Origin of the sequence: Azohydromonas australica DSM 1124, from assembly GCF_000430725.1 — a bacterium.
GTDB lineage: Bacteria > Pseudomonadota > Gammaproteobacteria > Burkholderiales > Burkholderiaceae_C > Azohydromonas > Azohydromonas australica.
In genome coordinates, this window is the sequence record NZ_KE387214.1 from 1 (window position 1) to 55496 (window position 55496).

A 55496-nucleotide genomic window follows, 5' to 3' on the forward strand; every position below is an offset into this window, starting at 1 on the left:
CGGCGCGCCGCGGTTGGCGCGGCAACGTCGGTAGGCTTCAGTCAGGACGTCTTCGCGGCACACCTTGTCCCACAAGCTGTAGAACCGGTAGGCTGCTTCGCTCTTGGCTTTCGCCCGTAACGCACTCCGTAGGATCCGAACCGAATCGAGCGGGGTTCCTAGGCTCAAGCCAATCCCCAGGCTCTTCCCACTTTGAGCGTTCGCATCGGAACAGAGGGCCTTCGCTCCACCAGCGTTACCCGGCTTCATCACTACTACGCCCCCATCCGCCATCCGCAGCGGCCGACTCCACCCCTCACGAGGTCGTCGTTGATCAACTGCCGGTCGATCACCACCACGGACTTCCCTTGTTGCACGGTCGATCTGTACCCATGCGTGCTGCCACCACTACCCCGGTGGACGCGGCGCCTGCTCTTCACGCTCACTTCGGCGCCGCCAACGGCCTTCCCCGTTGTTATGGCGGGTCGGCATCCACGACGACTTTTCGAGGCCTGCTCAGTGTTCACTCACGTTGCGGCCCGCATGGCCTGCTGGCCTCCTACGAGGCCTTTTCAAGCAGTGCTTCAGCCCATTCGTTACCTCCTGGACCGCTCCTTGTGCTTCCGGCCGGAGCGCGAGTTGGCCGGGTCGGACTTTCACCGACGGATCAACCGTGCCTTGACAAGGCACACACAACAACCACCTGGAGCAGCAGATCAAGCCCTGGAAGCTGGGTGCGAAGAACTGGCTGTTTGTCGGCAGCGAGCTTGCCGGCCAGCGCGCGGCCGTGGTCATGAGCCTGGTGCAGTCGGCAAAACTCTCCGGGATCGATCCCTGGGCCTACCTGCGCGACGTGCTGGCACGCATCCACAGCCATCCGGCCAGCCGCATCGACGAGCTGCTGCCGCATCGCTGGCGCCCGTCCTGACCGGCCCCATTGGCCGGCATCACTACTGCCTGCCACACACGGGGCTGGCATCGTTGCGGACTTCCCTGAACAGATCAACGTGGTGTCGCCGGACGCTCACGGCCAACCAGCCCAAGCTGCATGAGGCCATGCGTGAGCAAGCGCGGTCTCGCCCGGCCGCCGACTTCGCCTATGAGTGCGATACCGGGCAGCGCAACCGCATCGAGCAACGTGAGGTGCGGGTGTGGGCTTTGCCGCCCAGCAGCGGCACCGAACCTTGGCACGACCACTTCCACAGCCTCGTCGAGGTGCGTCGCTCCACCGAGGTGTTCGACCCGTCCAAGCGCGGCTTCGTCGCCCGCGCGCAGGCCCCGGCGTACTACCTGAGCACCCTCAGCAGCGAAGTCCCGGCCGCGGAGTTTGCCTGTCTCGTGCGTCAGCACTGGAGCATCGAGAACGGCCTGCATCACGTGCTCGACGCCACCATGGCCGAGGACGCCAGCCGCATCCGCCGCAACCCCGGCGTCTTCGCCTGTCTACGCCAGTTCGCCCTGAATCTGCTGCGCGCCAACGGCGAACACAACATCTCCCAAGGGCTGTGGCGCAACGCGCTCTCGCTCGAAAGAGTACTCAACTACACCGGGGTGCGAGAGCAGTGAACGGCCCTGGACGGCGCGGCCAGAGCGTTGACAGTATCCAGGCAGCGGCATGCTCATCGAGCAAGCGGCGCTGGGATCCATGTCAAGTACGACCGCGACAGCGATTCGTGATTGGAGTTGTGTCCAACTGCGCGGCGACGTCGTGATAGAGCAGAACCACCGAGATTGGGATTCAATCCTGCAACTTGGCTTCGTCGATACCGCTGCGAAAATCGGCGAATGTCTGATCCACATGACCGGCCTTTTGTATACCTGCTGATTTCCGGTGCAATCGTTTTGATCGTGGCCATGGTTTACGGCGCCTACCTGCAAGTCCGCGACCGCAGGCTCAAACGCGAGCGTCGCGAGCAGCGACGCGCCCAGAAGAAGAAAGGCAGGCGTCCTTTGCGGTGATGACGGAGGTCGTTATCGGAGTCGGTACCAGGCGGAACTGCAGTCGTTGATGTTGACCTGATACACAGCACCCATGTCAACGGCCAAGCCTGGCGGCACGAGCGCGACGTAGCGATTGACGAATTGGTGTCCCCCATCGCTGTACGAGACCACTGCAAAGCGCCTTTGCGTGTCAGCGGCGAACTCGGTACGACAGTCCTTGACGATGTGCGGGATCGGCTCCGCACCGACTTTGGCCTGTACCACCCGCGTATGGCGCCATCCCCGGTCAAAGGCGTCCTTCATGGCGGGCGGGTCCGTGCAGCCATGCAGCAGTGCCAATGCCATGCACGCTCGAAGCATGGCAAGCCAGCGCGATGAGCGCGAATTGGCGGACGTATTCATGTAGTTCGAGGCTCCGCACAAGATCACGCAATACATCCCAGGCGGCCGGATCCGGGCGACCAGGCGCAGGACATTTTCGCCTGTCTGGTGCTCTCTGAAGCCCAATGCCTCTGATCTGCACCAGGCCACGGGTCCACTGGAGTCTGCGCGTGCGCGCTATCGGACCCGGTACCACCTGGAACTGCAGTCCTTCACGTTGACTTGGTAGATGCGTTCGACCTTGACCGCCTGATCTTGCGGCACGGCAGCGACATAGCGGGCAAAACCTTGGGTGCCATCCCGATACGACAACAGCGCAAATCTTCTCGACTCGGTCACGGAGGCCTGCGTACGGCAGTCGTTCGCGAGGCTCCGAATGGCTTCGTCGCCGATGCTTGCATCCACGACACGGGCCTCGCGCCAGCCCTGTTCATAGGCGTCCTTCGCTGCAGGAATGGCCGAGCAGCCTTGAAGCAGCGCAGCGGCGAGCGCCGCAAGCACTGCTGTAGGTTGACGCGAAGCGCCGAATATGGTCATGGACATGGTCTTTTCCTTCTTTGGGAGAGCTGTGCAATCAACCACTCGTTGGACGTACAAAGGCTTGCGACACCGTTGTTTCGGAATTGGTTGCCGGCTGCTTGAAGCCCAGCAGGCGCAGCGCGTTAATCACGACCACGAGCGTCGATCCCTCGTGGAACAGCACCGCCGTGCCGATGTTGAGGCCCAGGATCGTCAACGGGATCAACACCGCCACCACGCCCAGGCTCAGCCACAGGTTCTGCCGGATGATCCGGCTGGTCTGGCGCGACAGCCCGACGGCAAAGGGCAGCTGGGACAGGTCGTCCGCCATCAGCGCAACGTCAGCGGTTTCCAGCGCCACGTCCGAGCCGGCTGCGCCCATCGCGATGCCGACGGTCGCGTTGGCCATGGCGGGCGCGTCGTTCACGCCGTCGCCCACCATCGCCACCTTCCCGGCGTTGGCGCGCAGCGCCTGGATGGCTTGGACCTTGTCCTCGGGCATCAAGTCCCCATGCGCCTCGGTGAGTCCAACCTCCCGTGCCACGGCCTCGGCAACGCGCTGGTTGTCTCCCGAGATCATGATGAGCCGGTTGATGCCCAGCCGCTGCAGCGCGGCCGTGACCTCACGCGCCGCCGGGCGCGGTGTGTCCATGACACCCAGCACCCCGAGATACCGGTCGCCATGGCGCACCAGCATGGTGGTGCGTCCCTGAGCCATCAGCCGCTCGTTGTGCTCGCGCAGCTCGGCGGGCACGACCGTGCCACCGATGTCCTCGAACAGCGCGGCCTTGCCGATGTGAACTTGGCGCCCATCGACAATGCCGGTGACGCCGCGGCCGGTGATGCTTTGCAGTCCCTGCACGGCAGGCACTGCATGCCCGGCACCCAGTGTCTTGCGCGCGCCAACGACCACCGCGGCCGCCAGCGGATGGTCGCTGTGCTCCTCAATGGCCAGGGCCACAGCCAGCAGTTCCTTCGCCGGCACGCCTTCGGCCGGAACCGCGTCGGTCAGGCGCGGCTTGCCTTCGGTGAGCGTCCCGGTCTTGTCGAAGGCCATAGCGGTCAGCGTGCCCAGGTTCTCCAGCGGTCCGCCGCCCTTGATCAGCACGCCACCGCGCCCGGCGCGCGCCACACCGCTGAGCACCGCGCTGGGCACCGAGATGGCCAACGCGCAAGGGCTGGCCGCTACCAGCACTGCCATCGCACGGTAGAAGCTGGCGGAAAAAGGCTCGTCCACCACCACCCAGGCGAACAGCAGCACCGCAACCGTGGCCAGCACCACCGGCACGAAGATCCGCTCGAAGCGCTCGGTGAAGTTTTGCGTCGGCGAGCGCTGGGATTCGGCTTCCGTCACGAGCCGGACCACGCGGGCCATGGTGGACTCGCTGGCCTTCCTGGCCACCACCACCTCGATAGCACCGGCGCCGTTGATTGTGCCGGCGAACACACGGTGCTGCGCGGGCAGTTTGTCGAAGGCGCTCAGCGCCGCCTGCGCATCCGGCACCGCTCGCTTGTCAACGGGCATGCTCTCGCCTGTGACGGGTGCTTGGTCCACGCTGGTCTGACCCGCCACCACAAAGCCGTCTGCTGGCAGCCGCTCATTGGGCCGCACGACGACCACGTCGCCCACCTTGAGGTCCGCGACATCGACTTCCACGGTGGCGCCATCGCGCTTGACCAGCGCCCGCTCGGGTGCGAGCTTGGCCAGGGCCTCGATGGCGCGGCGTGCCCGGCCCATGGCGTAGTGTTCGAGCGAGTGCCCCAGGCTGAAGAGGAACAGCAGCAGTGCGCCTTCAGCCCACTTGCCCAGCGCCGCGGCGCCGGCCGCGGCCACCAGCATCAGCGTGTCGATTTCGAAGCGCCTGGCCCGGATGTTCTCGATGGCCTCGCGCGACGTGAACCAACCGCCCAGGACATAGCCCACGACGTAGCAGGCAGTGCTGGTGGCGGTGCCAGCCAGTTGCCAATGCTCGACGACCCACCCGGCGAACACCGCCACACCGGCGAACAGGGCGAAGATCAACTCGGACTTTTCACCCAGAGGTCCACCATGCGCGTGCCCCGCATGCCCATGCGCCTTGTCCTCGTGCTCATGCGTGTGCCCGGCGTGTTGTCCGGCGCCATGGCTGGCATGGCCATGCCCGTGCCCGTGCCCGTGCCCGTGCCCGTGCCCGTGGCCGTGTCCGTGTCCGTGTCCGTGGCCGTGGTCGTAGTCCTCACGGTGAGCATGAGGTTTCCCAGGAGCGTGAGGCGTTTCAGCCTCGATGCCCAGTGCCTGGAGCCGCTGCCGCAACGCCGGTTCCTCCAAACGCTGTCTGTAGAACTCCACACGCACCGCGCCGGTAGGCGTCACCTCGGCTTCCAGCACCCCTTCCAGCGCCTGCACCCTGGCAGCGAGGGTGCGGGCCGCGCGCGCATGCATCGAGCTCGTTTGCAACACGAGATGCCCGATGCGGTCGGTCAATTGCGCGCCCGTGGCCCGCGCCAGCTCGCGCACGCGCGGCAATGCGATGACCTTCGGGTCGTAGTGGATGCACAGCTGCGGCGTGTTGTCCGCTTCGGTGATGTGCGCTTCGCTGATGCCGTCCTTGCCCTTGAGCGTGTCAACCAGTTGTGTCACACAGCGATCTCTCACCTGCGGCACCTCGGGCAGCAGCAATGGCAGGTCCAGCTTGAGCTTGAGCGTTTCAGACATCCTGATTTCCTGACTTCATGACGACTGCACGGGTGTGACGACGCGCACCGCGCCGCGGCGCGGTGCGGCCGTTGAATTGCGTGGGCACTGGCTCATCTATGCCTCCACCGCCATCTCGATGACGAGAAACAGCAAGAACCCGACGAAGAAGGCGCTGGTCGACCACGGTGTCTCGGCCACCTCGTGGGCTTCAACCAGCAGTTCTTCCGTCACCAGGTACAGCAGCGCGACGATGCCGATGCCCAGCAACACGGCAAACGCAAACGGCGGCAAGGCACCGAAGAAGAGGCGTCCCAGCATTGCGGCGAGGCACAGGATCAGCGCCAGTCCCGGCGCCGCGGCCAGCGCAGCCGCGCGGCCCGCGCCCGAGCGGGACATCGCCGCGCTGACCGACAGCGCCAGGAACAGCACCTCCAGGGTGAGCGCAATGGCGAGCAGGACACCGGCTTTCTCACCTGCTGCGAACGCCATGCCGAGCACCAGCCCGTCGATGAGCAGGTCCAGCGCCGTGATGGCCAGCATCCCTGCTGGGAAACGGCGCGCCTGCTCGCGCTTCTCGATCGCGCCGGCCAGCCGGCGCACCAGCAGCATCAGCGCGATGCCCAGCGTGAAGCCGATCACGACCGGCAGCGCCGCCTCGGTCCGTTCCTTGGGCAGCAGCTCCAGCGCCGTGGCCGCGAAGACGATGCCTGCGGCAAAGTGCTGGATGACGGCCGTGAGCGCTTCGGAAGGTGGCCGCCAAGCGGCCCACGCGCCGCCCGCCGTGGCCACCGCCAGCGCCGGTAGGGTGTAGAGCAGGACAAGCAACGCGGGATGCATGGCTCACCCGATGGGCAGGGCCTGCTGCACGTCCGTCACGTACACCCAGCCCGCGCGCGGCTGCCCGGTGCGGCCGACCTGCCGGATGATGGCCACCAGCTCATCGACGTGGGGCTCTTCGCACAGCAACTCCAGCTTGTACTCGTTGACCACCTCGTCGCCGATCTCGATCGAGTAGTGCTTCTCCCGTTCGTCGATCGGCACCAGCGAGCCCTTGACGACGTAGACCGTGAGGTTGTGCTGCCCGCCGTCGGCCGCGCCCCAGGCCGCCGAGGCCTTGAGCGCGGCGATGACCTCGCCGATGCGGTGTGCGTGCACATAGGCCTTGATTTCCTTCATTTGGTCTCTCCTTGCGCCGTGGTCGCAGCGCCGGCACGCCGCTCGGCGCGACCTTCGGCCCATTCGTACATCAGGGGCAGCAGCAACAAGGTCAGGGCCGTCGAGGTGAAGAGCCCGCCCACCACCACGGTTGCCAGCGGCCGCTGCGTCTCGGCCCCGACGCCGGTGGACAGCAGCATCGGTACCAGGCCCAGGATGGCGACGGAAGCCGTCATCAGAACGGGCCGCAGCCGCAGCGCCGCCCCTTGCCGCACCGCGTCGCGCAGCGCCAGGCCCTGCTGCCGCAAGCCGTTGAGGAACGACACCAGCACGATGCCGTTGAGCATGGCCACGCCGAACACCGCGATGAAGCCGATGGCCGAGGGCACCGACAGGTACTGCCCGGAGACGAACAGGCCGACGACGCCGCCGATGACGGCAAAGGGCACGTTGGCGATGATCAGCGTGGCATGCCGCACCGAGTTGAAGGCGGTGTAGAGCAGGATGAAGATCAGCCCGATGGTCAGCGGCACAATCAGCGCCAGGCGGGCCATGGCGCGCTGCTGGTTCTCGAACGCGCCGCCCCATTCGATCCAGTAGCCCGCAGGCAGCTTCACCACCTGCTTGAGCTTGGCGTCCGCTTCCTTGACGAAGCTGTCCACGTCACGGCCCTGCACGTCCATCTGCAGCACCGCGTAGCGCTGCAGCGCCTCGCGGCGCACGAAAGAGTAGCCTTCGTCAAGCTCGATGGTGGCGACCTGCGAGAACGGCACCAGGGCGCCGCTGCTGGTGCGGATGGGAATCGCGGCAATGGCCGAAGGCGATGAGCGGTACTCATCGGCCAGGCGCACCGCGATGTCGAAGCGGCGCGTGCCTTCGATCAGCGTCGAGACGGTGCTGCCGCCAATGCCCGACTGCACGACCTCCAGGATGTCGTCGGCATTGAGCCCCAGGCGTGCCGCCGCGGGGCGATCCACCTTGACCACGAGCTGCGGCTTGCCCTTGTTGGCCTCGGCCGAGAGGTCGGCCACGCCCGGCACGGTCTTGAGCGCGGACTGGATCTGGCTGGTGAGCCGGTCCAGCGTCCCCAGGTCCTCGCCGTAGAGCTTGAGGGCCAGCGTCGCGCGCACGCCGGAGATCAGCTCCTCCACGCGCATCTGGATCGGCTGTGTCGCGCCGAACACCGCCGTGGGCACGGTCTCCTCCAGCGACTCCTGCATCTGGCGCCCGAGCCCCGTGTAGGAAAGCTTCTCCGGCCACTCGCTCTGCGGCTTGAGCTCCAGCAGCACCTCCATGTAGTTGACGTCGGCGGTTTCGCCTTTTTCGGCGCGGCCGATGGTCGCCAGCACGGTCTTGACCTGCGGAAACTGCCGGCGCAGCTCCGCATCCACCGCCTTCGACACCCGGATCGACTCCTCCAGCGAGGTGGAGGGGATGCCGGTGATGCGGAACATGATCGAGCCCTCCTGCAGCTGCGGCATGAACTCCTTGCCCAGAAACGGGAACAGGGCGAGCGAGGCCAGCAGCAGCACGACGGCTGCGCCCACCACCAGGCGCTTGCGCTCCAGGGCCCAATCCAGCAGCGGCAGGTACAGCCGCTTGGCCCGGGCCACCAGGAAGGTGTCACGCTCCTGCTTGGGCTTGAGGATCAGCGCCGCGAGCACCGGCACGAGCGTGAGCGACAGCAGCAGCGAGCCGGCCATGGCGAAGGTGATGGTCAGCGCCATGGGCTTGAACAGCTTGCCCTCCAGGCCGCTGAGCGAGAACAGCGGCAGGAACACGACGATGATGATCAGGATGGCGAACGCGATGGGGTTCACCACCTCGCGCGCGGCCTGCAGGATCAGCTGCGTCTTGTGCACCGGCCGGCCCGACTCGCGCGTGTGCGCCAGCAGCCGGAAGGCGTTCTCCACCATCACCACGGCGCCGTCGACCATCATCCCGGTGCCGATCGCCAGGCCCGCCAGCGACATCAGGTTGGCCGACAGGCCGAACTGCTGCATCAGTACGAAGGCGATGAGCATGGCCAGCGGCAGCGTGACGATCACGACCACCGCTGAGCGGATCTCGCCCAGGAACAGAAACAGGATCACGGCCACCAGCAACGAGCCCTCGACCAGCGAGCTCTCGGCGGTCTTGAGCGCCTTTTCCACCAGCTCCGTGCGGTCGTAGACGGGGTTCAGGGTCACGCCCTTGGGCAGCGCGGCCTGCGCGGTGGCGAGCTTGGCCTTGACCGCGTCCACCACGTTCTTGGCGTTCTCGTTGACCCGCGCCAGCGCCATGCCCAGCACGCTTTCCTCGCCGTTGCGCGTGACGGCGCCAAAGCGCATGGCCGGCGCCTCCTTGACCTGCGCCACGTCGCGCACGTGGATCGGTGCACCGTTGCGCTCGGCCACGATGACGGACTCGATGTCGGCCACGCTGGCGACCAGACCCAGGCCTCGCACCAGGTACTGCTCGGCGCCGACGTTGAGGTACTGGCCGCCAACCTGGCGGTTGTTGGCCGCCAGCCGCTCCATCACCTCCTTGAACGACAGCCCGTACTTGATGAGGCTTCGCGGGTCGATCTGCACCTGGAACTGCTTTTCCTGGCCGCCCCAGGAGATGACGTCATCGACGCCGGGCGCGGTGCGCACGATCAGCCGCACCGTCCAGTCGTGCAGCGTGCGCAGGTCCATCGCCGAGAGCTTCTTGTCGGCCGAATCGATCGTGTACCAGAACACCTGGCCCAGGCCCGAGCTGTTGGGGCCCAACACCGGCTCGCCATAGCCCTGGGGCAGCCGTTCCTTGGCCTCCTGCAGCTTCTCGCCCACCAGGCGCCGGGCAAAGTAGATGTCCACGTCGTCCTTGAAGTAGACGCCGACGTAGGACAGGCCGAACAGCGAGACGGAGCGCACTTCCTCGACGCCGGGCAGGCCGGCCATCGCGCCCTCGATGGGCGCGGTGAGCAGCTTCTCGACGTCCTCGGCCGCCAGGCCCGGTGACTCGGTGTAGACGTTGACCTGGATCGGCGTGACGTCCGGGAAGGCGTCCACCGGCACTTGCTGGAAGGCCCGCACGCCCAGGCCCACGATCACCGCAAAGGCGACCAGCACCAGGACCTTGTAGCGCAGCGAGGCATCGACAATCGCATTGAGCATGGTCTGACGCCTTCCTCAATGCTCGTCGCTGATCTGCGACTTCAGCAGCCGGGCCTTGAGCGCGTAGGCGCCGGCCGTGACGACCTCGTCGCCGGGCTGCACGCCGGACTTGAGCACCGTGCGGCCGCCGAGCTTGTCGCCGGGCTCCACCGGCCGCGGCTCGTAGCCGTCCTTCTCGCGCACGAACACCGTCGGCTGCCCCTGCAGCAGCAGCACAGCGGCGTCGGGGACGCTGAGCACGTCTTGCCTGGTCTGTCCGGTCTGGATGCTGGCCGTGGCGAACATCTCGGGCTTGAGCCGCCCATCCTGGTTGTCCACCTCGATGCGCGCGCCCACGGTGCGCGTGTCCTTGTCGAGCGCGCCGGCGATGAAGCTCACCTTGCCGGGAAAGCGCACGCCCGGATAAGCCGTGACGGTGACGCTGGCCGGCGCGCCCACGCGCACCCTGGCCAGCAGGTCTTCCGAGAGGTTGGCCTCGATCCACACGCGCGAGAGGTCCGCCACGGTGAACAGCGCATCGCCGGGCCCGGCGAGCTCGCCGATGGTCGCCTTCTTCTCGATGACGGTGCCGGCCAGCGGCGAGCGCAGCTCGAAGCTGGCGCTGGCCCGGCCGGCGCCTTGTGGCGACGCGCCGAGCAGCCGCAGCTTGTCCTCGGCCGCACGCAACTCGGCGCGGGACTTCTCCAGCTCGGCTTGCGCGCGCAGGTAGTCCTTCTGCGGAATGATCTCCTCGGCCACGAGCTTGCTGGCGCGGTCGAAGTCACTCTGTGCCACGCGGTGCGAAGCCTGGGCCTGCTGGTAGGCGGACTGCGCTTCGCCCAGGGCCACGCTGTCGAGCACGGCCAGAGTCTGCGCGGCGCGCACCTGGTCACCGAGCTTGGCCACGATCTGCGTGAGGCGGCCTTCCACGCGGGGCGCGACGTGGGCGAAGTGGTCTTGGTTGGCGCGGATGGTGGCGGTGACGGTGACGACGTCGGCCTGGGCCTGGGGCTGCAGCGCCTGGACCTGCAGCCCGGCGCGCTGCGCCTCCTCGGCCGACAGCTTGATCAAGGAGCTTTCTTCGGCCTGCGCCTGCGCCTTCTCGTCCTTCACGACAGGCTGCTCGTTCTTGGGGCCGCCACAGGCGGACAGCAGGGCAGCCGCGGCCAGCGCAACGAGCGCTCGGCGACCACCGGGTTGCATCAGGTTCTTCATGGTCTTCTTTCTCAAGGCTGGCTCGTCCAGCCGGCGGTGGCTTCCAGCTCGGCCCGGGTGGCGTGGTAGTCCAGCAATGCGTCGATCAGGTCGCGGCGAGCGTCCAGGGATTGCCGGGACGTGACCAGCAGCTCCAGCAGCCCGATCTGGCCTACCTCGCGCGAGCGCAGCGCCAGGCGCTCGTTGTCGGCCAGCGTGGGCAGCACCAGGCGCTGCAGCCGCTCCACGCGGAGTTGCAGGCTCTGCAGCCGAGACCACAGCGCCTGGACCTGGGCGGGAGCGTCACGCTCGGCGGCGCGGCGTTCCACCTGCGCCTGAGCGAGCTCGGTGCTGGCCTGGCCGATGCCCGCGGCGTTGTGCTTGAACAGGGGCAAGGGCACGGACAACGTGACGGTGGTCAACCGCTCGCGCGCATCCAGCGGCCCTTCGCGGCCGACGTTGACTCCGACGGTGACGTCCGGATAGCGCGCGGCACGTTCGAGCCGCAGCCTCGCCTGGGCGCTTTGCTCACGGGCCTGGAGCGCCTGCAGCCGCGGCTGCGACAGCGCGGCCTGCAGCAGCTCGTCGCGCGTGTACGCCAGGGGCGTGAGCTGCAGCTCTCCGGCAGCCTGCGGCAGCTCGGCCGCATCGAGCTGCAGTCCGGCGGCCAGATCGGCGCGCGCCTGCAGCAGCTGTTCCTGGATGCCGCCCAGCGAGTTGCGCGCACGCTCGGCCTCGACCACGGCCACATTGGCATCGAGCCGCGTGTCCTCGCCTGAGGCACGCCGACGCTCGATGGCGCGGGCCGTGTCCTCGAACAGCCGCAACGCCTGGGCTTCCACCTCGACGCGGCGCTGCAGTGCCAGCACGCGGTAGAAGCGTTGCGACACCTCGGCGCGCAGCTGACGCGACGCATCGTCGATTTCCAGCCGCACCGCCGCGAGCGCTTCCTGCGTGGCCTCGCGCCGGTGGCGTCGCTGCCCTGCAATCTCCAGCGACTGCTCGATGCCGGCAGTCCATTCTTTTTGCCGCGGCGCGCCGGGTGGCGCGCTCACGCGGCGGCGCGTGCGCTCGGTCCAGACCTGGGGATTGCTTGCCAGCAACGCCGCAGCGTCGCTGGCCTGGCCTTCAGCCGCCGCGAGCTGCGCCTGTCTCGCCCTGAGCACAGGGTTGCCGGCCTGGGCCAGCGCGAGAGCTTCCTGCAGCGTCAGGCTTCGCCCGGCCGCAGCTGTCGTGGGCATGGCTTCTTGCGCCAGGGTCCAGCCAGGTGCTAGGCACAACGCGGCGGCCAGCGCCAGCGTCTTGTATCGCATCGAATCCTCCAGTCAGGGATGAACCAGGAACAGGACGGATCCGGCGAGCGAGTGCCTAGGGCAAGAGGCCTTGTGCCTTGGACAAGGAAAAAACGCAGCTGCTCGCCGGATCAGGCGGCGAGCAGCCAGTTGGGGCGTTCGGGTGTTCCGGGCGGAGCCGATGAGTAAGGCACGCCGGCAGCGGGATGCTGGGGCGGCGCTGCATGCGCGCAGACGAAGACGGCCACGTCAGGCGGCAGCGACGGGCCACCCAGGTGGCAGACCGGGCAGTCGTTGTCGGCGATGCCCGAATCGGCCTGGGACTTTGCGCCGTCATCGGCCTGGGCCGACTTGTGCACGTGCACGTGGTGGCCGAAATGCTGGGCCGTTGGCGCCGTCTCGTGGCTGCAGTAGGCCGCGGCCGCGCTCCAGACGAACTGGAGCGGCAGCAGCATCAACAGCATGATGACAAGGCGGCGGCGCATGAAATTGATTATAGAGACTACAGGGTTGACGCGGGCATGCGGCGTGCCCGCGCTACCGTGCCACCCTTGATAGCAGCACCCGCGGAATGAGCCTGGATTGTCCGCACGTCTTCTGGCGGCATTGTCATTAAAAAGCTTGTAGCAAGTGTAGAGTCAATGAGCATTTGGAATGCCTGTAATGGTCAGACATGAAGATCGGTGAACTGGCCCAAGCCACCGGCACGCAGGAGGGGACGATCCGCTACTACGAGCGTGAAGGCCTGCTGCCGCAGCCTGCGCGCACGTCCAGCAACTACCGCGTTTACGGTCCCGAGCACGTCGAGCGGCTGGAGTTCATCCGGCAGTGCCGCAACCTCGACATGGCCCTGAACGAGATACAGGTGTTGTTGCGCTCCAAGGATGCGCCGCAGGACGATTGCAGCGCTGTGAATGCCTTGCTGGAGGCGCACATCGGCCATGTCGACCAGCGCATCCGCGAGCTGCGCGTGCTGCAAAAGCGCCTGAGAGAGTTGCGCCAACGCTGCAACCGGGCTCAGCCTGCAGGCGACTGCGGGATTCTCAACAGCCTTGCCCAGGCCAACAGTCCTGCACCCAAGCCGCGGCCACGGCCGCACAGCGCCTTGGCTGACGTTCACAAGCGAGCGCGCGAATGACTTGCCTGCTGTGCGCTGCGTCGGACCGTGCCGTACCCACGTGATTCGCGTTGATCGATGCTGGCTCCATACGGCGACCCAGTCGTGCAATGCAGGCCTCCACGCGAACGGCCCCAGGCGCAGCGCCTTGGAACGAAGCTGCCGGGCAATCCGTCCCCGCGTGGGCTGGAGACGGGGCAAGCGACAGCCCAGGATCTTGGCGCCATGCCGTTCGGGTTCGCTGCCTGCGCATGATTCCAGGCGGGTCAGCGCGGTGGCGCACACGAGCGCAGGCGAGGCCCGTGCGACCAACAGTCGGGCGTGCTACAGCCCTGCGGGCAGCATTCGTGTCGGCAACCATGCCTCGGTGCCGTCAGCGCGCAAGATCCATGACGGCGATCAGGCGGCTCGAAAGCGCCCTTGACCGCGCGCCAGCCTCATCGCCCGTGAACCATCGGTAACGGCTGCCCACAAACCATGTGGAGCCCTGAATCTCGACGAAGCGCACGTCGCCGGCTGCACCATCGATGTCCAGGTTCGATTGCGTTGCATCCCACCACAGGGCGAGCCGGTGCCTGCCGGCAGGCAGCCGGACCTGCACGAGACTCTCGGGCACCGTCGTGATCGGACCGGCACCATCCACGCTGACGTCCACCTGGTTCACGGCATCCGCCCATCGGTTTCGAACGATGAGGAGCGTCAGTGCGCCGGGCTCGGGTTCGAATCGCTTGACGTCAGCCTCCACCTGCTCGGACGGAATGGCGTGCAATGTGCAGGTGGATGTTGGACTCTCGCTGGCTCGGAAGCAATACCTGCCGGATGCGTCGATGTGCCTGGGCTGTGGCGAGGTACATCCCACCAGCAATGTCGCCGCGGCCAACAGCGCTGCAAACGTGCCCGTGCGTTGGAAGGTCATGGAGAGGGACTCCTTGTTGCGCCGTGACGGCGGCTGGCGCTGGCGTGCGGCGACAGTGCCCCGGCAGGTGGCCACGCCGGCCCGCGCGGCTGCCCCGTTCCGACGGCTGCCCGTTCCGACGACTGCTGCTGGCCGCAGCAGACCTGCACATGTCAGCCTCCAGCGGTCACTTGAACGCGAAGCGCACGTTGACGGCCTTCTTTCCCGGCAGCGTGACCGTGGCCACGGCCTTGGTGCCGGCACCTACCTTGAAGTTGCCCTGGGCTTGGAGCTTGTTGTCCCCCGCAGGCGCCAACGTCGTCTCGGTCTTGTCGCTGCCGCTGAGCAGTGTGAGCTTGCCGCTGGCGCCTTGCGTGGCTGCGGGCTTGCCATGGTCGCGCACGTAGAGGATGACGACATCGGCCTTGGCCACCAGCTCGAAGTCCATGTCGCTGGCCTCGACGACGACGCCGCCATGCATCGGCTCGTGGCCATGACCGTGCTCGTGCTCCTGTGCCGCCACGGCGGTGCCCAGGCAGGCCAGCAAGGCAGCAGCGGCCCAGATGCGGTTGAGTTTCATGAGAAGTCCTTTCGTTGAGCGCAGGGATGAAGAATGAAAAGGCCACCAAGCTCAGAAGGCCTCGGCATTGCCGTCGTCGACCAGCCGCTCGGCGTCGCGGCGTCCAAAGAGCCAGAACATGGCCGGAGTGAGGAAGGTGTCGAGCAAGGTCGAGCTGATCAGGCCCGAGAAGATCACCACCGCCACCGGGTGCAGGATCTCGGTGCCGGGCTGCTCGGCCTCGAACAGCAGCGGCGCCAGCGCGAAGGCCGTCACCAGCGCCGTCATCAGCACGGGGCTCAGCCGCTCCAGCGAGCCGCGCAGGATCATGCGGTGGTCGAAGTCCTCGCCCTCAAAGCGCATGAGGTTGATGTAGTGGCTGACCTTGAGGATGCCGTTGCGCACGGATATGCCCGCCAGCGTGATGAAGCCCACCAGGGCCGCTACCGACAGCGGCTGTCCGGCCAGCCACAGCCCCACCACGGCGCCCACCAGTGCCAGCGGGATGTTGGCCATGATCAGCAGGGCCAGCTTCGAGCTCTTGTAGCGGCTGAACAGCACGACGAACATCAGCACGGCCGACACGATGGACAGCAGCCCCACCAGGCGGGAGGCCTCCTCCTGGGCCTGAAACTGTCCGCCCAGCGTCACGAAGTAGCCCTCGGGCAGCTTGGTCTCGGCCACCACGCGGCGGATGTCGGTCACGATGTCCGACAAGGCACGGCCCTGGGCATTGGCCGACAGCACGATGCGGCGCTTGCCATCGTCGCGGCTGATCTGGTTGGGACCGTCGCTATCCTCGATGGAGGCAATCTTGGACAGCGGGATGCGCCCCGATGGCGTCTCGATGAGGATGTCCTGCAGGCCCTGCGTGGAACGCGCCTCCTCGGGCAGCTTGACCACCAGCGCAAAGCGCCGTCCGCCCTCGACGATCTGCGTGACCTTCTCGCCCTCCACGAGGCTTTGCAGCACCGTGAGCACCTGCGGCGCCGGAACGCCATAGCGGGCTGCCGCCGCATAGTCCAGGCGCACCTTGATCTGGGGCGCGAGCACCTGCTTCTCGATTTCGAGATCGGCGATGCCGGGGATCGACGCCAGCCGGTTGCGCAGCACGTCGGCTTGGCCGCGCAGCGTGTCGAGGTCCTCGCCGAAGATCTTGATGGCGATCTGCGAGCGCACGCCCGAGAGCATGTGGTCGATGCGGTGCGAGATGGGCTGGCCAATGGCGATGGCCGCGGGCAGGTTTACCAGGCGCGAGCGGATGTCGGCCTGGATCTGCTGCATGCTGCGCTTGATCTCGCCCACGGGCTTGAGGCCCACGTCGAGCTCGCTCACGTGCACGCCCTCGGCGTGCTCGTCAAGCTCGGCCCGGCCGCTGCGGCGCCCGACGTGGGTCACCTCGGGCACCTGCTTGACCAGCACTTCGGCCTGGCGCGCGATGTCGGTGGATTGCGCCAGCGTCACGCCGGGATTCAGGCGCATGCCGATGAGCAGCGTGCCTTCGTTGAACGGCGGCAGGAAGGTGGTCGCGAAGAAGGGCACGGCCACTGCCGCAGCCAGGACCGCCACCGCACCCGCGGCAACCGCAGCGCGAGGCCGGTTCAGGACCTTCTGCAGCGCGTTGCCGTAGCGGCGCTTGAGCCAGGCCAGCAGCCGGGTGTCGCCATGGTCGAGCGACTTCATGCGCGGCAGCAGATACAGCGAGAGCACCGGCGTGACCGTCACCGACACCACCAGGCTGGCCAGCGTCGAGACGATGAAAGCGATGCCCAGCGGCACGAACAGCCGCCCCTCCATGCCGGGCAACGCAAACAGCGGCACGAACACCAGCACGATGATCACGGTGGCGTACAGGATCGCCGAGCGCACCTCCATCGTTGCACGCGCCACCACCTCGATGGGATGCAGCCGGTGCTCGTGATGGCGGCTGCGATCCTCCTTGAGCCGACGCATCACGTTCTCGATGCCCACGACCGCGTCATCCACCAGGCCACCGATGGCAATGGCCAGGCCGCCCAGCGTCATGGTGTTGATCGACAGCCCGAAGTAGCGGAACACCAGCGCGGTGATGAAGATCGACACCGGAATCGCCACCAGCGCGATCACCGTCGTACGCACGTTGCCCAGGAAGAGGAACAGGATCACCGCGACAAAGGCCGAGGCGGCGATGAGCTTGCCCTGCAGCGTGTTGATGGAGGACTCGATGAAGCTGGCCTGGCGGAACGTCACGCGCGGCGCCTGCATGCCTGCGGGCAGCGAGCGCTTCATCTCGTCGAGCGCGGTCTCGATCGAGCGGGTGAGCTTGATCGTGTCGGCGGTGGGCTGCTTCTGGATGCCCAGGATGACGGCGGGCTGGCCCTCAAAGCCCGCGTCGCCGCGCCGGATTGCCGGTGCGAACGCCACCTGCGCCAACTGGCGCAGCAGGATCGGCTGGCCGTCCCTGGCCGTCAGGGCCAGGTTCATGAGGTCATCCAGGCTGGAGGTGCGGCCCAGGTTGCGAATCAGGTACTCGCGCCCGTTGAGCTCCAGAAAGCCGCCCGAGGTGTTGGCTGAATAGTTCCTCAGAGCCGATTCGAGCTGGTCGTGCGAGATGCCCAGATCCGCCATGCGGCGCGTGTCGGGCTGGACCTGGAACTGCCGCACTTCGCCGCCGATGGGAATGACCTGCGCCACGCCAGGGATCGCCATCAGCCGCGGCCTCAGCACCCAGTCGGCGTACTCGCGCACGGCCATGGGCGTGATCCTGGACGGGTCGATCGGGATGGCGATTTGCATGATCTCGCCCATGATCGAGCTGATCGGCCCCATGCGCGGGACCACGCCGGCGGGCAGCCCTTCCTCCATGGACGCCAGGCGCTCGGACACCATCTGCCGTGCCCGGAATATCTCCGTGCTCCAGTCGAAGGTGACGTAGAGGAAGGACAGGCCGGCGCTGGAAGTGGAGCGCACCGACTCCACCCCCGGCAGGCCGTTCATGGTGGTCTCCAGCGGGAAGCTGATGAGTTGCTCCACCTCCTCGGCGGCCATGCCGCCGGCCTCGGTCATGATCGTGACCGTGGGCTTGTTGAGGTCGGGGAACACGTCCACCGGGGTGCGCGAGAGCGTGAAGGCGCCATAGGCCATCAACACCAGGCTCGCGATGATCACCAACAGCCGGTTGGCCAGGCTGCTGTTGAGAAGCCACTTGAACATGCGCGGCGCTCCGTCAGCGGACCTGGTTCACGAGCGTCGCGCCTTGCGTCACGACCCGATCGCCGGCCTTGAGCCCCGTCGTTGCCGCCAGCGTGGCGCCGTCGAGCGGCTGCACCGTCACCACCCTGGGCTCGAAGCGCTCGGGCGCCGCCTTGACCCAGACGATGCTCTGGTTCGAGGGGTTCTTGACCAGTGCGTCCGCGGGCACGGGTACGCCCTGGACACGGCTGCGGGTCTGCACGACCACCTGCACGGGCTGCCCGACCGCCAGCGCGGACAGTGCGGCACCCTCGGCACGGAACATCAGGGGCAGCGCCTGCTCGCGCAGCGAGCGCGATGCGCCGACGAACGTCAGCGGCACCGTCTTCCCGCCAGCCATTAGGAACGCCGTGTCCACGTCCGAGGCCACTGCGGCGTCAAAGGCCAGGGCTTCCACGCGCAACCGAGACGGATCCACCACCTCGAACACCAGTTCGCGCGCGTCCACCACCTGGCCGCTGACGGCGTTGGCCGAAGCAATCACGCCCGACACGGGAGCCAGCAGCGCGTCGCGCCCGGAGAGGCCGCCACCGATGGCTGCCATGCGCGCGCCCAGGCTGGCCACCTCGCTTTCGGCCACCTCGATCTCCTTGCGCGGCACGGTGTCGGCCAGCTCCTTGAGGCGAGCCAGGCGCTTGGCCGCCAGATCGCGGCCGGCTCGCAGTTCGGCCAGCTGCGCCGCTTGGTTGGAGCGCTCGATGGCGCTGGCCGAGGGCACGACGTAGGCCAGCACGTCGCCCTTGCGCACTGGCTGGCCCACGGAGGGCAGCCCGCGCGGGCCGGGCTCCAGCCTCCCGGCCACCAGGGCCTGCACCATGCCTCCGGCGTTGGGGTCCATCTGCACGCGGCCCGCCAGCTCCAGCGCACGGGGCAGTTGCCCGGCCTGGGCCACCGCCGTGCGCACGGCCATCTGGCGTTGCGCGGGCTTGGGCAGGAAGACGCTCCCGTCGGGAAGGCGCTGGGGACCGCTGGCGTTGATGGCTGGAGCAGCGTCACCGTGGTCGTGTCCGTCGCCAGCCCGTGCCAGCGATGCGGCCAGCGCCAGCGTCAGCAGCACGAGTGCGGAGTGAATGCGGGCGATGCGCTTCATGCAGCGGCTCCGGTACGGCTGCGACGGCCGGTGGCGTAGCGCCGCCAGCCCCAAGCCATGGCGCCCAGGGCGCCCAGCACCCCGGCCACCCAGCCGGAGGCGCTCTGCCAGTGGCTGGCATTGCCCTGCTCGGCATGCTCGTCGGCGTGCAGGTCCAGCTCGCCGGCGAGCAGGTCCGTCACGGCGCCCGCCGTGACGGTGGCCGTTACCGGGGTGGCGCCGGGCTGCAGCGGCTGCGCCAGCGTCGCCTCGAACTCGCCTTCGGCATGGGGTTGCACCTTGATCTTCTGGCCACCGATCTCGACTTCCAGTTGGGCGTCCTTCACTGGGCTGTTGCTGTCGGCATGGTCCAGGTAGAGCGTCAGGTGCGTGCCGTTGACGACGGCCACCAGCTCGAAATCTTCGGAAACGGCGGCGAAGCGCGGCAAGGCCGGACCGGTGGCCGCGGGCGGTGCATCGCCATGGTCATGGCCGTCGCCGGCCTGCGCGGCCGGCACGGCCAGCAGTGCAAGGGCTGCCACGAGGACAGCCGCAGACTTGTGGATTCGAGGGGCGTACATGACGGAAGTCCCGGGATATCGTTGCGGGGAGTGCGTGCGGATAGGGGAGTGTTGTGACGGGTGCATGTCGCAGCACCTCACTCGGGCAGCAGGCCCATGGCCTGGCGCCATTGCGAAAGTGCCTGTGCCAGCTCAATGCGCGCGCGCGCCTGCAGCCGCTCGGCCTCGAAGGCCTCCAGCTCGACGCGCAGCCGGGTCGGCAGGTCCGCTTCACCAAGCCTGAAGGCCTTGTCGATGAAGCCGCGCGTCTGCTCAGCTAGCGCCGCGCGCTGCGCGGCCGCTTCAGCGACCTGGCTCGCACCGTCCATACGGGCCTGGGCTGCGGCAAGCTCGCCCTGCAGGCGCTGCTGCTCCACGGCCAGCGCGCTCTCGGCCTCGATCCGTTCCGCGCCGGCTGCCGCCACGCGGGCGCGATGCCGGCTGTCCGATCCGAAGGGAATGCGCACGCCGACGGTGAGCGACTGGCCGTAGGCCTCGCCCAGCACATCGCGCTCGCGCGTGGAGGCCAGGGCGATCTCGGGGTTGGCGCGCCGCTGCACGCTAGCCAGCGCCTGGCTGCGCCGCGCCACTTCGGCACGATCCTGCAGCTCGACCAGCAGAGGGTGGAAGAAGTTGGTGCCGGGGGCGGGCATGGCCTCGGCTGTGTCGGGCAGCGGCTGGGGCAGTTCGATGCCCGCAAGCGCCCTGAGCGCCTGCAGTGCCTGCGCCTGCAACGCGGCAGCTTCAGCCAGTCCGGCCCGCGCCGCGGCTGCCGCTCCCTCGGCTTGGTGCTGGTCGGCCCGGGAGAGATCGCCCGCGTTCACGCGGCGTGCGACGTCAGCGGCGAGTTGCTGCGTGTTGGCCAACCGGGCCTGCGCCAGGGTGGCCTCGATACGGGCACGGTGCACCGTCCACCAGGCCTCGCGGACCTGGCCGGCCAGTCGCAGCTGCGCGGCCAGCACATGGCTGTCCACGGCCTGGCGTTCGGCCTCGGCCACGGCCTGCGTGCGCGAGCGCTCGCCGGGCAGCCACAGCGGCACGGCCACGCCGGCGACGTACTCGCGCCGGCCGTTGTTGCGCATCAGGCGGTCGCTGCGGCCCGACAGCTCCAGCGCTGCCGGCTCGGGCGTCCAGCTGCGTGCCGCTTCGAGCCGAGCATCGGTGGCGTCGCGCCGCGCCGTGGCGCCGCGCGCCTCGGGTTGCCGTTGCCAGGCGCTGTCGAACACCTGCCGCAGCGTGATGGAAGTGCCGGTGGCGTCTTGGGCATGGGCGCCCGGCGCGATGGCCAGCAGGCAGGCCCATGCCAGAGCGGATGCGGCTCGGCCCGCACCCCGACCCCAGGGTCCGAATGTCATGAAGTCTCTCGCAAGCGAAGCGGGCGGCGGCCCGCGTTGTTCTGGTCAGGAGGGACGGAGCAACAGGCCGCTCATGCGGCGCGTCAGCCGGTCACGGCCGGCCTCTTCCGTCCAGAGATCAGATCAGTCACGCGAGAGGGGGGCGCAGCGGATTGTCGGGATCACGCTGCGGGATGAAGTGCTGGCAGATGCCGGGCACAAGATCGGGCCCAGATTGGGTCAACGACGTGGACCAGTCCAGCAAAGCCATCGACCAGCCGTGGCCCTGGCATGTCGAGCAGTCGGCGCCGCAGGACCAGTCCGCAGCGCCGTCGTCGGAAGCGTCACGATCCATGGCTGCCGCTGCGACCTCGTGCACGTGCTCGTGGTGGCCGAAATGCGCTTGGCTGCCGCTCACGCGCTCATGTCCGCAGGCGTTCGCTGCCGCCGCCCAGATCGACTGGAACGGCAGCAACGCAATCAGCAGGACAAGCACGAAGCGGCGCATTGTGCAAGTGTATCAACACCAATATGCCGGCCTCCCATATATGTCTGCGGCAGGTCGGTTTCCTGGTCAGCTGCCCTGCGTCGTCCACTGTAGGCGCTGCTTTTCCTCGGGGGACTGGCTCAGCCGTTCATGGCGCACCTGCTCACGCGTCTTGGTCTGCGTGGCCGCCGGGAACGTGTCCAGCGGCGGGCCTTCGCGGACGATCAGGCCCGGTGCGGCTGAGCGCGCGTCGGCTTGCACCTGCGCTCGGGTCGACGTGCTCTGGGCGTGCTCCGGGTGATAGCTCAAGCCCTGGTCCGTGTTTTCCTGGTGCCATTCGGCATTGGCCATGGCCAGGGCCGGGGCCAGCAGCGCTGCGCCTATCAGCAGGCCGGTGCAATGGGAGCGGGCTTTCATCAAGCTCATGAGGTTCTCGAATCTCGAAAAGTGAGGGAGTTGCGTGGGAATCGAAAGGCGTGGTCAGGGACCGCGAAACATCTCCTGCAGGCGCTGCCGTTCAGCGGCGGACATGTTCAGGTACTCGTTGCGTACCTGTTCGCGCGTCTTGCCTGTCGTCGCGCTCGCTGTGCTTGCCGCGTCCGGCGTGGAGACACCAGCGGCACTGCGACCCCCAGCCCCCGTACTCGTGCTGCCGTGATCGGGCTGGTACCGGTAGCCCTGGTTGTTGTTGGCCGGTACCCAGGGCGAATCCGCCATGGAAACAGCCGGCGCCAAGAGCACCGCGGACAGGGTCGCGACGGCGGAGAGCTTGCGGGTCTTCATGAGGTGCTTCCTTTCGTGACATTGGCCGCTACATCAGCGACCGTGAAAGCACTGTAGAAACCGGACCGGAACACGACGGCGTCACGCAGATGACAATTTCGTCATCTCCTCTCGGGCCAGGCAAGGCTGTTTCGGACCAACGCCGCGTCGTTCTGCGGTTGATGTGCTGTAGGCATGCCGTCCTGGATTGCAAAACCGTCATCAGTCCGCACGCCTGTCGTAACCCCGCGCCATTCAAACTGGACGGCGGGATGACGAAAGGGCAAAGGGCCCGCATCGGCTGCATCCCGTGCAACCAGGAGAACAGCATGAGCTTGCGAGCTTTCAGGACGATCACGCTCGTCGGCAGCATGGCGTTGATCGCCAGCGCGGCAATGGCAGCGAATGACGCAAGGCTGTCCAACGGCAAGTCCATGTACGGAACACCCGTCGATGCCAGGACCGCCATCAAGGAAGTGAATGTCGCCACGACCGGAGCCGTGAACGTGTCATGCGGCGACGTCGTTGCGTTCCGCAACGCGGACAAGACCTTTGCATGGAAATTCGACGTGATCGGCCACCGCGACGTGGACTTGCAAAGCATCGCTCCGGCAGGCTTCGCCAACAAGCCGCTGCGCATTCACGTCGCAACCAACGACATGGAGCGCAACTGACTTTCTGAGGGCTGAGCGCCGGCGGCCGCCATGGCGGTCGTGCAGCATGCGCAATTCAAGGCCGCCGAACCGCGACGCGTCACTGCAACAAGCTTCACGGTGGTGGCTGGAGCCGTGGGACGTCAGGATGGCGTGCCGGCCGCTTTGAGCCATGGAGACAGTAGGGCCGCGAATCGGCAACCGCTGCCATCGACAGTTGCCGTCGTGCGCCGCGACTGTTGCGCAAGGCTCCATGAGCCTTGAGAATGGCCATGGCGCAACTGCCCAGCTCAGTTGGTGCAGTTGCTCAGGGCACCGGCCCGGATCAGGGCGCCGGCTTGCCGCACTGGCCGCAAAACCGGCTGCCCACTTGCAAACCCTTGCCGCATTGCATGCACGCGACATTCAGCGACGTGCCGCACTGAGGGCAGAACTTGCTGCCGGCGGGGGTGGTCGCGCTGCACTTCAGGCAGGCTTGGCCCGCAGCAGCCTGCGGCACCGGGGCAAGGACGCAGCGCTGGCCACTGTCGGCAAATGTGCTGGAGTTGTCGTTGCGGCCGTGACGGCCGCCGCTGTGATGGCCACCACCCTGGTGCTTGCGGCCGTGGTGCCCGTCGAAGAGGCGATCGAAAATTCCCATGCTTCGGATTCCTGTATCTCAAGGTACTTGAACTCCACGTTGCCGCCGACAGCCGAAATCGTTGGACGTCAACCAAGGCTGTAGAGACAGCCGCCATGTCGTCACTGTAGGCACCCGTGCTCGACGCTCGGCGAACGACAGCATGACAATTTCGTCATCTTCCCCAGGACATGAAATGGCGACAATCGCGTCATGCGAATACTGGTGGTCGAGGATGAGAAACGGGTGGCCGAGTACCTGCACAAGGGTCTGACCGAGAATGGCTACGCCGTGGACTTGGCGCACAACGGGCCGGACGGCCTGCATCTGGCGCTCGAGGGCAGCTACGACCTGGTGCTGCTGGACGTGATGCTGCCGGGCATCGACGGCTTTGCCGTGTTGCGCGCCTTGCGGGCAGTGCGTGCCACGCCGGTATTGATGCTCACGGCCCGCGATGCGGTGGACGACCGTGTGCACGGCCTGCAGCAAGGGGCCGACGACTACCTCGTCAAACCCTTCGCGTTCTCGGAGTTGCTGGCCCGGGTGCAGGCGCTGCTGCGCCGTGGCACGCAGCAGCACGCGGAGCTGGACGCCAACCGCTTGCGCCTGGCGGACCTGGAGCTGGATCTGGTACGCCGGCGTGCCACCCGAGCTGGGCAGCGCCTGAACCTCACTGCCAAGGAATTCCTGCTGCTGACCATGCTGCTTCGCCACCGCGGCGAAGTGCTCTCGCGCACCGTCATTGCCGAGCAGGTCTGGGACATGAATTTCGACAGCGACACCAACGTGGTGGACGTTGCAGTCAGGCGATTGCGCAGCAAGCTCGATGACCCCTTCGAGACGAAGCTGCTGCACACCGTGCGCGGCATGGGCTACGTGCTTGAGGACCGTATACCTTGAAGCGGGCGCCGGCGCGGTCGCTGGTATGGCGCCTGTCGGTCTGGTCGGCGCTCCAAAGCCTAATGGGGCTGACGCTAGTGGCGATGGGGGTCTACCTTGCCACCGCCTGGAGCCTTTCCATCCGGGAGCAAGAGACGCTGGAACAACGCCAGGCCGTGGTCGAACATCTGATCGAGGAAGCCATTGCCAATGCCGATCTGGTGACATTGCGCCACAAGCTTGACGACTTCTTCGTCAGCACGACGGGCATTGGACTGCGTCTGGAGCTGCCCGATGGCAAGCCGCTGTACGAGCGCGCGATGCAAGGCAACCACGGTCACACGCGGGCAGCAAGGTTCGAACAGCGTTGGCCATTGGATTTCCAGGGCTCAATCCGTGGTGCACTGACGCTGGACACGTCCTTGGACGACAGTTTGCTGGAACGCCTGGCGGCCATCCTGGTGGTCAGCGCGCTGGGGGGTGCGACGCTGATTTCGCTGACCGGCTCCGTGCTCGTACGCCGCAGCCTCATGCCCGTGTTGGCGCTGTCGCGTCAGATCCGCTCCATCGGGCCTGCCGGTCTGCACGGACGGCTTGACGGCATTGACCAGCCTGAGGAACTGCAACCCGTTGTGGAGCAGTTCAATGCACTGCTGCAAAGGCTGGAGCAGGCCTACGCGCAGCTCGAAGCGTTCAACGCTGACGTGGCCCATGAGCTGCGCACGCCTTTGGCGGCGCTCATCGGCCACAGCGAGGTTGCCCTGAGCCGGCATCGCTCCGTGCAGGAATTGCAGGAAGTCATCGGGAACAACCTCGATGATCTGCGGCGGCTCTCGGGCATCGTCAACGACATGTTGTTCCTGTCCAAGGCGGACCGCGGTGCCAGGGCACGCCGCCTGCCCCTACCCAGCGTTGCGAGGATCGTCAACGAAGTTGTGGAGTTTCATGACGCGGCACTGCACGAAGCCGGTCTCCAGGTCCGGCTGACGGGCGATGCCTCGGGCGCTTTCGACGCGGCGTTGCTACGCCGTGGGCTGTCCAACCTGCTGGCCAACGCCACCCGCTATGCCAGCCCGGGCTCCACCGTGGAGGTGGACATCACAATGCCTTCCCATGACCTCCTGCAGCTGGTCGTGAGCAACACGGGCAAGGACATTGGGCGCGAGCACCTGCCTCGCCTGTTCGATCGCTTCTACAGGGTGGAAGCGTCGCGCGAGCACAGCGACGTCAATCATGGCCTGGGATTGGCCATCGTGGCCGCAATCGCGCGAATGCATGACGGCCAGACCTTCGTGGACTCCCATTCCGGCCGTACAAGCATAGGCCTTCGCCTGCCCGCTATAGCGGTAGCGAGCTCACCAAGTCGCCAGCTTTGACACGAGCCTCACCCAGTACCGATGGGTCGCTGCCGTCGTTGCCCATCATCGCCCGCGCACTGGCGCTGGCGCGGTCCGAACCACATCAAAGGTCGTCACAACAGCGCCAAAGGCGGCCGTCACGGACGGCAGTGTATCGCGCGGGCTGGAACTACCCCATGCCAGCCAGGGCCACGGCCGCGCCAGCCCCGTCCCAGGCCGGCGGACGGAGTTGATCGACGGCCCACAGCCACAGCAGCGCCACGTCGATGTAGGCGCCGCCGTAAGCCGCATAGACGCGAACCTGGGAGAAGCGGTCCGCGAAGCGCTGGGCGTGGTCACTCCAAGGTTGCGGCCACTGCCGCGTGGGGCCTGCGCACCTGGGATGCCGTGCCCGGCGCTTGGCGTTGCGCCGCAGATTCACATGCGCACGCTGGACGCCGGCCTGCATGTCCCTGAGGCACCTGGGCACCTGTCCTTGACTCTGCAGCGGCTACAGGGTTTGCAATCCAGCCTGAAGCAAGCATCGAACCCTCATGGACAAGACCAACGTTTCCTCCTGCCAAGGTCACTGCGGCTGCTCCGCAGCGGCTGCGGTGCCAGCCGCACCTGCGCTTCGCGTCTCGCGCTACCGCATCGACAACATGGACTGCCCCACCGAGGAGGCGCTCATCCGCGACCGCCTGGGCCGGGTCGAGGGCGTGCAGCAGCTCGACTTCAACCTGATGCAGCGCACGCTCGACGTGCACCACGCGCTGGCGACGGCGCAGCCTGTCGAGGCGGCCCTGGCTTCCATCGGGATGAAAGCCCAGCCCCGCGACGAGGCGCAGGCGCGCACCTCGGTGCTGACCATCTCCAAGATGGACTGCCCCACCGAGGAGGCGCTGATCCGCAGCAAGCTGCAGGGCATGCCCGGCATCCTCGGCCTGGAGTTCAACCTCATGCAGCGCAAGCTCACGCTGCACCACAGCGCCCAGGCGCTGCCGCAGGCGCTGGCGGCGCTGCGCGCCATCGGGCTGGGCGCCGATGAGCCCGACCCCGGTGCGGCGCTCGCCGGCGCAGCGCGCGACGTGAACGACCTGCCAGGCGAGCGCGAGCCCTGGTGGCCGCTGGCGTTGTCCGGCGCCGCGGCGCTCGCGGCCGAGGCGGTGGAATGGCTGCAGCCTGACAGCTCGTGGCTGGTGCTCGCGCTCGCGCTCGTGGCCATTGGCAGCGGCGGGCTGTCCACCTACAAGAAGGGCTGGATCGCGCTGCGCCACCTCAACCTCAACATGAACGCGCTGATGTCCATCGCCGTCACCGGCGCGATGCTCATCGGCCACTGGCCCGAAGCCGCGATGGTGATGTTCCTCTTCGCGGTGGCCGAGCTCATCGAGGCCAAGTCGCTCGACCGCGCCCGTCACGCGATTCGCGGGCTGCTGGAGCTGGCACCCGACAAGGCCACCGTGCTGCAGCCCGACGGCAACTGGACGGACGTCCTGGCCTCCAGCGTCGAGCCCGACGCCCAGGTGCGCGTCAAGCCCGGCGAGCGCATCGCGCTCGATGGCCAGATCGTCTCGGGCCGCTCGACGGTCAACCAGGCGCCCATCACCGGGGAGAGCATCCCCGTGGAGAAGGCTGCGGGCGACAAGGTCTTCGCCGGCACCATCAACGAGTCCGGCTCCTTCGAGTACCGGGTCACGGCCCGCGCCGGCGACTCCACGCTGGCGCGCATCATCCATGCCGTGGAGTCGGCCCAGGGTGCGCGCGCACCCACCCAGCGCTTCGTCGACCAGTTTGCGCGCATCTACACGCCGGCCGTCTTCGCCGTGGCACTGGCCGTGGCCGTGGTGCCGCCGCTGGCTCTGGGCGCCGAGTGGCTGACGTGGGTCTACCGGGCCCTGGTGCTGCTGGTGGTGGCCTGCCCCTGTGCGCTCGTCATCTCCACCCCCGTGACCATCGTCAGCGGCCTTGCGGCAGCGGCCCGCAAGGGCATCCTCATCAAGGGCGGCGCCTACCTGGAAGCCGGGCGCCGCCTCACGGCCATCGCCCTGGACAAGACCGGCACGCTCACCCACGGCAAGCCCGAGCAGACCGACGTGGTGGCCCTGGGCGGCGACGAGGGGCCGCTGCGCCGCATCGCCGCCAGCCTGGCGTCGCGCTCGGATCACCCCGTGTCGCAGGCGATCTCGCGCGCTGCGCGGCGCGACACCCTCCCCGTGCTCGACGTGCAGGCGTTCTCCGCACTGCCGGGCTACGGCGTGCAGGGCAGCGTGGACGGCACCACGTACCAGCTGTGCAACCCGCGCTGGACAGAGCAGCGCTTCGGCCCCCCTTCGCAGGCCGAGCAAGCGCGCATGCAGGCGCTGGAGCAGCAGGGCAAGACGCTCGTGCTGCTGAGTGACCAGAGCCGGGTGCTCGCCCTTTTCGCGGTGGCCGACACCGTCAAGGACAGCAGCCGCAGCGCGGTGGCCGAGATGCAGGCGCTGGGAGTGCGGACCGTGATGCTCACGGGCGACAACCCGCACACGGCCCGCGCGATCGCGGCGCAGGTGGGCATCGACGACGCCCGCGGCCACCAGCTGCCCGAGGACAAGCTGCGCTTCGTCGAGGAGGCCAGCCGTGGCGGCCAGCACGTGGGCATGGTGGGCGACGGCATCAACGATGCGCCGGCACTCGCGCGCGCGGACATCGGCTTTGCCATGGGGGCCGCGGGCAGCGACACCGCCATCGAGACGGCCGACGTCGCGCTCATGGACGACGACCTGCGCAAGGTGCCCGCCTTTGTCCGGCTCTCGCGCGCAACCGCCCGCGTGCTCGTGCAGAACATCGTCCTGGCGCTGGGCATCAAGGCGGTTTTCCTGGTGATGACCTTCACCGGCCAGGCCACGATGTGGATGGCCGTCTTTGCCGACATGGGCGCGAGCCTGCTGGTGGTGTTCAACGGCTTGCGGCTGCTGGCCTGGTCGGACCGTTCACCAGCGCCTGGCGCCGCCGCACCGGAGCGGCTTTCGCCAGCAGCACGGTGATTGCGCCGGCCGGCCCGCGCCGGCCCACCCCTGGTGCAGGAGCGCTTGGATGGACAGCTTGCGGGCTTGACGGGCATCAATGCGCTGGACGGGATCAGGTCAAGAATCTTCCAAGCATTCCGCCAAGAGCGGTGTCGAGGCTTGGGCAGTCATCAGCCAGGCCAATTGCGTTCGTGACCCTGGAGGTCCGTGATGAACAAGCGAGTTCTTGCCATGGCAGTTGCCGCAGCGCTGGTCTTGCCGGCATGCGCACAGCAAGGGGGGGCACCCAGCGGCAGCACACAGGCTCAGCCTGCGGCGCCCAATCCGGCCGAGTTCGACAAGCAGATGGCCCAGGTGCAGGCGCAGATGCGCCAGATGCAGGCGCAGATGGAGCGCATCCGCTCCACGCAGGACCCCCAGGAGCGCCAGAAGCTGATGCAGGAGCACTGGAGCAGCATGCAGGCCGCCATGACCGCGATGCACTCGATGTGGGGACCCGGTGGCGCCATGGCCTGCTGCATGGGCGGCGCGGGCAACATGACGGGTGGCCCCGGGATGATGCGCGGCCCGATGATGGGCTGGGACCACATGCGCGGCTACTACTCCAGCCTCACGCCCGAGCAGATTCGCCAGCGCCAGTACATGACGGACCAGTACATGCCGATGCAGCAGATGATGATGGACCACATGATGTGGCACCAGCAGTGGATGATGAATCCGCCGGCTGCCGCACCGGCGAAGTAGCCAGGAAGGACGGCCGCCGCTGGCGGCCACGCGCCCGGCAGTGCGCTGCGCCTGCCCGGGCGACGAGGTTCCCTGGCTGCGGCTACTCAAGCCGCCCGCGGTGGCTGGGCACGCCGGCCTGAGAGCGCGTTGAGCCGGAAACCGACCAGCGCGATGGCCAGCACGACGAGCTGTGCCGTCACGGTCTCCAGCGAAGGAAACAGCCCCAGCAGCTCGATGCGCGGCGAAGGAATGGGGCTCGCGGAGAGCCAGCCGGCCTCCTGGAGGGCCGCCACGCCCTTGCCGCACAGCACCACGGCCAGCAGGGCCACCAGGACCGAGCTGATCGAGAAGAACTTGCCGATGGGCATGCGCGCACTCGTGCGCATGAGCGCCCAGGCGATGACGGCCAGGATCGCCACCCCGGCCGCCAGCCCGCCCAGCAGTGCGGCGCCGTTGCCCTCGACGGCCAGCGCCGAGTAGAACAGGACTGTCTCGAACACCTCGCGGTAGACCGCGATGAAGGCCAGCGCGAACAGTGCCCAGGCCGAGCGGCGCGACATCGCCGACGACAGCTTGTCCTTGAGGTACGCCTGCCAGCGCCCCGCGCTGCTCTTCTGGTGCATCCACAGCCCCACGGCCAGCAGCACGAGCGCGGCAAACAGCGAGGAAACCCCCTCCGTCACCTCACGGCTGGCGCCACTGATGCCCACCACGTAGGTGGCCACGCCCCACGTTGCGCCGCCGGCGGCCAGCGCGCTCATCCAGCCCGCGTGCACATGCCGCACTACGTCGTGGCGCTGCGCCTTGCGCAGGAACGCCAGCATGCCCACGATGATGAGCAGTGCCTCGACGCCTTCGCGCAGCAGGATGGTCAGCGCGCCCAGGAACGTGGTCACGGGGTCGGCTGCGCCCTTGCCCAGTTCGGACTCCACCTGCGCGAACACGCCGTCGAGCTGCTGAGCCATCGCCGCGGCCTCCTCGGCCCGACCAGAGGCCAACGCCCCGCGATAGCTCAGCATCCGCGCCTCGACCTGTGCCGTCAGATCCTTGTTGCGCGCGGACAGCGTCGGCTCCAGCGGCTCGAAGCCATCGAGGTAGGCGGACAGGCCCAGCCGGGTCGCCTCCGGGAAGTTGCCCGCGCGTGCCGCGGCGACGCTGCGCTGCAGCTGCGCGCGCGCCAGCGCCACGCCCGTGGGCTTGCCCTGGGCAACGGCCTGCGGCTGCGAGCGCAGGTAGGCCACCACGTCCCGGGCCTCGTCGGCACCAAGGGCCGTGGCGGCTGCGCCTTCCGTGGTCGTCGTGACGGCGGCGAGGTCGCCGAACTGCGTCCTGGCCGCCGAGCTGTTCTTCCACAGCGCCTGGCCGCGCTCGCGCATGGCCGCGTCGTACGACAGCCCGCCGGCGAAGAATGCCAGCGCCCAGCGATCGGACTCCGGCAGGCTGGCAAAGCCGGGCATGGACGTGCCGCCCACGCCCTGCGTGACGATCTGGTAGAGCGCAAGCACGCTGCGCGAGCGCGCACGCTCGCGCTCGGTGAAGGCCACCGGCTTGGGGTCGAGCCGGGCCGCCAGGGGCCCGTCACCGTGGCCACCGGCGCCATGACAGCTTGCGCACTGCGCCTGGTACAGCGCCGCGCCGCGCTGCAGGTCCGGCAATGCCTTGGGCGCCACCGGCACCGGGTACGCCGCCAGGAGCTGGTCGCCGGCCTGCCGCGCCAGCGCGGCCACCTCGGTGCTGTGCACCCGCTGCTCCACCGCCTGCTGCACGGCCGCCACCGCCGCCACCAGGCGCTCGCGCGCGGTGTTCGGGGGCAGCGCTTGCGCTTGCCGCAGCGCGTTGGCGGCGAACTCGCGCATCTCGGCGTACTCCGCCTCGCTCAAGACCTTGCCATCGGCGACGGCACCACCGTAGTCCACGCCCACGTAGTCCAGCAGTTGCCACACCTGCCTGACGGAGGCTTCGGAAGGGGTGTCGTTGGCTGCAGCGAGGCTGCACCACAGGCACAGCGCCAGCAAGGTGCCAAGGAGTCGGACAAGGACGTTCTTCATGATGGGAATGATTATCGTTCCCTGTATTGGAAACCCTATAGCGGGTGTAGAGTCAAGCGCTGTTCATTCAATGGCCTGCATGGCGGTAGAGGCAACGTGAAGATCGGCGAACTGGCCAGCCAGACGGGGACGGCCGTGGAGACCATCCGTTTCTACGAACGCGAGGGGTTGCTGCCCGAGCCTGAACGCACGGCGGGCAACTACCGCGTCTACACGGCGGCGCACGTGGAGCGACTGGCCTTCGTGCGCCACTGCCGCAACCTCGACATGACGCTCGACGAGATCCGGGTGCTGCTGCGCTACAAGGACGCGCCCGAGGACAACTGCGGCGAGGTCAATGCGCTGCTGGACCAGCACATCGGGCATGTGGCACAGCGCATCCGCGAGTTGCGCTCACTGGAGAAGGCTCTCAAGGACTTGCGCCAGCAGTGCAACCAGGGCCAGCAAGCACGGGACTGCGGCATTCTCAACGAACTCACGCAGGCAGCCAACCAGGCGCCTTCATCGCGTTCGCATCGGTCGAGCCACGTCAAAGGTTGCCACTGAAGGCCAGGGCAGAGCTACCTGGGGCGGCGTCAGGGGGCATGTCACTGCTTCGTGCCGCCTTGAAGGTTTCCAACCGGCCGCAGCTCCGTCACCGTCAGTATCCCGCTGATCACCGTCAACACGAAGCTCACCGTCTGCCCGGCGGTAACGGTGCCCATATCAACCGAGGCAGCCACCGGAAAGTCCATCGTCATGGCCGGCATGCCCAGGCTCGGCATGTCGTCGTGGTCCACGGTGATCAGCCGGTCGGGGACATCGAGGTCGAGTAGCTTGCCCCTGCCCTGGAACGTGGCCGGCGCAGCCGTCGATGCTTTCGCAGTGGCAGCAGTAGCGGCAGCCGGCGCTGGCTCGGCACCCTGAGCCGCCATGACAGCCGCGCACAGTGCCACGGCTGCGAAAGGGATGCTCGTTGATCTTGCTCGCATGCTCACCTTTTTGAAGCAGGCTGCTCGTTGCCCTGCGAAGTCTCCGGCGCCTCGCGCTGCGACGTCGCGTGGCTGAGAGCCGCGCCCAGGGCGTCGAGCTGGCGCTGCCGGGTGCGCAGCCTCGTTGCCGGAAACGCCGCTGCGAGCCAAGCATAGACGACGTACTTCAGCAGCTTGCCGGCCCACAGCGCCAGGATGACCTGGGCCACGGGCAGCCGCGAGATGGCCGCGAACATGAGCGCCGGCGTCAGGGGCAGCGGCAATGCCGAGATCAGCAGCAGCGCCGGGGTACCGTAGGCGCCAAGCCACCGGGTTGCATCCAGCCAGGCCGCCGAGCGCACGACCTCGGGATAGCTGTCGAAGAAGCGCGCCCAGCCCAAATGGTGAAACACCAGGTACAGCAGCGCTGACCCCGCGGCGGAGCCCAGGCTGCCGCCCAGCGCCAGCGCGAACCAGCGCCGGGGGGCGAGCAGCACGGCGGCCACGAGGATCGAGGCGAAGGGCACGCTCATCGACAAGGTGGCCGCCAGCGCCATGCCGGCGACCACCACCGGGAAGCCCCGGTGCTGCGCGTGCCGCGTCAGGCTGCGCAGCAGCCCGGTCTCCAGCGTGGGACGCAACACCACGGCGTGCGCGTCACGGGTGCCGGGGCTGTGCCGCGCTGCGTGCCTTCCTGGCGCGCATGAGCACGTAGGCCGCCGGCACCACGAACAGCGACAGCAGCGGCGCCGTGACCATGCCGCCGAGCATGGGCGCGGCGATGCGGCTCATGACCTCGGAGCCCGTGCCCGTGGCCCAGACGATGGGCACCAGGCCCGCCAGGATCACGGCCACCGTCATGGCCTTGGGCCGCACCCGCAGCACCGCCCCCTCTCGGATGGCGTCGAGCACCACGTCGCGGCTGGGCGCCAGGCCCTGGTCGGCCCGATCCTGCAGCGCGTGCTTGAGGTACAGCAGCATCACCACGCCGAACTCGGCCGCCACGCCCGCGAGCGCGATGAAGCCCACGCCCGCAGCAATGGACATGTTGTAGCCCAGCACCCACAGAAACCAGATGCCGCCCGTGAGCGCAAAGGGCAGCGTGGCCATGATGAGCAGCGCCTCGTCGAAGCGCTTGAAGGTCAGGTACAGCAGCACGAAGATGATCAGAAGGGTCGCCGGCACCACGACCTTGAGCCGGGCGTTGGCGCGCTCCAGGTACTCGAACTGGCCCGAGTACGCCAGGCTCATCCCCGGCTCCAGCTTCACGTCCTTGGTGACCGCGGCGCGCAGGTCGTTGGCCACCGCTGCGAGGTCGCGCCCGCGCACGTCCACGTAGACCCAGCCCGAGGGCCGTGCGTTCTCGCTCTTGAGCAGCGGCGGGCCGTCCGTGACCTGGATCTTGGCCACCGTGCCGAGCGTGATCTGCTGACCCATGGGCGTGAGGATGGGCAGGCTGGAGAGTCGCTCGGGCGAGTCGCGCCACTCGCGCGGGTAGCGCAGGTTGATCGGAAAGCGCGCCAGCCCTTCGACAGTCTCCGCCACGTTCTCGCCGCCGATGGCGCCTGCCACCACCGCCTGCACGTCGGCGATGCTCAGGTTCAGCCGCGCTGCGGCGGCGCGGTCGATCTGCACGTCGATGTAGCGCCCGCCGGTGAGCCGCTCGGCCAGGGCCGAGGACACGCCGGGGACGCCCTTGGCGATGCGCTCGACGTCCAGCGCCACGCGGTCGATGGTGGCGAGGCTGCCGCCCGTGACCTTCACGCCGATGGGGCTCTTGATACCGGTGGCCAGCATGTCCAGGCGGTTGCGGATGGGCGGCACCCAGATGTTGGCCAGGCCCGGGATCTGCACCGTGCGATCCAGCTCCTCCACCAGCTTCTCGGGCGTCATGCCCGCGCGCCACTGCTCGCGGGGCTTGAGTTTCACCGTGGTCTCGAACATCTCCAGTTGCGCCGGGTCGGTGGCGGTCTCGGCGCGGCCGGCCTTGCCGAAGACCATCTCCACCTCGGGCACGGTGCGGATCATGCGATTGGTGATCTGCAGCAGCTCCGAGGCCTTCTGGGCCGAGAGGCCCGGCAGGGCCGAGGGCATGTAGAGCAGGTCGCCCTCGTCGATGCGCGGCAGGAACTCGCCACCCAGGCGCGACAGCGGCCACAGCGTGCTGGCAAAGACCAGCACCGCCAGGGCGAGCGTCGTGCGCGGCCGATGCAGCACCCACTCCAGCACCGGGCGATACACCGCGATGAGCACGCGCGTGATCGGGTTCTTCTGCTCATCAGGAATGCGCCCGCGAATCCACAGTCCCATGAGCACCGGGATCAGCGTCACCGACAGGCCCGCGGCCGCGGCCATGGCGTAGGTCTTGGTGTAGGCCAGCGGCCCGAAGAGCCGCCCCTCCTGGGCTTCGAGCGTGAAGACCGGGATGAAGCTCAGCGTGATGATGAGCAGCGAGAAGAAGAGCGCGGGGCCTACCTCCTCCGCTGCGCTGGTGATGACGCTCCAGCGCTCGTCGCCCTTGAGCTCCTGGCCCGGGTGAGCGTGCTGCCAGGCTTCGAGCTTCTTGTGCGCGTTCTCGATCATCACCACGGCCGCGTCCACCATGGCGCCGATGGCGATGGCGATGCCGCCGAGCGACATGATGTTGGCGTTGATCCCTTGCCAGCGCATCACGAGGAAGGCAGCCATCACGCCCAGCGGCAGCGCGATGATGGCCACCAGCGCCGAGCGCAGGTGCCACAGGAACACCGCGCACACCAGCGCCACGACGATGAACTCCTCGACAAGCTTGTCCTTGAGGTTGTCGATAGCCCGCTCGATGAGCGCGCCGCGGTCGTAGGTCGTGACGACCTCGACGCCCTGGGGCAGGCTCTTTTGCAGCTCTGCGAGCCTGGCCTTGACGGCGTGGATGGTCTCCTGCGCGTTCTTGCCCGAGCGCAGGATGACGATGCCGCCCGTGACCTCGCCCTGGCCGTCGAGCTCGGCGATGCCGCGGCGCATCTCGGGGCCGATCTGCAGCGTGGCCACGTCGCCGAGCTTGACCGGCACGCCCGCCCGCGCGGCCAGCGGGATGTTGCGGAAGTCGTCGAGCGACGTCAGGTAGCCGCTGGCGCGCACCATGTACTCGGCCTCGGCCAGCTCCAGCACCGAGCCGCCGTTTTCCTGATTGCCCGCCATCAGCGCCTCGCGCACCTGGGCCTGCGTGATGCCGTAGGCCGCGAGCTTCACGGGGTCGAGCACCACCTGGTACTGCTTGACCATGCCGCCTACGGTGGCGACCTCGGCCACGCCCGGCAGGCTCTTGAGCTCGTACTTCAGGAACCAGTCCTGCAGCGCGCGCAACTGCGACAGGTCATTGCGCCCGCTGCGGTCAACGAGCGCGTACTGGAACACCCAGCCCACGCCCGTGGCATCCGGGCCCAGCGCGGTCTTGGCACCGGCGGGCAGCCGGCCCTGCACCTGGTTGAGGTACTCCAGCACCCGCGAGCGCGCCCAGTACAGGTCCGTGCCGTCCTCGAACAGCACGTAGACGAAGCTGTCGCCAAAGAAGGAGTAGCCGCGCACGGTGCGCGCCCCGGGCACCGACAGCATCGTGGTGGCCAGCGGGTAGGTCACCTGGTTCTCCACGATCTGCGGCGCCTGGCCCGGCAGCGTGGTGCGGATGATGACCTGGACGTCCGAGAGGTCCGGCAGCGCGTCAACCGGCGTCGTGCGCAGGCCCCAGATGCCGGCGGCGGCAAGGAACAGGGTGGCCAGCAGCACCAGGAAGCGGTTGCCGACCGACCAGCGGATGAGGCTGGCGATCATTGTCCGCTCCCCGTGCCGTGACCGGCGTGGGCATCGTGGCCGGCATGCGCATCCTGCGGTGGCACGGGTGCTGGCACGGGAGCCGCGGCTGGCCTGGCCGGCGCCGCGCCGTCGCGCGTGATCGCCGTGACGACCGCCTCGTCACCCTGCATGCGGAAGCTGAAACGCACCGGGTCCTCGCCCTTGAGCCCCTTGGCCATTCCGGGCCGCTCCAGCTTGAAGGGCATGGTCATGGGCGGCCACTTCAGCGCCGCCACCGCCTGGTGGTCCAGCGTGATGGTGTCGCCCTCGACCTCGACCACCTTGCCGCGGGTCTCGTAGGTGGCCGGGACAGCCGCGGGCTGGACAGCCTTGGTCGTCGCCGCAACCGCGGGGGCGGCCCCGTGGGCGCTTTCATGGCCGGGCGCGGCTGCAAGGGCAGCGGGCGCCGGCGCCGTGCCGGCTGTGGCCTGCGCCACGATGCCGCGCAGGCTGGCCTCGGAGTCGATGAGGAACTGGCCGGAGGCCACCACCTGCTGCCCGGGCTCGATGCCGCGGCGCACGGCGATGCGCTCGCCCACCTCGGGGCCCAGCTCCACTTCGACCGGGCGGTAGCTGCCCGGCGCGTCCACCACGTACACCAGCGCGCGGCGCCCGGTGCGGATCACGGCTTCTGCCGGCACCGTCACCGCCTCGCCCTGGGCACCGCCTTGCAGCTGCACCTGGGCGAACATGCCCGCACGCAGCCGCTGGCCCGGGTTGGGCAGCTCGATGCGCACGCGCAGCGTGCGGGTCTCGGCACTGGCCTCAGGCAGGATGGCCAGCACCTTGCCGCGCAGCGCCTCGCCCGGCGCAGCCGCCAGGCGCACGCTGGCCGGCTGGCCGATGGCAACACTGGAGGCCTGCACCTCCGGCAGCGCGGCCTCGACCCAGACCGTGCCCAGGCCGTTGATGCGCGCCAGCGTCATGCCCGGCGCCACCGTCATGCCCTGACGCACCATCAGCTCGGCGATCAGGCCGCCGCCGGGCGTGGTGATGGTGGTCGTCGCCACGGGCCGGTTCTCGCGTTCGACGCGCTCGACAAGGCCCGCAGGCATGCCCAGCAGCACCAGGCGCTGGCGTGCCGCAGCCGTGAGCGACGCGTCGCCGGTGGCGCGTACGGCCAGGTATTCCTGCTGCGCGGCCAGCCATTCCGGGTGCAGCACGTCGGCCAGCGGCGCGCCAGTGCCGATCACGTCGCCCGGGGCGCGGGCATAGACGCGCTCGACGAAGCCGTTGGCACGCGCCTGCACGATGCTCACGTCGCGCTCGTTGAGCTGCACCGTGCCGACGGCGTCCACCGCCGTGGCAAGCGTTCGCTTCTCGGCCGTGGCCACGCGCAGGCCCAGCGCCTGCATGGCCTGCGGCGACACCGCCACGCCACCGGCTGCCGCACCGCCGGCCTCGTCGGCGTACTTGGGCTGCAGCGGCATGTCCATGTAGGGCGACTTGCCCGGCTTGTCGAACTTCATGTCCGGCTTCATCGGGTCGTACCAGTACAGGATCTGGCGCTCGGTGGAAGCGGCCGGCGCCGTGGCGCCGGCGTGATCGGTGCCGATGTGCGAGGGCGTGCGCCAGGTGGCCAGCCCCCAGCCGGCGGCCATGCCGGCGGCGAGCAGCACGACGGCCAGGGCAATCTTCTTGGGTTGGGTGTTCATGGTGCTCACTCGGCAGTCAGGGTGTTCAGGCGCACGCGCAGGTCCACGCGCTCGGCGTCCAGGCTCAGCGTGCGCAGCCGCTGCTCCAGCGCCGCAGCGCGCGCGGCGAGCACCGCGCCCAGGTCGCTGCGGCCGGCCTGGTAGGCGGTGGTGACAAGCGACACGCGTTCGGCGGCCAGGCGCTGGCCGTCCGTGCGCAGCCGCTGTGCCTGCGCATCCAGCGCCTGCAGCTCGGCCAGCTGCATCTCGACCTCTTCCCCGTGGCGCCGGGCCGTGTCCTCGCGCTCGGCTTCCACGCGCTCGAGCTCACGGCGCTTGCTCGCAACCTGCGGCTCCTGGCGCTGCCCCTGGCGCAGCGGCAGGTCGAAACTCAGCTGGAAGGACACCATGTCGTCATAGCGGGGACGCCGGGCATAGGCCACTTCCCAGGACCAGTCGCCGCGCTTTTCCGACTCGGCTTCGCCGATCTCGGCCCGGGCCATGGCGGCCATCGCCTCGAAGGGCTGCAGCTCGACGTGGCGGTGCAGTGCCTCCCGCACGGCCTCGGCGCGCACGGTCAGCGCCGGTGGCTCACCGGCCAGCGGCTCGTCGGCGCGCGGGCCCACCAGGCGGCGCAGCGTGGCGCGAGCCTTGGCCACGTCGCGCTGGAACTCGTCCTGCCGGTCGTCCAGCGCGAGCGTTTCCTGCCGCGCCATGGTGAGATCCGTGGGCTGTGCGCCGCCCGCGGCGATGCGCGCGGGCAGGGTCTGCAGCAGCAGCCGGTTCTCGCGCCGGAAGTCCTCCAGCAGGCCCAGCCGCTGTTCGGCGTAGTGCACGGCGAGCCAGGCGCGCATCGCCTCGCGCCGGGCCTGCAGCTCCGCCACGGCGGCCAGGCTGCGTTCGCGCTCGGTGCGGGCCTGTGCCAGCTGGGTGCGGGCCTCGCGCTTGGCGCGGTTGGGCATCTCCTGCATGACGCCCACGCGCTGCATCGTCATGAAGTCGCGCGTGAGCTTCCAGCGGTCCATGCCCGTGACGGGCAGGTTCTCCACGCCCACCGACAGGCGCGGGTCCGGCAGCGCCGCGGCGGCGGGCTCCGCGGCCTGCGCGCCAGCGGTTGCCGCCTGCTGTGCGCGCAGCGCCGGCGAGACTTGGCGCGCCAGGTCCACTGCTTCAGTGAAGCTCAGGGCGGCAAAGGCGATGGGAGCGTGGAGGGCGACAAGCGCCAGGGTGCAAGCGGCGGCCAGACGGCGCAGCCGAGGCTGCCGTGGCGCGGCAGCGGCGGGTTGCGCGAGGCGCGCACCCGGGAAGAAGACAGACATGGCGGACCTTCGGAAATCCAGTGACCAAGGACAAAAGACGGGAGCCCAGCGCGCACGCCGATGGCGGCGTGCCGTCTGGAAGCAACCCGTCAGGTCAATTCCGAAGTGAGAGGTGCGACAGGTAAATGGGAGGCGAGCCGCGCGGGGCGCCGTCCGTGGGCGGCCGCGAACGGGCTGCGACCGATGGCGAAACGGCCAGGACCGGCACCACCCACAGCAGCACCGGTAGGGCAGCCAGCGCCGCCCCGGGCTCGGTGCCCGGCTGCGGTGTCACGGAAGCGGTGCCCTGGTCGCAGTGCGCCTTGCACAGCTGCGGCTGGTCGGGGTCCATCGTGGCGTGCATGTCGCCGTCGCAGTCGTGCATGAGCACGGCGTCGGCGGGCATGGGAGCGGAGGGCACCTTGGCCTGCGGGCAGGCATAGGCGGCCGTCACCAGCTGCACCAGCAGCACGAACGCAGCCAGCCAGGAGGCCAGGCTGCGACGGTGACGGACGGTCAGGAACATGGGAGGCAGTCTAGGCGCGCGGCGCCGGCCGGAATTGAGCTTGCTCAAGATCCCGTAACAAATGGACGGCATGCGGGAATGGGGCTTGCCTCGAATGCGGCGCCTTTTTCACGGAAGACCGCCATGGAAACAAACCGCACCTTGTGCCTGCGCGTGTGCGCCGTTGCCCTGTCTTGCCTGGGCAGCCTCGCCGCCAGTACCGCCCATGCACAGGCTTCGGCGCCAATGGGCTCCTCGGGGCAAGGCTCCTCGTCGATGCAATCGGGCGGTTCGGGCTCGATGGACATGCACGGCACCATGATGCGCGGCATGGAGCAGATGCAGCAGATGAAGCCCACGGGCGATGCCGACCGTGACTTCGCCACCATGATGAAGATGCACCACCAGCAGGCGGTCGAGATGTCACAGGCCTACCTCAAGCAGGCCAAGTCGCCCGAGCTCAAGAAGATGGCGCAGAAGATCGTGCGCGATCAGCAAAAGGAGATTGGCCAGTTCGACAAGTGGCTGCAGTCGCGCAAGTAAGGCCCGGTTGAGCGGCAGGGCCACTGCCGCTACTAACGACCAAGCTGCCCAAGGTCGTCCAGGATCGGGCAGTCTGGGCGCTCATCGCCGTGACAGCACGAAGCCAGACGCTGCAGCGTCTGCTTCATCGCCGTCATCTCGGCGATGCGCCGCTCCAGGTCGGCGACGTGCTCCAGCGCGATGCGCTTGACCGAGGCGCTGTTGCGCCGGCGGTTCTGCCAGAGCTTGAGCAGCTCGGCGATCTCCGCCATGCCAAAGCCCAGGTCACGCGAGCGGCGGATGAAGCGCAGCATGTGCACCTCCCGCTCGCCGTACTGACGATAGCCCGAGTCCGTGCGCCGCACCTGCGGCAGCAGCCCCAGCGACTCGTAGTGCCGCACCATCTTGGCCGAGACGCCCGAGCGCGCGGCGGCCTCGCCGATGTTCAGGACGGGCGTCTCGGTGGCGGCAGCAGGCATGGCGGGCTCCTCGTGATGGGCTTGTCTTGGACGGCGGCGGTTTGGGCGCACCTTGCAGGGTGGGTCGGTGCGCAGACACTTCGCCATTCAGCATGAAGCTTTCCATGATGGCAAGGTCAAGTCATCGTGACCCATGTCCATGTCGGTGGGTGCAGTTCGAGAGAACAGGTGTTGACCTTCCCATGGTGGGAAGGTTGAAGCTGTCGGGCATCAGCAACCCACCAGCCAGGAAGGTCACCATGATCGAGTTCACCGTCCCCGAGATGAGCTGCGGCCACTGCGTCGGCGCCATCACCCAGGCCCTCAAGGCCGCCGATCCGGCGGCCCGGGTCGATGTGACCCTGGCCGACAAGAAGGTCAGGGTCCAGAGCACGCTGGAGCGCCAGGCGCTGGCCCAGGCGCTTTCCGAGGCCGGCTACGAGCCAGCCGCGGCCATCCCTGCCACAGGCCCTGCGCGCGGCGGCTGTGGCTGCGGCTGCCGCTGAAGGGGCGCCAAGGGGGCTGCGACTACAGCCGCTGCGAGATCTCCAGCAGCGGCTTCATGCCGGAGCCAAAGCGCCGCATCGGCTCCAGGTTCTTCTGCAGCTCGCCGTAGGGCAGGTAGCGGATGCCCAGCGACGACACGCGCGAGAAGGCCGGGCGCTGCAGTTGCAGCCGCACGTCCTCGCGCCGGTTGTCGGGTGCGACCAGGAACAGCACGCTGCCCTCGCCGATCTCGCATCCCAGCGCCAGGTCCAGCATGCGCACGATGCCGGAGTAGATCGATGTCGAGTGCTCGACCTCGAAGGCTGCGGCCACCTTCGCGCTGGCCGGATCGATCCATACCACGTCGATCAGGCGCACTGCGTCCAGCCCCGTGCCCGCCGTGGGTGGAAACTCCGCCAGGCACCCGTCGGAGAGCCGCCCGCCCGCGTACTCGCGGCTGCGGTCGTTGGCCGCGATCCAGACCTTGAAACCCAGCGCATGGCCCAGGTCGCGCAGCCAGCCCTGGACCTGCGTGTGGGTCGTGTCGTTCTCCTTCTCCGCCGCCCAGGCCTTTTGGGCCGCCGCGGACTCCTCGCGTACCTTTTGCAGGTCGGCTTCCCAGGCCTGGAGGGCCGCCGCATCGTCCGCACGTGGCGGCGCGGCATAGCGGCCGCTGCCGATGTCAAAGAGCAGCCCGGCGATGGCGCCCAGGTCGTTGGAGAGCTGCGTGCGATGCGCCTGGTTGAGCCGGATGGCGCCTTCTCGCATCGAGAGGTAGTGGTCCCAGCGTCCGAGCTTGACGTTGCCGCCCGTCACTGCGTTGTAGCCCCTGACCATCGCGGTGTTGAAGGGCATCACGAGGGTCGGGTGGATGAAGTACAGCAGGTTGGCCACCGCCGGACCCAGGCCCTTGATCTGCAGCGCGTCGATGCGCTGGATAGCCTCGCCCACGGCCTCGGCCGTGTCGCAGCAGTCACAGCTGTGCAGCAGCCGCGCGAAGGCCCGCTGGTTGGCGGCGTTCTCGTAGATGTCGGGAATGCGCAGCTTGGGTTTCCACAAGAAGGCGTGGTCCGCGCCCTTGAAGAGCTGGCGCTGCTCGGCGACGGACGCGACCACCGTCTCCAGCGCCGAGCCGCGGTAGGCATTGCCGAAGGTCCCGGCCTCGATCTCGCGCACGACCTGCCCGATGCCGCGGCGGATGGAGCGGAAGTTCTTGAGCCGCTCATCCCAGAGGAACCAGGTGTTGTAGGTGCTGTGGGGATCGGCTTTCCAGTGCTCGATGAGGATCGCCAGGGTGTCGTGCATCGCGGGAGTCCAGGTCTTGTGCGTCTTGTAAGGCCGGGAATGGTAAGAGGCGGTGACTGCGGCGATGCCCTGCAGATCAATCGATGCTCAGGCGCGCAACTCCCTCCAGCGCCGCAGCAGCAGCGCATTGCCCGCCACGCTGGCCTGGTTTGTGAACGGCGGTCAGGAAGTGCGCTTTTCCGGCGGTGATGGCGCGCTTTTTTGTTCCCGCAAGGCTCCCTTCTGTGGATAACTGCATGCGGCGTCGCGATTGTGGAAAACCGCTGTCGCGAGCGGCCTGGCCGACCTACGCCGGCTGATCCCACCTCGCGCTCAGCGACTGGAGTTGCACCACGGCACTTGGTTTTTTGTCATGATTCCAGTAAAGTGGAATCATGGAAGAGAAAGATGTTGTTCGATCGCTCGCCGCGCTGGCCCAGCCGGCGCGGCTGCAGGCGTTTCGCGCCCTCGTGGTGGCCGGCGAGCAGGGCCTGACGCCCGGCGCCATGGCCGAGGCGCTGGGACTGCCGGCGTCCACGCTGTCGTTCCACCTCAAGGAGCTGGCCAACGCGGGCCTGGTGACGCAGGAGCGCGAGAGCCGCAACCTCATCTACCGCGCCGCGTTCGAACAGATGAACGCGCTGCTGGCCTACCTCACCGAGAACTGCTGCCAGGGCGTGGCTTGCCTGCCCGCGGCCAAGCCCTGTACCGACTGCTGACCCAGCCCTTCAAAGGAGACCCGCGATGAAGCGCTTCCACGTCCACCTGCACGTCGATGATCTGGCCAAGAGCATCGCCTTCTACTCCAGACTCTTCGCCGCCGAGCCCGCGCGCGTGGAGAGCGACTACGCCAAGTGGATGCTCGACGACCCGGCCGTGAACTTCGCCATCTCCACGCGCGGCCAAGCCAGCGGCATCGACCACCTGGGCATTCAGACCGACGACCCGGCGGAGCTGGCCGCCATGAAGGAGCGCGCGCAGGCCGCCGACATGGCGCTGCTCGATGAAGGTGCTACGACCTGCTGCTATGCGCGCAGCGAAAAGCACTGGATCACGGACCCGCAGGGCATCGCCTGGGAGCACTTCCACACGCTGGGCAACATCCCCGTGTTCCGCGAGGGCGAGGCCGCTGCTGCAGCAGCCTGCTGCACGCCGGCCCAGACGCCAGCCGCCGAGCCGGAACCCGCCGCGTGCTGCACGCCGCGCGGCAAGCCGCTGGGCATCCCGGTGAAGTCCTCGACCTCCTGCTGCTGAAGGTGGCGACCATGAGCGACAAGGTCCGCAACGTCCTCTTCATCTGCACCGGCAACTCCGCGCGCTCGATCATGGCCGAGGGCCTGATGAACCACCTGGGCCGCGGCCGCTTCAAGGCGTACTCGGCCGGCAGCCATCCCGCCGGCGAGATCCGGCCGCTGGCCCTGCAGACGCTGCGCCAGTGGCACATCCCCACGGACGGCTTCAGCAGCAAGTCCTGGGACGAGTTCGCCGTGCCCGGAGCGCCGCAGATGGACTTCGTCTTCACGGTCTGCGACAAGGCTGCCGGCGAGCTGTGCCCTCTATGGCCGGGCCAGCCGATGACGGCGCACTGGGGCGTGGCCGACCCCGCCGCTGTCGAAGGCACGCCCGAGCAGCGGCAGCGCGCCTACATGGATGCCGCGCTGGTGCTCAAGCGCCGCATTGAGCTGATGCTGGCCCTGCCGCTGCAGACGCTGGCGGGCATGTCGCTGCAACGCGAGATCGAGCGCATCGGCAAGACCGGCGCCGCCTGATCCTCCAGCCCGCCGGGATCCTTGGCGGGGCATCTCCCTTGACTGACTCCACGCACCCGGGAAGCGCCGGGCCTGCAGCCATGACCATTCACGTCCTGATCCTCTGTACCCACAACTCCGCGCGCAGCGTGCTCAGCGAAGGGATGCTCAACCACCTCGCGGCTAGGCTGGGCCGTGACGTGCGCGCCCACAGCGCGGGCAGCGCACCCAGCGGGCGCATCAACCCGTTCGCCCTGGAGGCGCTGCACAACGCCGGCGTGGAAACCGGCGGCTACCGCAGCAAGAGCTGGGACGAGTTCTCGGCCGACGGCGCGCCGCCCCTGTCCATCGTCATCACGGTGTGCGACAGCGCCGCGGCGGAGTCCTGCCCGGTGTTCTTCGGCGGCAACGGGCAGCCGGTGAAGGTGCACTGGGGCTACCCTGACCCGTCCAACGCCGAGGGCGGCGACGAGGGGAAACGTCGCGCCTTCGAGCTCACGCGCCAGGCCATCGGCTACCGCATGCTGCAGCTGCTCGCGCTGCCGCTGGGGACCATGGACCGTGCCGCGCTGCAGGTGGCGCTTGCCGAGATCGGCCGCAGCTGAAAGCGCGCGAGGCATATCCATGAACACCACGCTGACCGCCCGCGCCGCCGCTCCGGCGCCCATGAGCGTCTTCGAGCGCTACCTGACCGTCTGGGTCTTCCTGTGCATCGTTGCCGGCATCGCGCTGGGCCAGATGCTGCCCGGCCCGGTCCAGGCCATCGGCCGCATGGAAGTGGCCCGGGTGAACCTGCCGGTGGGGCTGCTGATCTGGGTGATGATCATCCCGATGCTGCTGAAGGTGGACTTCGGCGCACTCCACCAGGTGCGCGGCCACTGGAGGGGCATCGGCGTGACGCTGTTCGTCAACTGGGCCGTCAAGCCGTTCTCGATGGCGTTGCTGGGCTGGATCTTCGTGCGCCAGGTCTTCGCGCCGTACCTGCCCGCGGACCAGCTCGACAGCTACGTGGCAGGCCTCATCCTGCTGGCCGCCGCACCCTGCACGGCCATGGTGTTCGTGTGGAGCCGGCTCACCAACGGGCACGCGCTGTTCACGCTGTCGCAGGTCGCCCTCAACGACACCATCATGGTGTTCGCCTTCGCGCCCATCGTGGCGCTGCTGCTGGGCCTCTCGGCCATCACGGTGCCCTGGGACACGCTCATCACGTCGGTGGTGCTCTACATCGTGATCCCGGTGATCGCAGCGCAGCTCTGGCGCCGGGCGCTGCTCAGGAAGGGCCAGGCCGCCTTCGACGCGACGCTGGCGAAGATCGGCCCTTGGTCCATCACGGCGCTGCTGGCCACGCTCGTGCTGCTGTTCGCCTTCCAGGGCGAGGCGATCCTCAAGCAGCCGCTGGTCATCGCGATGCTCGCGGTGCCGATCCTGATCCAGGTCTTCTTCAACTCGGCGCTGGCCTACTGGCTCAACCGGAAGCTCGGCGAGTCGCACAGCGTGGCCTGCCCGTCGGCGCTGATCGGGGCGAGCAACTTCTTCGAGCTGGCCGTGGCCGCGGCGATCAGCCTCTTTGGCTTCGAGTCCGGCGCGGCGCTGGCCACCGTGGTGGGCGTGCTCATCGAGGTGCCGGTGATGCTGCTGGTGGTGCGCATCGTCAACCAGAGCAAGGGCTGGTACGAGGCCGGCGCATGCAAAGCCTGAGCTGCTTCAAGGCGCTGCGTGCGTCTGGCGCTCACGATGGAGAGGCACTGGACGCCGGAGCAGGCACGGGCAGTGTTCGAGGTGTTGGACATGCTGCGCGACCAGCTCTGGGCTGCCTACGGAGCTGAGATCCAGCGGGCGGTGCGGGAAGGCCGCGTAACGCAGCAGCCCTGCGTGTCCCCCGACCTGCACGAGCCGTTCTGAGGGCCGTTGCGTCTTCTTGCGGCGCGGCGCCCCCAGCCAACCCCCAGGCGCCCTGTGCAATGCGCCAGCCCATTGTCAGCGCGATACCCGTCCCCCTCGGTGCTATGCCTGCGGCCAAACTGCCTTGCATGGACAGGGACGGTCGGTTGGCCATGAATGCCCGCTGCGCTTGGCTGGAGCACGAACTTCTGGCCATCGAGACAGCGCTTGGGAACCGCATGGTCGCCGCTGGTGACGCCGAGCGGCTGCAGCTGACCGCCTGCCAAGAGAGTCACCTTGCTGAACTTGGCACGGTCAACGCACGGCTCAGCGCTCTGCACGACGCCGCCGCTGCGACATAGCCGACCTTCACCAGCGCGCCGCCCTCTGAGCCGATCGCCTTCAAGGCTGCGGCCGCCCCTCACGGCCACCCATCCGCCGCGCCAAGCCAATGCGCAGCCGGCGCACAGCTGGCCGCCGAAAAACGCGTCGTCACCGCCGGAAAAGCGCGCTTCCTGACCGCCGCCAACACTGGTTGACATGGGCATCAAACACGCCCGGCACACGCTTGAGCGCCCACTCCACGCAGGCGATACAGCAGGCGCAGGTCATGTGCTTTCGATGGGCAACTCCCATGGCGTTGCAGGCGGGGTCGTTGCAGTGATGGTGGCGGTGTTCATGGTTGCTGCGGATGAGGGGTGGCAGCCAGTCGCGGCCTTGACATCATGGCAAGGTCAAGACCGCTGCGCCGAGCGGCCTGGGCAAGCTGCGGCATCGCCCGGGATGCACGCGAGCCGCGGCCAAGACACTGCGCGCGAGCGCCGCCACTGGTGCGTGTCTCTGCGGGCTGTATGCAGGTGCCGGCTCCGGGTTGATCCCCGTCAACCATGGTCAGGAGGTGGTGTCTATGCTGGTGCGCAAACACGTCTTGCTCGCACCCTCCACGCCATGCCCCTTCACCGCCGACAGCTGCGCCGCTGGACAGCCCTGGTGCTGTCGGCGTGGCTTTTCGGCATCGTGATGAGCATGGCCAACGCCTGCGCCGTGCGGCTTTCTGCCGAGGGTGCCGGCGCGATCGTGGAGCACGTGAGCGTGTCCGGGCACCACCATCATGGCGACGACCCTGATCACGACGACGGCGCGGACGCCGCCCAGGCCAACTGCCTGGACTTCTGTGATGCGGTGGCTGTGGCTGCCTCGGCCTGGCAGCCCACGCTCGATGCGGCCAGCCTGGCTTGGCTGCCCGCCGTCCTGGTTTCCCTGGTGATCCCCGCGCCGCTGGCCGTACGCGTGCGCTCGACTGCATTGCCACCCGACAGCACGGGTGCGCCTCCCATACCGATCGCGTTCCTGCGGTTGGCCTTGTAGCGCGGCCGTGTCCGCGGCAGCTCGCGCTGCCTGCGACCGCACCCGTGCCTTTTCCGCTGTGTCCTGCCATGAGCCTGTTGCCGTCGGCAACAGGTACGGCTCGACCGAGCGTTGCAGTCCCTGCAGTCCGTTCCCTACTCCATTTCACCGGGAGAAATCCATGACCCTTGTCCGCCAACTCTGCGCCGCCGCCGCCATCACCCTCGCTGCCACGGCTGCTCTTGCCCAGGCAGCGCCGTCCGACGCTGCACCCGCGCCGGCCATGTCCGCCTCGATGCCGCAGGACTGCTCCAAGATGATGTCGCGCCACGACCACGGGGCCGATCGCAACATGCCGTCGTCCAAGTCGATGGGCTGCGCCCAGGCCACGTCCGACAAGGCGTCCGCGCCGGCCAAGTCCAAGACCGCAGCGGGCAAGCACGACCACGCCAAGTTCCACAAGAACCAGTAAGGCCCGGCGCGCTGCTGGCGGTCCCGGCGTCCCGGACCCACCTGCGTGGTCCGGCGCCGTGCCCGCCAGGACTTCATGACGGGAAGCTGCCCCCCATAGGCAGCCTTCCCCAGCCCCTGGTTCCCGAGGAGTGCCTGCCATGCCCCCCGATGCGATGTTTTCTGGTCACGGACTTGCCGTGGCGAGGACCTTGCCCGCCGCCATGCCGGCCCTGGCGCGCTACTGGTCCGACGCGGCCTGGCGTGCGGTGGCAACGATGGACACGCTGCGCGAGCGAGCCGCGCGCATGCGCGAGCACGAGGCGGCGGGCATGCCGCCGCTGCTGCATTTTGACGCCGAGCAGGTGGCTGACGGCCGGGACGGCTCGCCGCCAAGCAACTACCGCCTGCTGCGCATTACCCGCTGTGGGAGTGACCACCTGGAACGCTTCGTCCGCCCTGATGCCGCACCCGTTGTCGTGGTGGAGCCGCGTGCCGGCCACGGCCCGGGCATCGGCGGCTTTCGGCGCGACTCGGAAGTCGGCATGGCTTTGGTCGAGGGCCACCCCGTCTACTTCGTCGTCTTTGATCCCGAGCCGCTCGAAGGGCAGACCATGGGCGCCGTGGTCCAGACCCTGGCCCGCTTCATCGACTTCGTAGCCCGGCGCCATCCCAGCACTGAGCCCATCGTCTACGGCAACTGCCAGGGCGGCTGGGCTGCGACGATGGCACTGTCGCACTGCAACCACCGCGCCGGATTGGCGGTGCTCAATGGCTCGCCGCTGTCGTACTGGGCCGGGGAGCCCGATGTCAACCCGATGCGGCTGTCCGGCGCCATCACCGGCGGTGCGTGGTCCGCGCACTGGCTGGCTGACCTTGGCGCCGGCCGCTTCGACGGTGCGTGGCTGGTGCAGAACTTCGAGTTGCTGCGCCCGGAAGGGCTCTGGAAGAAGTACGACGGACTGTTCGCCGATCCCGCTGCCGAGCACGACCGCTTTCTCGAATTCGAGCGCTGGTGGAACGCCTTCTACTTCCTGGGCCGCGAGGAGATCCTGGCCATCGTGCGCGAGCTCTTCATTGGCAACCGGCTGCAGAGCGGCGAAGTGGTGATCGATGGCCACTGCCACGCCAACCTCGCGCACGTGCACACGCCGCTGGTCATCTTCAGCTCCCACGGCGACAACATCACCCCGCCGCACCAGGCGCTGGGCTGGCTGCAGGCGGTCTACCCCTCGACACAGGCGCTGGTCGAGGCCGGGCAGCGCATCGTCTACCTGCTGCACCAGGACGTCGGCCACTTGGGGATCTTCGTCTCGGCCGACGTGGCGCGGCGTGAGCACCGGGCAATCCTGCACCATGCCGCAGCGATTGAGTCGCGGCCGCCCGGGCTTTACGAGATGCGGCTGACCGATGCGGCATCTGAAGGCGCGGCGCCCGGCGCCGCGTTCCTTCCACGCCGAATCGAAGACCTTCCTTTCGAGCCGCCGGGACCCGGCTTCGAACGCGTGAGCCGGCTGTCGAACGAGCTGGACGATCTCTACACGGCCTGGGTGTCGCCGCTGGTGCGGCTGTGGGTGACGCCGCAAGGCGCGCGGCTGCAGCAGCAGTGGCACCCGATGCGCACCAGGGTACGGGGCTGGTCCGAGCAGGTGCAGCCCATCCTGGCCGTGCTGCCAGCGGCCAGGCAGGCGCTCGAAGCTGCCGGAGCCCAGGACACTGCGCGGGCGTCGAATCCTTGGTTCCAGCTGGAGCGTGCGGCCAGCGCTGCCGTGGAGCACGGCATCACGGCCTGGCGGGTGCTGCGCGACCGCTGGGTGGAAGCCTCGTTCGAGCTGCTGCACGCGCCCGCGCCGCTGGGACAAGCGGCGGGACGGCTTGACATTGCTCAAGACGACTGCCGCGCGCTTGCCCACCCTGCGGCAATCAGGAACACGGATGCAGCCATCCCGGTTGAGTCCTCACCCAACTGCAGCTGACCGCGGCATCTCTTTCGGAGAAAGCTCATGGACCATTCTTCCGTCCCCTCCTACGGCCTGTGGGGCCTGGTGGTGGTGAACTCGCTGGTTTTCATCATCTTCGCTTTCAGCTTTGCCAAGCCGCAGAGCCGGCGCGACTGGCGCTCCTTCAGCGCCTTCTCAGCTTTCCTGGTGGCGCTGTTCGCCGAGATGTACGGCTACCCGCTGACCATCTACCTGCTCTCGGGATGGCTGGGCTCGCGCTTCCCCGGCGTGGACTTCCTCTCGCACGATGCCGGGCACCTGCTGGAGGTGATGTTCGGCTGGCGGGCCAATCCGCACTGGGGTCCGTTCCACGTGCTGAGCACCGTCTTCATCGGCGGCGGCTTCTGGCTGCTGTCCGCGGCGTGGCGGGTGCTGTGGGCCAACCAGCGCCGCGGCACGATGGCCTCGTCAGGGCCCTACGCGCGGGTGCGCCACCCGCAGTACGTCGCCTTCGTGCTGATCATGTTCGGCTTCCTGCTGCAGTGGCCCACGATCCTGACGCTCACCATGTTCCCCATCCTGGTGTTCATGTACGTGCGGCTGTCGCTGGCCGAGGAGCGCGAGTCCGAGCGGGCCTTTGGCAGCGAGTGGGCACGCTACGCGGCACGCACGCCGCGCTTCTTCCCGCGGCTGGGGCGACCAGGGCCTGATACGCAGCACCGCCACGGCGCGTGAAACCGCAAAGGGTGACGACCATGAAGCTGACCTTCCTGGGCGCAGCCGGCACCGTGACCGGCTCGAAGTACCTGCTCGAACACCGCGGCCACAAGCTGCTCATCGACTGCGGCCTGTTCCAGGGCTGGAAGGCGCTGCGCGAGATGAACTGGGAGCTGCTGCCTTTCGACGCCCACGACATCGACGCGGTGCTGCTCACGCACGCGCACCTGGACCACTCGGGCACGCTGCCACTGCTGGTGCGCCAGGGTTTCAGGGGCATGGTGCTGGCCACGCCGCCCACGATCGAGCTGTGCACGTTGCTGCTGCCCGACAGCGGGCGCACCCAGGAGGAGGACGCGGCCTTCGCCAACCGGCACCACACCTCGCGGCACGAGCCGGCGCAGCCGCTCTACACCGAGGACGACGCCCTGCTGGCGCTGCGCCGCTTGGCGCACCTGCCCTTCGACACGCCGGCCCAGGTCGTGCCGGGCGTGAAGGCCACTTTCCACCGCGCCGGCCACATCCTGGGCGCGGCGTCCATGGCCCTGGACGTCGAAGGCCAGACCCTGCTGTTCTCGGGCGACGTGGGGCGCCCGGACGATCTGCTCATGCGCGCGCCCGCACCCGTGACGCCGGCGCACTGGATCGTCGTGGAGTCCACCTACGGCGACCGGCTGCATCCCACCCAGGATGCCGAGGCCGCGCTGGGCGAGGTGATCTCGTACACGGCCGCGCGCGGCGGCACCGTGGTCGTGCCGGCCTTCGCGGTGGGCCGTGCCCAGACGCTGCTGTACATGCTCTACCGGCTCAAGCAGCGCGGCGCGATACCGGACCTGCCGGTGTTTCTCGACAGCCCGATGGCCATCGACATGACGGAGATCTACCACCGGCACCGCGCCGAGCACCGTCTCTCCGCGCAGGAGTGCGCCGGCATGTGCGGCGTGGCGCAGATGGTGCGCACGGCTGACGAGTCCCGCGCCGTGAGCCGCTCGCGCTTTCCGGCCGTGATCGTCTCGGCCAGCGGCATGGCCACGGGCGGACGCGTGCTGCACCACCTGCGCCAGCGGCTGCCCGACCCCCGCAACACCGTCGTGCTGGTGGGCTACCAGGCGGGCGGCACGCGCGGCGCGCGGCTGCTGGGGGCGAGCGCACGCTGCGCGTCTTCGGCCAGGACGTGCCGGTGCGCGCGGAAGTGGCGTCGCTCGAAGGCATGTCGGCCCATGCGGACGCGGCGCAGCTGGTGCAGTGGCTCGCCACGGCGCCATGGCCGCCGCAGCGCGTGTTCGTCACGCACGGCGAACCGGCGGCCGCGGACGCGCTGCGCCAGCGCATCAGCCATGAGCTGGGCTGGTTGGCCAGCGTGCCACTGCTGGGCCGCAGCGTGGAGCTCGGCGCTTGAGCCCTGACCGCAAAACTGCCGCGCCAACCGCTTCCCCTGATTCTTCGCTCCACAGGAGGCCCCCTCATGGACAAGTCGCAAGCCCCGCCCCTGCAGCCGGCCTCCCGCTCCTGGAGCCGCTGGATCTTTGCCGCCTTCATGGTCATCGCGCTGTTCCTGCTCTGGAGCGAGCACCGCGCTCACGTCCTGGGCTGGGTGCTGCACGCGCTGGTGGGCGCCTGCGTGCTGCTGCTGTACCTGAACACGCGCGCCTGCGAGCACGACGGCCCGGACGACGACAAGTTCCCGCCATGAGTGCAAGCACCGGGTGCGAACACCGCGCTGTCCAGGTGGGGTGACATGTGCTTTTCGGCGACCGCAAGCCTTGCCGCCGGCACCTTCCTGGCCGGTGTCGGCGTGATGACGCTGCGCAGGGTTCGGCATCGCTCGGAACTCGCCTACGCCGCCATACCGCTGCTGTTCGCGATCCAGCAACTGACCGAGGGCGTGGTGTGGCTCACCTTCGATCCGGCGCTGGAGCGGCTCAACACGGCGGCCGCGATGCTGTACTCGCTGTTCTCGCACGTGCTGTGGCCCATCTACGTCCCCGTGGCCGCCTGGCTGCTGGAGCGCACAGCCACCCGGCGCAAAGCCTTGGGTGCCGCGGTGGCGGTGGGTCTGAGCGTGGGGCTGTACCTGCTGGCCACGCTGGTGAGCGACGGCATCGTGGCACGCCCGATCGGGCGGCACATCGAGTACGACGCGCCCCACCTCTACATCCCGGCCGTGATGGCGCTGTACCTGGCCGCCACGACGCTGAGCCTGCTGCTGTCGAGCCACGGCCGGGTGCGCTTGTTCGGCGCGCTGGCATTCGCCTCCTCGGTCCTGGCCTACGTGGCCTACGCCCGCTGGTTCATCTCCGTCTGGTGTTTCTTCGCCGCCCTCCTCAGCATCGTGGTGTGCCTGCACCTGAGTCAGCACCCGAACAGGCTTGCCGGAGCGCGGCCATGACAGGGCCCGTGGAGGCCGCACCGGTACGCTGCACACAGCGCGTGCCACCCTATCGACAAAGGAGAGTGCCATGCAATGGCTCAACGACAACTGGCTCGTCGCCTTGCTGGTGCTGGGCGCCCTGGTCTTCCTGCTGCGACGCGCCGGTGTGGGTCGAGGCTTCGCCGCACCCCGCCCGCATCCCCAGGCCAGCCCGGGAGTGGACTGGTCGTCCACCGACCCGGTCAGCGGCGAGCCCGCAGCAGGCGACGGCACCTTGACGGCTCAGCACGGCGGGCGCGTCTACCACTTCGCCTCGCGCGAGACGCTGGAGCGCTTCCAGTCCGACCCCGAACGCTACCTGCGCGGCGGCGCCGGCCGCCACGGGCCCGGCACCGCGCACCGGCATGGCGGCCACGGCGGCGGCTGCTGCTGAAAGCCCCGCGCCCCAGGAACCACGACGACCCACACCAGACCTGCCCGGCAAAGGCGCAGGCCCGCTCCTTCAGACAACCAAGACCCAAGCATGGCTTCGATGGACAAGAAACAGACCTTCTCGCTCTGGTACGTGCTTCTCGCCCTGTTCCTGATCACGCTGCTGCAGGACTACCTCGGCCAGGGGCACACGCTCACGCTGAGCTACAGCGAGTTCAAGCAGGCCGTGGCCGGCGGGCAGTTGCAGGACCTCGTGATTGCCGACGGCATGGCCACGGGCACGCTCAAGACCGACGGGCTGGAGCAGGTGCTGCCCAAGGAGAAGGTGGACCGGCTCAAGGCCGCGGGCGGCGAGCACCGCTTCGCCACCGTGCTGATCGACGACCCCGGCCTGGTGCCAGCCCTGGACGCGGCCAAGGTGCGCTACGGCAGCGTGCGCGAGAGCAAGCTGTTCGCGATGCTGCTGTCCTGGGTGGCGCCGGCGCTGGTGTTCTTCGGCATCTGGTGGCTGCTCATGAAGCGCATGGGCGGCGCCGGCGGCGCGGGCGGGCTGATGTCCATCGGCAAGAGCAAGGCCAAGGTCTACATGCAGCAGGAAACCGGCGTGACCTTCAAGGACGTGGCCGGCATCGACGAGGCGCGCGAGGAGCTGATGGAGGTGGTGGAGTTCCTGCAGAGCCCGGAGCGCTACAAGCGCCTGGGCGGCAAGATTCCCAAGGGCGTGCTGATCGTGGGCGCGCCCGGCACCGGCAAGACGCTGCTGGCCAAGGCGGTGGCGGGCGAGGCCCGCGTGCCGTTCCTCTCGCTCAGCGGCTCGGAGTTCGTGGAGATGTTTGTCGGCGTGGGCGCGGCACGCGTGCGCGACCTGTTCGAGCAGGCCGCGGCCAAGGCGCCGTGCATCGTCTTCATTGACGAGCTCGATGCCCTGGGCAAGGCGCGCGGGCTGGGCGGCTTCGGCGGCGGGCACGAGGAGCACGAGCAGACCCTCAACCAGCTGCTCGTGGAGATGGACGGCTTCGACGGCAACCGCGGCGTCATCATCATGGCCGCGACCAACAGGCCCGAGATCCTGGACCCGGCGCTGCTGCGCCCGGGACGCTTCGACAGGCACGTGTCCATCGACAAGCCCGACCGCAAGGGCCGGCGCCAGATCCTGGATGTGCACGTGAAGAGCGTGAAGCTCGCACCCGGCGTGGACCTGGACGCCGTCGCCGCGCGCACGCCCGGCTTTGCGGGCGCGGACCTGGCCAACCTGGTCAACGAGGCCACGCTGCGCGCGGCCAAGCTCGGCAAGGACGCCGTGGACATGGATGACTTCGAGCAGGCGCTGGACCGCATCGTGGCCGGGCTGGAGAAGCGCAACCGCGTCATGAACCCCGAAGAGCGCCGCTTCGTGGCGTACCACGAGGCCGGCCACGCGTTGGTGGCCGAGCACCGGGCCACGGCTGACCGGGTGGCCAAGATCTCCATCATCCCGCGCGGCATCGCGGCCCTGGGCTACACCCAGCAGTCACCCACCGAGGACCGCTATCTGCTGCGCAGGAGCGAGCTGCTGGACCGGCTGGACGTGCTGCTGGGCGGGCGCGTGGCGGAGGAGATCGTCTTCAACGACATCTCCACGGGCGCAGCCAACGACCTGCAGCGCGCCACCGACATGGCGCGGCACATGGTCACGCAGTACGGCATGAGCCAGACGCTGGGGCTGGCGACCTGGGAGACCGCACCGCGCTCGGCCTTCCTGGCCGTGCCGGGCGGTGGGGAGCAACGCGACTGCAGCGAGCGCACCGCCGAGGCCATCGACGCCGAGGTGCGACAGCTGCTGGACGAGGCCAAGCAGCGCGTGACGGCCACGCTGCAGACGCACCGCGAGCAACTGGAAGCGTTGGCGAAACTGCTGCTGGAGAAGGAGACGGTGGACCGGGCAATGCTGGATACCGTGCTGGCCCGCGTGGGGGCCGATCCGGTGTTTCAGGTGCCGGTCACAAGCGCGGTGACGCCGTAAACACCGCCAGCAACGCACTTCTCAAGGAAAAGCCGCTCTAGCATCAATGGCCATGCGCCGGGTGCACCAGCGCGCGTATGCCGCGCCGAAGATCCTCCCCAA

General features: G+C 68.4%; 56 protein-coding genes and 2 pseudogenes (1 of these 58 running past the window's edge). 27 read left to right on the plus strand and 31 right to left on the minus strand.

Features of this window, described 5'->3' with window-relative positions:
* Positions 1-673: 673 nt before the first annotated feature.
* From H537_RS51845 to H537_RS0135285, 3 genes and pseudogenes are all read left to right on the plus strand, one after another.
* A pseudogene (locus tag H537_RS51845) lies at positions 674-907 on the plus strand (transposase domain-containing protein); the annotation flags it as partial.
* Between the two features lie 53 nt (positions 908-960).
* On the plus strand, positions 961-1545 hold the full coding sequence (locus H537_RS47360) for an ISAs1 family transposase (protein WP_375136352.1): 585 nt from the start codon (positions 961-963) through the stop codon (positions 1543-1545).
* A 49-nt stretch (positions 1546-1594) separates the two neighbouring features.
* Positions 1595-1804 carry a hypothetical protein gene (locus H537_RS0135285; RefSeq protein WP_029001648.1) on the plus strand — a complete coding sequence of 70 codons (210 nt, stop codon included), beginning with the start codon at positions 1595-1597 and terminating at the stop codon, positions 1802-1804.
* Between the two features lie 146 nt (positions 1805-1950).
* Here the strand turns inward: H537_RS0135285 and H537_RS47365 are convergent, their stop codons facing one another.
* From H537_RS47365 to czcI, 9 genes are all read right to left on the minus strand, one after another.
* On the minus strand, positions 1951-2322 hold the full coding sequence (locus H537_RS47365) for a hypothetical protein (RefSeq protein ID WP_156902146.1): 372 nt from the start codon (positions 2320-2322) through the stop codon (positions 1951-1953).
* A gap of 156 nt (positions 2323-2478) precedes the next feature.
* Positions 2479-2844 (minus strand): hypothetical protein, encoded by a 366-nt coding sequence (locus tag H537_RS0135295; protein WP_029001650.1) that lies wholly within the window; start codon positions 2842-2844, stop codon positions 2479-2481.
* Between the two features lie 31 nt (positions 2845-2875).
* The gene (locus H537_RS47370) at positions 2876-5515 is read right to left on the minus strand and encodes a heavy metal translocating P-type ATPase (protein ID WP_051244329.1); all 2640 of its coding nucleotides are present in this window, start codon (positions 5513-5515) and stop codon (positions 2876-2878) included.
* 96 nt (positions 5516-5611) lie between these two features.
* A complete protein-coding gene (locus H537_RS0135305) occupies positions 5612-6334 on the minus strand; it encodes a ZIP family metal transporter (protein WP_029001651.1) in 723 nt (240 codons plus the stop codon).
* Between the two features lie 3 nt (positions 6335-6337).
* A complete protein-coding gene (locus H537_RS0135310; protein ID WP_029001652.1) occupies positions 6338-6673 on the minus strand; it encodes a P-II family nitrogen regulator in 336 nt (111 codons plus the stop codon).
* Positions 6670-9792, minus strand: a complete 3123-nt coding sequence (locus H537_RS0135315; protein WP_029001653.1) for an efflux RND transporter permease subunit — start codon at positions 9790-9792, stop codon at positions 6670-6672. Before H537_RS0135315 ends, H537_RS0135310 begins: the two co-directional genes overlap by 4 nt.
* Before the next feature lie 15 nt (positions 9793-9807).
* Positions 9808-11001, minus strand: coding sequence for an efflux RND transporter periplasmic adaptor subunit (locus tag H537_RS0135320; RefSeq protein WP_238446928.1), 1194 nt, complete (start codon positions 10999-11001; stop codon positions 9808-9810).
* A complete protein-coding gene (locus tag H537_RS47375) occupies positions 10998-12278 on the minus strand; it encodes a TolC family protein (RefSeq protein WP_051244333.1) in 1281 nt (426 codons plus the stop codon). The genes H537_RS0135320 and H537_RS47375 overlap by 4 nt, the downstream gene beginning before the upstream one ends.
* Positions 12279-12388: 110 nt before the next feature.
* Entirely contained in the window at positions 12389-12742 is a 354-nt protein-coding gene (czcI, locus tag H537_RS0135330) for a cation efflux protein, CzcI family (protein ID WP_029001655.1), read from the minus strand.
* 188 nt (positions 12743-12930) lie between these two features.
* Between czcI and cadR (H537_RS47380) the strand changes: the two genes are divergently transcribed.
* Positions 12931-13395, plus strand: coding sequence for a Cd(II)/Pb(II)-responsive transcriptional regulator (gene cadR / locus H537_RS47380; protein ID WP_051244335.1), 465 nt, complete (start codon positions 12931-12933; stop codon positions 13393-13395).
* Positions 13396-13747: 352 nt separating this feature from the next.
* Here the strand turns inward: cadR (H537_RS47380) and H537_RS0135340 are convergent, their stop codons facing one another.
* From H537_RS0135340 to H537_RS0135380, 9 genes are all read right to left on the minus strand, one after another.
* Positions 13748-14290: a hypothetical protein gene (locus tag H537_RS0135340; RefSeq protein ID WP_156902147.1), complete on the minus strand. Its 543-nt coding sequence runs from the start codon at positions 14288-14290 to the stop codon at positions 13748-13750.
* A gap of 166 nt (positions 14291-14456) precedes the next feature.
* The gene (locus tag H537_RS0135345; RefSeq protein WP_029001657.1) at positions 14457-14849 is read right to left on the minus strand and encodes a hypothetical protein; all 393 of its coding nucleotides are present in this window, start codon (positions 14847-14849) and stop codon (positions 14457-14459) included.
* Positions 14850-14900: 51 nt separating this feature from the next.
* Positions 14901-18020: an efflux RND transporter permease subunit gene (locus tag H537_RS0135350; RefSeq protein ID WP_029001658.1), complete on the minus strand. Its 3120-nt coding sequence runs from the start codon at positions 18018-18020 to the stop codon at positions 14901-14903.
* Positions 18021-18033: 13 nt separating this feature from the next.
* Positions 18034-19149 carry an efflux RND transporter periplasmic adaptor subunit gene (locus H537_RS0135355; protein WP_029001659.1) on the minus strand — a complete coding sequence of 372 codons (1116 nt, stop codon included), beginning with the start codon at positions 19147-19149 and terminating at the stop codon, positions 18034-18036.
* Positions 19146-19709, minus strand: coding sequence for a hypothetical protein (locus H537_RS47385; RefSeq protein ID WP_043461569.1), 564 nt, complete (start codon positions 19707-19709; stop codon positions 19146-19148). Before H537_RS47385 ends, H537_RS0135355 begins: the two co-directional genes overlap by 4 nt.
* 77 nt (positions 19710-19786) lie before the next feature.
* Positions 19787-21043, minus strand: coding sequence for a TolC family protein (locus tag H537_RS0135365; protein ID WP_051244338.1), 1257 nt, complete (start codon positions 21041-21043; stop codon positions 19787-19789).
* A 127-nt stretch (positions 21044-21170) separates the two neighbouring features.
* Positions 21171-21530 (minus strand): hypothetical protein, encoded by a 360-nt coding sequence (locus H537_RS47390; RefSeq protein WP_051244343.1) that lies wholly within the window; start codon positions 21528-21530, stop codon positions 21171-21173.
* Between the two features lie 66 nt (positions 21531-21596).
* The gene (locus tag H537_RS47395; RefSeq protein ID WP_064736103.1) at positions 21597-21935 is read right to left on the minus strand and encodes a DUF4148 domain-containing protein; all 339 of its coding nucleotides are present in this window, start codon (positions 21933-21935) and stop codon (positions 21597-21599) included.
* A 54-nt stretch (positions 21936-21989) separates the two neighbouring features.
* Positions 21990-22292 (minus strand): hypothetical protein, encoded by a 303-nt coding sequence (locus tag H537_RS0135380; RefSeq protein WP_029001661.1) that lies wholly within the window; start codon positions 22290-22292, stop codon positions 21990-21992.
* A gap of 308 nt (positions 22293-22600) precedes the next feature.
* Here H537_RS0135380 and H537_RS54725 point away from each other — a divergent pair, with 308 nt between their 5' ends.
* A complete protein-coding gene (locus H537_RS54725) occupies positions 22601-22945 on the plus strand; it encodes a CzcE family metal-binding protein (RefSeq protein ID WP_169517155.1) in 345 nt (114 codons plus the stop codon).
* Between the two features lie 304 nt (positions 22946-23249).
* On the opposite strand, the gene H537_RS0135390 is transcribed toward H537_RS54725, so the two are convergent.
* Positions 23250-23564 (minus strand): zinc ribbon domain-containing protein, encoded by a 315-nt coding sequence (locus tag H537_RS0135390; protein WP_029001662.1) that lies wholly within the window; start codon positions 23562-23564, stop codon positions 23250-23252.
* A gap of 192 nt (positions 23565-23756) precedes the next feature.
* On the opposite strand from H537_RS0135390, the gene H537_RS0135395 reads away from it, so the two are divergent.
* Together H537_RS0135395 and H537_RS0135400 are read left to right on the plus strand one after the other, a co-directional pair.
* Positions 23757-24443, plus strand: a complete 687-nt coding sequence (locus tag H537_RS0135395; RefSeq protein WP_029001663.1) for a heavy metal response regulator transcription factor — start codon at positions 23757-23759, stop codon at positions 24441-24443.
* Positions 24440-25798 (plus strand): heavy metal sensor histidine kinase, encoded by a 1359-nt coding sequence (locus tag H537_RS0135400; RefSeq protein ID WP_029001664.1) that lies wholly within the window; start codon positions 24440-24442, stop codon positions 25796-25798. Before H537_RS0135395 ends, H537_RS0135400 begins: the two co-directional genes overlap by 4 nt.
* A 151-nt stretch (positions 25799-25949) precedes the next feature.
* Here H537_RS0135400 and H537_RS50030 read toward each other — a convergent pair whose 3' ends face one another.
* Positions 25950-26228 carry a YnfA family protein gene (locus H537_RS50030; RefSeq protein ID WP_051244348.1) on the minus strand — a complete coding sequence of 93 codons (279 nt, stop codon included), beginning with the start codon at positions 26226-26228 and terminating at the stop codon, positions 25950-25952.
* An 85-nt stretch (positions 26229-26313) separates the two neighbouring features.
* On the opposite strand from H537_RS50030, the gene H537_RS47410 reads away from it, so the two are divergent.
* Positions 26314-28785: a heavy metal translocating P-type ATPase gene (locus tag H537_RS47410; protein WP_064736104.1), complete on the plus strand. Its 2472-nt coding sequence runs from the start codon at positions 26314-26316 to the stop codon at positions 28783-28785.
* 192 nt (positions 28786-28977) lie between these two features.
* Entirely contained in the window at positions 28978-29511 is a 534-nt protein-coding gene (locus H537_RS0135415) for a hypothetical protein (protein WP_029001665.1), read from the plus strand.
* A gap of 86 nt (positions 29512-29597) precedes the next feature.
* Here H537_RS0135415 and H537_RS0135420 read toward each other — a convergent pair whose 3' ends face one another.
* On the minus strand, positions 29598-31541 hold the full coding sequence (locus H537_RS0135420) for an FTR1 family protein (protein WP_084151200.1): 1944 nt from the start codon (positions 31539-31541) through the stop codon (positions 29598-29600).
* A gap of 96 nt (positions 31542-31637) precedes the next feature.
* Between H537_RS0135420 and cadR (H537_RS47415) the strand changes: the two genes are divergently transcribed.
* Positions 31638-32087, plus strand: a complete 450-nt coding sequence (cadR, locus tag H537_RS47415) for a Cd(II)/Pb(II)-responsive transcriptional regulator (RefSeq protein ID WP_043461575.1) — start codon at positions 31638-31640, stop codon at positions 32085-32087.
* Positions 32088-32128: 41 nt separating this feature from the next.
* Here cadR (H537_RS47415) and H537_RS56370 read toward each other — a convergent pair whose 3' ends face one another.
* From H537_RS56370 to H537_RS0135455, 6 genes are all read right to left on the minus strand, one after another.
* On the minus strand, positions 32129-32512 hold the full coding sequence (locus H537_RS56370) for a copper-binding protein (RefSeq protein WP_043461577.1): 384 nt from the start codon (positions 32510-32512) through the stop codon (positions 32129-32131).
* 2 nt (positions 32513-32514) lie between these two features.
* The gene (locus H537_RS47425; RefSeq protein WP_238446929.1) at positions 32515-33138 is read right to left on the minus strand and encodes a YqaA family protein; all 624 of its coding nucleotides are present in this window, start codon (positions 33136-33138) and stop codon (positions 32515-32517) included.
* A gap of 10 nt (positions 33139-33148) precedes the next feature.
* On the minus strand, positions 33149-36298 hold the full coding sequence (locus H537_RS0135440; RefSeq protein ID WP_029001667.1) for an efflux RND transporter permease subunit: 3150 nt from the start codon (positions 36296-36298) through the stop codon (positions 33149-33151).
* Entirely contained in the window at positions 36295-37974 is a 1680-nt protein-coding gene (locus H537_RS0135445) for an efflux RND transporter periplasmic adaptor subunit (RefSeq protein ID WP_029001668.1), read from the minus strand. Before H537_RS0135445 ends, H537_RS0135440 begins: the two co-directional genes overlap by 4 nt.
* A gap of 5 nt (positions 37975-37979) precedes the next feature.
* Complete coding sequence (locus tag H537_RS0135450) at positions 37980-39272, minus strand: TolC family protein (protein ID WP_029001669.1); 1293 nt, start codon at positions 39270-39272, stop codon at positions 37980-37982.
* 94 nt (positions 39273-39366) lie between these two features.
* The gene (locus H537_RS0135455; RefSeq protein WP_029001670.1) at positions 39367-39777 is read right to left on the minus strand and encodes a hypothetical protein; all 411 of its coding nucleotides are present in this window, start codon (positions 39775-39777) and stop codon (positions 39367-39369) included.
* A 123-nt stretch (positions 39778-39900) separates the two neighbouring features.
* Here H537_RS0135455 and H537_RS50450 point away from each other — a divergent pair, with 123 nt between their 5' ends.
* Positions 39901-40299, plus strand: coding sequence for a DUF305 domain-containing protein (locus tag H537_RS50450; protein WP_064736106.1), 399 nt, complete (start codon positions 39901-39903; stop codon positions 40297-40299).
* 32 nt (positions 40300-40331) lie between these two features.
* Here the strand turns inward: H537_RS50450 and cueR are convergent, their stop codons facing one another.
* Complete coding sequence (gene cueR / locus H537_RS0135465; protein WP_169517157.1) at positions 40332-40757, minus strand: Cu(I)-responsive transcriptional regulator; 426 nt, start codon at positions 40755-40757, stop codon at positions 40332-40334.
* Between the two features lie 239 nt (positions 40758-40996).
* On the opposite strand from cueR, the gene H537_RS47435 reads away from it, so the two are divergent.
* Positions 40997-41242 carry a heavy-metal-associated domain-containing protein gene (locus H537_RS47435; RefSeq protein WP_051244359.1) on the plus strand — a complete coding sequence of 82 codons (246 nt, stop codon included), beginning with the start codon at positions 40997-40999 and terminating at the stop codon, positions 41240-41242.
* Positions 41243-41264: 22 nt separating this feature from the next.
* On the opposite strand, the gene H537_RS0135475 is transcribed toward H537_RS47435, so the two are convergent.
* Both H537_RS0135475 and H537_RS54735 read right to left on the minus strand, forming a co-directional pair.
* A complete protein-coding gene (locus H537_RS0135475; protein WP_029001672.1) occupies positions 41265-42527 on the minus strand; it encodes a type II restriction enzyme NmeDI-related protein in 1263 nt (420 codons plus the stop codon).
* A gap of 76 nt (positions 42528-42603) precedes the next feature.
* Entirely contained in the window at positions 42604-42765 is a 162-nt protein-coding gene (locus tag H537_RS54735) for a hypothetical protein (protein ID WP_169517158.1), read from the minus strand.
* Positions 42766-42901: 136 nt separating this feature from the next.
* Here H537_RS54735 and H537_RS0135480 point away from each other — a divergent pair, with 136 nt between their 5' ends.
* From H537_RS0135480 to ftsH, 15 genes and pseudogenes are all read left to right on the plus strand, one after another.
* On the plus strand, positions 42902-43225 hold the full coding sequence (locus H537_RS0135480; protein WP_029001673.1) for an ArsR/SmtB family transcription factor: 324 nt from the start codon (positions 42902-42904) through the stop codon (positions 43223-43225).
* Between the two features lie 25 nt (positions 43226-43250).
* The gene (locus H537_RS0135485) at positions 43251-43760 is read left to right on the plus strand and encodes an ArsI/CadI family heavy metal resistance metalloenzyme (protein WP_029001674.1); all 510 of its coding nucleotides are present in this window, start codon (positions 43251-43253) and stop codon (positions 43758-43760) included.
* 11 nt (positions 43761-43771) lie between these two features.
* A complete protein-coding gene (locus tag H537_RS0135490) occupies positions 43772-44275 on the plus strand; it encodes an arsenate reductase ArsC (protein WP_029001675.1) in 504 nt (167 codons plus the stop codon).
* An 80-nt stretch (positions 44276-44355) separates the two neighbouring features.
* Positions 44356-44859, plus strand: coding sequence for an arsenate reductase ArsC (locus H537_RS0135495; RefSeq protein WP_029001676.1), 504 nt, complete (start codon positions 44356-44358; stop codon positions 44857-44859).
* A gap of 19 nt (positions 44860-44878) precedes the next feature.
* Positions 44879-45952, plus strand: a complete 1074-nt coding sequence (gene arsB, locus H537_RS0135500) for an ACR3 family arsenite efflux transporter (RefSeq protein WP_029001677.1) — start codon at positions 44879-44881, stop codon at positions 45950-45952.
* A gap of 36 nt (positions 45953-45988) precedes the next feature.
* Complete coding sequence (locus tag H537_RS54740; protein ID WP_169517159.1) at positions 45989-46156, plus strand: hypothetical protein; 168 nt, start codon at positions 45989-45991, stop codon at positions 46154-46156.
* A 927-nt stretch (positions 46157-47083) separates the two neighbouring features.
* The gene (locus H537_RS0135520) at positions 47084-47503 is read left to right on the plus strand and encodes a hypothetical protein (RefSeq protein ID WP_156902150.1); all 420 of its coding nucleotides are present in this window, start codon (positions 47084-47086) and stop codon (positions 47501-47503) included.
* A gap of 160 nt (positions 47504-47663) precedes the next feature.
* Positions 47664-47954 carry a hypothetical protein gene (locus H537_RS53885; RefSeq protein ID WP_156902151.1) on the plus strand — a complete coding sequence of 97 codons (291 nt, stop codon included), beginning with the start codon at positions 47664-47666 and terminating at the stop codon, positions 47952-47954.
* A gap of 190 nt (positions 47955-48144) precedes the next feature.
* A complete protein-coding gene (locus H537_RS47445; protein ID WP_238446930.1) occupies positions 48145-49908 on the plus strand; it encodes a DUF3141 domain-containing protein in 1764 nt (587 codons plus the stop codon).
* Between the two features lie 27 nt (positions 49909-49935).
* On the plus strand, positions 49936-50607 hold the full coding sequence (locus H537_RS47450) for a methyltransferase family protein (protein WP_043461583.1): 672 nt from the start codon (positions 49936-49938) through the stop codon (positions 50605-50607).
* A gap of 20 nt (positions 50608-50627) precedes the next feature.
* Positions 50628-51988, plus strand: a pseudogene (locus tag H537_RS47455) (MBL fold metallo-hydrolase RNA specificity domain-containing protein).
* A 66-nt stretch (positions 51989-52054) separates the two neighbouring features.
* Positions 52055-52282 (plus strand): DUF2933 domain-containing protein, encoded by a 228-nt coding sequence (locus H537_RS47460; protein ID WP_043461585.1) that lies wholly within the window; start codon positions 52055-52057, stop codon positions 52280-52282.
* A 45-nt stretch (positions 52283-52327) separates the two neighbouring features.
* Entirely contained in the window at positions 52328-52978 is a 651-nt protein-coding gene (locus tag H537_RS0135550) for a DUF6629 family protein (protein ID WP_029001681.1), read from the plus strand.
* 70 nt (positions 52979-53048) lie between these two features.
* A complete protein-coding gene (locus H537_RS47465; protein ID WP_043461588.1) occupies positions 53049-53393 on the plus strand; it encodes a YHS domain-containing protein in 345 nt (114 codons plus the stop codon).
* Positions 53394-53492: 99 nt separating this feature from the next.
* Complete coding sequence (gene ftsH, locus H537_RS47470; protein WP_051244362.1) at positions 53493-55394, plus strand: ATP-dependent zinc metalloprotease FtsH; 1902 nt, start codon at positions 53493-53495, stop codon at positions 55392-55394.
* Between the two features lie 21 nt (positions 55395-55415).
* Here ftsH and H537_RS0135565 read toward each other — a convergent pair whose 3' ends face one another.
* Positions 55416-55496, minus strand: partial view of an SRPBCC family protein gene (locus H537_RS0135565; RefSeq protein ID WP_238446931.1) — the end only. The gene runs 405 nt beyond the window's last position; only the last 81 of its 486 coding nucleotides appear in the window; its start codon lies beyond the right edge, outside the window; its stop codon occupies positions 55416-55418.

What these genes read in the sequence shown, in the direction of transcription:
- H537_RS0135285 (WP_029001648.1), top strand. Translation starts at nt 1,595, where the DNA reads ATGCTCATCGAGCAAGCGGCGCTGGGATCCATGTCAAGTACGACCGCG.
- H537_RS47365 (WP_156902146.1), bottom strand. Translation starts at nt 2,322, where the DNA reads ATGAATACGTCCGCCAATTCGCGCTCATCGCGCTGGCTTGCCATGCTT.
- H537_RS0135295 (WP_029001650.1), bottom strand. Translation starts at nt 2,844, where the DNA reads ATGTCCATGACCATATTCGGCGCTTCGCGTCAACCTACAGCAGTGCTT.
- H537_RS47370 (WP_051244329.1), bottom strand. Translation starts at nt 5,515, where the DNA reads ATGTCTGAAACGCTCAAGCTCAAGCTGGACCTGCCATTGCTGCTGCCC.
- H537_RS0135305 (WP_029001651.1), bottom strand. Translation starts at nt 6,334, where the DNA reads ATGCATCCCGCGTTGCTTGTCCTGCTCTACACCCTACCGGCGCTGGCG.
- H537_RS0135310 (WP_029001652.1), bottom strand. Translation starts at nt 6,673, where the DNA reads ATGAAGGAAATCAAGGCCTATGTGCACGCACACCGCATCGGCGAGGTC.
- H537_RS0135315 (WP_029001653.1), bottom strand. Translation starts at nt 9,792, where the DNA reads ATGCTCAATGCGATTGTCGATGCCTCGCTGCGCTACAAGGTCCTGGTG.
- H537_RS47375 (WP_051244333.1), bottom strand. Translation starts at nt 12,278, where the DNA reads ATGCGATACAAGACGCTGGCGCTGGCCGCCGCGTTGTGCCTAGCACCT.
- czcI (WP_029001655.1), bottom strand. Translation starts at nt 12,742, where the DNA reads ATGCGCCGCCGCCTTGTCATCATGCTGTTGATGCTGCTGCCGCTCCAG.
- cadR (WP_051244335.1), top strand. Translation starts at nt 12,931, where the DNA reads ATGAAGATCGGTGAACTGGCCCAAGCCACCGGCACGCAGGAGGGGACG.
- H537_RS0135340 (WP_156902147.1), bottom strand. Translation starts at nt 14,290, where the DNA reads ATGACCTTCCAACGCACGGGCACGTTTGCAGCGCTGTTGGCCGCGGCG.
- H537_RS0135345 (WP_029001657.1), bottom strand. Translation starts at nt 14,849, where the DNA reads ATGAAACTCAACCGCATCTGGGCCGCTGCTGCCTTGCTGGCCTGCCTG.
- H537_RS0135350 (WP_029001658.1), bottom strand. Translation starts at nt 18,020, where the DNA reads ATGTTCAAGTGGCTTCTCAACAGCAGCCTGGCCAACCGGCTGTTGGTG.
- H537_RS0135355 (WP_029001659.1), bottom strand. Translation starts at nt 19,149, where the DNA reads ATGAAGCGCATCGCCCGCATTCACTCCGCACTCGTGCTGCTGACGCTG.
- H537_RS47385 (WP_043461569.1), bottom strand. Translation starts at nt 19,709, where the DNA reads ATGTACGCCCCTCGAATCCACAAGTCTGCGGCTGTCCTCGTGGCAGCC.
- H537_RS0135365 (WP_051244338.1), bottom strand. Translation starts at nt 21,043, where the DNA reads ATGACATTCGGACCCTGGGGTCGGGGTGCGGGCCGAGCCGCATCCGCT.
- H537_RS47390 (WP_051244343.1), bottom strand. Translation starts at nt 21,530, where the DNA reads ATGCGCCGCTTCGTGCTTGTCCTGCTGATTGCGTTGCTGCCGTTCCAG.
- H537_RS47395 (WP_064736103.1), bottom strand. Translation starts at nt 21,935, where the DNA reads ATGAGCTTGATGAAAGCCCGCTCCCATTGCACCGGCCTGCTGATAGGC.
- H537_RS0135380 (WP_029001661.1), bottom strand. Translation starts at nt 22,292, where the DNA reads ATGAAGACCCGCAAGCTCTCCGCCGTCGCGACCCTGTCCGCGGTGCTC.
- H537_RS54725 (WP_169517155.1), top strand. Translation starts at nt 22,601, where the DNA reads ATGAGCTTGCGAGCTTTCAGGACGATCACGCTCGTCGGCAGCATGGCG.
- H537_RS0135390 (WP_029001662.1), bottom strand. Translation starts at nt 23,564, where the DNA reads ATGGGAATTTTCGATCGCCTCTTCGACGGGCACCACGGCCGCAAGCAC.
- H537_RS0135395 (WP_029001663.1), top strand. Translation starts at nt 23,757, where the DNA reads ATGCGAATACTGGTGGTCGAGGATGAGAAACGGGTGGCCGAGTACCTG.
- H537_RS50030 (WP_051244348.1), bottom strand. Translation starts at nt 26,228, where the DNA reads ATGCAGGCCGGCGTCCAGCGTGCGCATGTGAATCTGCGGCGCAACGCC.
- H537_RS47410 (WP_064736104.1), top strand. Translation starts at nt 26,314, where the DNA reads ATGGACAAGACCAACGTTTCCTCCTGCCAAGGTCACTGCGGCTGCTCC.
- H537_RS0135415 (WP_029001665.1), top strand. Translation starts at nt 28,978, where the DNA reads ATGAACAAGCGAGTTCTTGCCATGGCAGTTGCCGCAGCGCTGGTCTTG.
- H537_RS0135420 (WP_084151200.1), bottom strand. Translation starts at nt 31,541, where the DNA reads ATGAAGAACGTCCTTGTCCGACTCCTTGGCACCTTGCTGGCGCTGTGC.
- H537_RS56370 (WP_043461577.1), bottom strand. Translation starts at nt 32,512, where the DNA reads ATGCGAGCAAGATCAACGAGCATCCCTTTCGCAGCCGTGGCACTGTGC.
- H537_RS0135440 (WP_029001667.1), bottom strand. Translation starts at nt 36,298, where the DNA reads ATGATCGCCAGCCTCATCCGCTGGTCGGTCGGCAACCGCTTCCTGGTG.
- H537_RS0135445 (WP_029001668.1), bottom strand. Translation starts at nt 37,974, where the DNA reads ATGAACACCCAACCCAAGAAGATTGCCCTGGCCGTCGTGCTGCTCGCC.
- H537_RS0135450 (WP_029001669.1), bottom strand. Translation starts at nt 39,272, where the DNA reads ATGTCTGTCTTCTTCCCGGGTGCGCGCCTCGCGCAACCCGCCGCTGCC.
- H537_RS0135455 (WP_029001670.1), bottom strand. Translation starts at nt 39,777, where the DNA reads ATGTTCCTGACCGTCCGTCACCGTCGCAGCCTGGCCTCCTGGCTGGCT.
- H537_RS50450 (WP_064736106.1), top strand. Translation starts at nt 39,901, where the DNA reads ATGGAAACAAACCGCACCTTGTGCCTGCGCGTGTGCGCCGTTGCCCTG.
- cueR (WP_169517157.1), bottom strand. Translation starts at nt 40,757, where the DNA reads ATGCCTGCTGCCGCCACCGAGACGCCCGTCCTGAACATCGGCGAGGCC.
- H537_RS47435 (WP_051244359.1), top strand. Translation starts at nt 40,997, where the DNA reads ATGATCGAGTTCACCGTCCCCGAGATGAGCTGCGGCCACTGCGTCGGC.
- H537_RS0135475 (WP_029001672.1), bottom strand. Translation starts at nt 42,527, where the DNA reads ATGCACGACACCCTGGCGATCCTCATCGAGCACTGGAAAGCCGATCCC.
- H537_RS54735 (WP_169517158.1), bottom strand. Translation starts at nt 42,765, where the DNA reads ATGCAGTTATCCACAGAAGGGAGCCTTGCGGGAACAAAAAAGCGCGCC.
- H537_RS0135480 (WP_029001673.1), top strand. Translation starts at nt 42,902, where the DNA reads ATGGAAGAGAAAGATGTTGTTCGATCGCTCGCCGCGCTGGCCCAGCCG.
- H537_RS0135485 (WP_029001674.1), top strand. Translation starts at nt 43,251, where the DNA reads ATGAAGCGCTTCCACGTCCACCTGCACGTCGATGATCTGGCCAAGAGC.
- H537_RS0135490 (WP_029001675.1), top strand. Translation starts at nt 43,772, where the DNA reads ATGAGCGACAAGGTCCGCAACGTCCTCTTCATCTGCACCGGCAACTCC.
- H537_RS0135495 (WP_029001676.1), top strand. Translation starts at nt 44,356, where the DNA reads ATGACCATTCACGTCCTGATCCTCTGTACCCACAACTCCGCGCGCAGC.
- arsB (WP_029001677.1), top strand. Translation starts at nt 44,879, where the DNA reads ATGAACACCACGCTGACCGCCCGCGCCGCCGCTCCGGCGCCCATGAGC.
- H537_RS54740 (WP_169517159.1), top strand. Translation starts at nt 45,989, where the DNA reads ATGGAGAGGCACTGGACGCCGGAGCAGGCACGGGCAGTGTTCGAGGTG.
- H537_RS0135520 (WP_156902150.1), top strand. Translation starts at nt 47,084, where the DNA reads ATGCCCCTTCACCGCCGACAGCTGCGCCGCTGGACAGCCCTGGTGCTG.
- H537_RS53885 (WP_156902151.1), top strand. Translation starts at nt 47,664, where the DNA reads ATGACCCTTGTCCGCCAACTCTGCGCCGCCGCCGCCATCACCCTCGCT.
- H537_RS47450 (WP_043461583.1), top strand. Translation starts at nt 49,936, where the DNA reads ATGGACCATTCTTCCGTCCCCTCCTACGGCCTGTGGGGCCTGGTGGTG.
- H537_RS47460 (WP_043461585.1), top strand. Translation starts at nt 52,055, where the DNA reads ATGGACAAGTCGCAAGCCCCGCCCCTGCAGCCGGCCTCCCGCTCCTGG.
- H537_RS0135550 (WP_029001681.1), top strand. Translation starts at nt 52,328, where the DNA reads ATGTGCTTTTCGGCGACCGCAAGCCTTGCCGCCGGCACCTTCCTGGCC.
- H537_RS47465 (WP_043461588.1), top strand. Translation starts at nt 53,049, where the DNA reads ATGCAATGGCTCAACGACAACTGGCTCGTCGCCTTGCTGGTGCTGGGC.
- ftsH (WP_051244362.1), top strand. Translation starts at nt 53,493, where the DNA reads ATGGACAAGAAACAGACCTTCTCGCTCTGGTACGTGCTTCTCGCCCTG.